This window comes from Vagococcus carniphilus (assembly GCF_014397115.1).
In the GTDB taxonomy this organism is placed as follows: Bacteria; Bacillota; Bacilli; order Lactobacillales; family Vagococcaceae; genus Vagococcus; species Vagococcus carniphilus.
The window spans coordinates 286,975-344,645 of the sequence record NZ_CP060720.1 but is presented as its reverse complement, the minus strand read 5'-3'; the positions used below and the strand labels follow the sequence as shown (position 1 = coordinate 344,645).

49 protein-coding genes and 1 pseudogene (2 of these 50 only partly in view) are annotated in these 57,671 nt (G+C 32.5%); 13 read left to right on the top strand and 37 right to left on the bottom strand.

Features of this window, described 5'->3' with window-relative positions:
* Positions 1-1,497, bottom strand: partial view of a patatin-like phospholipase family protein gene (locus H9L18_RS01780; protein WP_126793458.1) — the 5' portion only. Its footprint begins 204 nt before the window's first position; only the first 1,497 of its 1,701 coding nucleotides appear in the window; the start codon lies at positions 1,495-1,497; its stop codon lies off the left edge, out of view.
* A gap of 116 nt (positions 1,498-1,613) precedes the next feature.
* Here H9L18_RS01780 and H9L18_RS01775 point away from each other — a divergent pair, with 116 nt between their 5' ends.
* A complete protein-coding gene (locus H9L18_RS01775) occupies positions 1,614-1,994 on the top strand; it encodes a hypothetical protein (protein WP_126793456.1) in 381 nt (126 codons plus the stop codon).
* A 62-nt stretch (positions 1,995-2,056) separates the two neighbouring features.
* Here H9L18_RS01775 and acpS read toward each other — a convergent pair whose 3' ends face one another.
* From acpS to H9L18_RS01750, 5 genes are all read right to left on the bottom strand, one after another.
* Positions 2,057-2,410, bottom strand: coding sequence for a holo-ACP synthase (acpS, locus tag H9L18_RS01770; RefSeq protein WP_126793454.1), 354 nt, complete (start codon positions 2,408-2,410; stop codon positions 2,057-2,059).
* Between the two features lie 89 nt (positions 2,411-2,499).
* Positions 2,500-4,056 carry a degradosome RNA helicase CshA gene (cshA, locus tag H9L18_RS01765; protein ID WP_185847465.1) on the bottom strand — a complete coding sequence of 519 codons (1,557 nt, stop codon included), beginning with the start codon at positions 4,054-4,056 and terminating at the stop codon, positions 2,500-2,502.
* Positions 4,057-4,183: 127 nt separating this feature from the next.
* Positions 4,184-5,554 carry a UDP-N-acetylmuramoyl-tripeptide--D-alanyl-D-alanine ligase gene (locus tag H9L18_RS01760; protein WP_126793450.1) on the bottom strand — a complete coding sequence of 457 codons (1,371 nt, stop codon included), beginning with the start codon at positions 5,552-5,554 and terminating at the stop codon, positions 4,184-4,186.
* A gap of 52 nt (positions 5,555-5,606) precedes the next feature.
* The gene (locus H9L18_RS01755) at positions 5,607-6,659 is read right to left on the bottom strand and encodes a D-alanine--D-alanine ligase (protein WP_126793448.1); all 1,053 of its coding nucleotides are present in this window, start codon (positions 6,657-6,659) and stop codon (positions 5,607-5,609) included.
* Between the two features lie 131 nt (positions 6,660-6,790).
* On the bottom strand, positions 6,791-7,567 hold the full coding sequence (locus tag H9L18_RS01750) for a hypothetical protein (protein ID WP_126793446.1): 777 nt from the start codon (positions 7,565-7,567) through the stop codon (positions 6,791-6,793).
* Between the two features lie 322 nt (positions 7,568-7,889).
* Here H9L18_RS01750 and H9L18_RS01745 point away from each other — a divergent pair, with 322 nt between their 5' ends.
* A complete protein-coding gene (locus H9L18_RS01745; RefSeq protein WP_126793444.1) occupies positions 7,890-8,561 on the top strand; it encodes a class A sortase in 672 nt (223 codons plus the stop codon).
* Positions 8,562-8,708: 147 nt separating this feature from the next.
* Positions 8,709-10,379 carry an IS1182 family transposase gene (locus tag H9L18_RS01740; protein WP_187559354.1) on the top strand — a complete coding sequence of 557 codons (1,671 nt, stop codon included), beginning with the start codon at positions 8,709-8,711 and terminating at the stop codon, positions 10,377-10,379.
* A gap of 10 nt (positions 10,380-10,389) precedes the next feature.
* On the opposite strand, the gene H9L18_RS01735 is transcribed toward H9L18_RS01740, so the two are convergent.
* The 5 genes from H9L18_RS01735 to H9L18_RS01715 all read right to left on the bottom strand — a co-directional run bounded on the left by H9L18_RS01735 (position 10,390) and on the right by H9L18_RS01715 (position 17,941).
* Positions 10,390-11,331 (bottom strand): 3'-5' exoribonuclease YhaM family protein, encoded by a 942-nt coding sequence (locus H9L18_RS01735; RefSeq protein WP_126795770.1) that lies wholly within the window; start codon positions 11,329-11,331, stop codon positions 10,390-10,392.
* Between the two features lies 1 nt (position 11,332).
* A complete protein-coding gene (locus tag H9L18_RS01730) occupies positions 11,333-14,086 on the bottom strand; it encodes an ATP-binding protein (protein ID WP_126795768.1) in 2,754 nt (917 codons plus the stop codon).
* Complete coding sequence (locus tag H9L18_RS01725) at positions 14,083-15,291, bottom strand: metallophosphoesterase family protein (RefSeq protein ID WP_126795766.1); 1,209 nt, start codon at positions 15,289-15,291, stop codon at positions 14,083-14,085. Before H9L18_RS01725 ends, H9L18_RS01730 begins: the two co-directional genes overlap by 4 nt.
* Positions 15,292-15,387: 96 nt before the next feature.
* Positions 15,388-15,738: a YlbF/YmcA family competence regulator gene (locus tag H9L18_RS01720; protein WP_126795764.1), complete on the bottom strand. Its 351-nt coding sequence runs from the start codon at positions 15,736-15,738 to the stop codon at positions 15,388-15,390.
* Positions 15,739-15,805: 67 nt separating this feature from the next.
* Positions 15,806-17,941 (bottom strand): PBP1A family penicillin-binding protein, encoded by a 2,136-nt coding sequence (locus tag H9L18_RS01715; protein WP_126795762.1) that lies wholly within the window; start codon positions 17,939-17,941, stop codon positions 15,806-15,808.
* A 184-nt stretch (positions 17,942-18,125) separates the two neighbouring features.
* On the opposite strand from H9L18_RS01715, the gene H9L18_RS01710 reads away from it, so the two are divergent.
* On the top strand, positions 18,126-18,995 hold the full coding sequence (locus tag H9L18_RS01710) for an RluA family pseudouridine synthase (protein ID WP_126795760.1): 870 nt from the start codon (positions 18,126-18,128) through the stop codon (positions 18,993-18,995).
* Positions 18,996-19,042: 47 nt separating this feature from the next.
* On the opposite strand, the gene H9L18_RS01705 is transcribed toward H9L18_RS01710, so the two are convergent.
* The 5 genes from H9L18_RS01705 to H9L18_RS01685 all read right to left on the bottom strand — a co-directional run bounded on the left by H9L18_RS01705 (position 19,043) and on the right by H9L18_RS01685 (position 29,554).
* Complete coding sequence (locus H9L18_RS01705) at positions 19,043-25,768, bottom strand: MSCRAMM family protein (protein ID WP_126795758.1); 6,726 nt, start codon at positions 25,766-25,768, stop codon at positions 19,043-19,045.
* Between the two features lie 372 nt (positions 25,769-26,140).
* Entirely contained in the window at positions 26,141-26,479 is a 339-nt protein-coding gene (locus tag H9L18_RS01700) for a nitrous oxide-stimulated promoter family protein (protein ID WP_126795756.1), read from the bottom strand.
* 7 nt (positions 26,480-26,486) lie between these two features.
* Positions 26,487-27,998, bottom strand: a complete 1,512-nt coding sequence (locus H9L18_RS01695; RefSeq protein WP_126795754.1) for a phosphohexomutase domain-containing protein — start codon at positions 27,996-27,998, stop codon at positions 26,487-26,489.
* Positions 27,999-28,017: 19 nt separating this feature from the next.
* A complete protein-coding gene (gene argR, locus H9L18_RS01690) occupies positions 28,018-28,470 on the bottom strand; it encodes an arginine repressor (protein WP_126795752.1) in 453 nt (150 codons plus the stop codon).
* Positions 28,471-28,546: 76 nt separating this feature from the next.
* The gene (locus tag H9L18_RS01685) at positions 28,547-29,554 is read right to left on the bottom strand and encodes a D-alanine--D-alanine ligase family protein (RefSeq protein ID WP_126795750.1); all 1,008 of its coding nucleotides are present in this window, start codon (positions 29,552-29,554) and stop codon (positions 28,547-28,549) included.
* Positions 29,555-29,963: 409 nt separating this feature from the next.
* Between H9L18_RS01685 and H9L18_RS01680 the strand changes: the two genes are divergently transcribed.
* A complete protein-coding gene (locus tag H9L18_RS01680) occupies positions 29,964-30,326 on the top strand; it encodes a hypothetical protein (protein ID WP_126795748.1) in 363 nt (120 codons plus the stop codon).
* A gap of 110 nt (positions 30,327-30,436) precedes the next feature.
* On the opposite strand, the gene H9L18_RS01675 is transcribed toward H9L18_RS01680, so the two are convergent.
* The 8 genes from H9L18_RS01675 to H9L18_RS01640 all read right to left on the bottom strand — a co-directional run bounded on the left by H9L18_RS01675 (position 30,437) and on the right by H9L18_RS01640 (position 37,231).
* Positions 30,437-30,703: a hypothetical protein gene (locus H9L18_RS01675; protein ID WP_126795746.1), complete on the bottom strand. Its 267-nt coding sequence runs from the start codon at positions 30,701-30,703 to the stop codon at positions 30,437-30,439.
* A 352-nt stretch (positions 30,704-31,055) separates the two neighbouring features.
* Complete coding sequence (locus H9L18_RS01670) at positions 31,056-31,400, bottom strand: helix-turn-helix domain-containing protein (RefSeq protein ID WP_126795744.1); 345 nt, start codon at positions 31,398-31,400, stop codon at positions 31,056-31,058.
* A 486-nt stretch (positions 31,401-31,886) separates the two neighbouring features.
* Entirely contained in the window at positions 31,887-32,483 is a 597-nt protein-coding gene (locus H9L18_RS01665; protein WP_126795742.1) for a nitroreductase family protein, read from the bottom strand.
* Positions 32,484-32,638: 155 nt separating this feature from the next.
* Positions 32,639-33,856, bottom strand: a complete 1,218-nt coding sequence (locus H9L18_RS01660; RefSeq protein ID WP_126795741.1) for a DUF4352 domain-containing protein — start codon at positions 33,854-33,856, stop codon at positions 32,639-32,641.
* 208 nt (positions 33,857-34,064) lie between these two features.
* Positions 34,065-34,814, bottom strand: a complete 750-nt coding sequence (locus tag H9L18_RS01655; RefSeq protein WP_126795740.1) for an ABC transporter permease — start codon at positions 34,812-34,814, stop codon at positions 34,065-34,067.
* Positions 34,807-35,550, bottom strand: coding sequence for an ABC transporter ATP-binding protein (locus H9L18_RS01650; RefSeq protein ID WP_126795739.1), 744 nt, complete (start codon positions 35,548-35,550; stop codon positions 34,807-34,809). Before H9L18_RS01650 ends, H9L18_RS01655 begins: the two co-directional genes overlap by 8 nt.
* Before the next feature lie 15 nt (positions 35,551-35,565).
* Positions 35,566-36,531, bottom strand: coding sequence for an ABC transporter substrate-binding protein (locus tag H9L18_RS01645; RefSeq protein ID WP_126795738.1), 966 nt, complete (start codon positions 36,529-36,531; stop codon positions 35,566-35,568).
* Positions 36,532-36,718: 187 nt separating this feature from the next.
* Positions 36,719-37,231, bottom strand: a complete 513-nt coding sequence (locus tag H9L18_RS01640; RefSeq protein WP_126795736.1) for a GNAT family N-acetyltransferase — start codon at positions 37,229-37,231, stop codon at positions 36,719-36,721.
* 343 nt (positions 37,232-37,574) lie between these two features.
* On the opposite strand from H9L18_RS01640, the gene H9L18_RS01635 reads away from it, so the two are divergent.
* The 5 genes from H9L18_RS01635 (at position 37,575) to H9L18_RS15480 (ending at position 40,660) form a co-directional block, all read left to right on the top strand.
* Entirely contained in the window at positions 37,575-38,312 is a 738-nt protein-coding gene (locus H9L18_RS01635) for a DUF975 family protein (protein ID WP_185847527.1), read from the top strand.
* 84 nt (positions 38,313-38,396) lie between these two features.
* Positions 38,397-38,624 carry a hypothetical protein gene (locus tag H9L18_RS01630; protein WP_126795732.1) on the top strand — a complete coding sequence of 76 codons (228 nt, stop codon included), beginning with the start codon at positions 38,397-38,399 and terminating at the stop codon, positions 38,622-38,624.
* 119 nt (positions 38,625-38,743) lie between these two features.
* Positions 38,744-39,493, top strand: coding sequence for a DeoR/GlpR family DNA-binding transcription regulator (locus H9L18_RS01625; RefSeq protein WP_126795730.1), 750 nt, complete (start codon positions 38,744-38,746; stop codon positions 39,491-39,493).
* A gap of 11 nt (positions 39,494-39,504) precedes the next feature.
* Positions 39,505-40,146 (top strand): amidohydrolase family protein, encoded by a 642-nt coding sequence (locus tag H9L18_RS15485; RefSeq protein WP_260590295.1) that lies wholly within the window; start codon positions 39,505-39,507, stop codon positions 40,144-40,146.
* A complete protein-coding gene (locus H9L18_RS15480; protein ID WP_260590294.1) occupies positions 40,124-40,660 on the top strand; it encodes an amidohydrolase family protein in 537 nt (178 codons plus the stop codon). Before H9L18_RS15485 ends, H9L18_RS15480 begins: the two co-directional genes overlap by 23 nt.
* Positions 40,661-40,675: 15 nt before the next feature.
* Here H9L18_RS15480 and H9L18_RS01615 read toward each other — a convergent pair whose 3' ends face one another.
* The 4 genes from H9L18_RS01615 to H9L18_RS01600 form a co-directional block, all read right to left on the bottom strand.
* Positions 40,676-41,299, bottom strand: coding sequence for a sugar O-acetyltransferase (locus H9L18_RS01615; RefSeq protein WP_126795728.1), 624 nt, complete (start codon positions 41,297-41,299; stop codon positions 40,676-40,678).
* A 155-nt stretch (positions 41,300-41,454) separates the two neighbouring features.
* Entirely contained in the window at positions 41,455-41,838 is a 384-nt protein-coding gene (locus H9L18_RS01610; protein ID WP_126795726.1) for a YccF domain-containing protein, read from the bottom strand.
* 109 nt (positions 41,839-41,947) lie between these two features.
* Positions 41,948-42,967: an adenosine deaminase gene (gene add / locus H9L18_RS01605; protein WP_185847526.1), complete on the bottom strand. Its 1,020-nt coding sequence runs from the start codon at positions 42,965-42,967 to the stop codon at positions 41,948-41,950.
* Positions 42,968-43,108: 141 nt separating this feature from the next.
* Entirely contained in the window at positions 43,109-43,513 is a 405-nt protein-coding gene (locus tag H9L18_RS01600) for a DUF4809 family protein (RefSeq protein ID WP_126795722.1), read from the bottom strand.
* A 143-nt stretch (positions 43,514-43,656) separates the two neighbouring features.
* Between H9L18_RS01600 and H9L18_RS01595 the strand changes: the two genes are divergently transcribed.
* Positions 43,657-44,103, top strand: a complete 447-nt coding sequence (locus tag H9L18_RS01595) for an ASCH domain-containing protein (RefSeq protein WP_126795720.1) — start codon at positions 43,657-43,659, stop codon at positions 44,101-44,103.
* A gap of 38 nt (positions 44,104-44,141) precedes the next feature.
* On the opposite strand, the gene H9L18_RS01590 is transcribed toward H9L18_RS01595, so the two are convergent.
* The 7 genes and pseudogenes from H9L18_RS01590 to H9L18_RS01560 all read right to left on the bottom strand — a co-directional run bounded on the left by H9L18_RS01590 (position 44,142) and on the right by H9L18_RS01560 (position 53,113).
* Entirely contained in the window at positions 44,142-46,460 is a 2,319-nt protein-coding gene (locus H9L18_RS01590) for a helix-turn-helix domain-containing protein (RefSeq protein WP_126795718.1), read from the bottom strand.
* A gap of 335 nt (positions 46,461-46,795) precedes the next feature.
* The gene (locus H9L18_RS01585) at positions 46,796-48,568 is read right to left on the bottom strand and encodes an InlB B-repeat-containing protein (RefSeq protein WP_126795716.1); all 1,773 of its coding nucleotides are present in this window, start codon (positions 48,566-48,568) and stop codon (positions 46,796-46,798) included.
* A gap of 183 nt (positions 48,569-48,751) precedes the next feature.
* A pseudogene (locus tag H9L18_RS01580) lies at positions 48,752-49,434 on the bottom strand (YoaK family protein).
* 54 nt (positions 49,435-49,488) lie between these two features.
* Positions 49,489-50,250, bottom strand: coding sequence for an ankyrin repeat domain-containing protein (locus H9L18_RS01575; RefSeq protein ID WP_126795712.1), 762 nt, complete (start codon positions 50,248-50,250; stop codon positions 49,489-49,491).
* A 71-nt stretch (positions 50,251-50,321) separates the two neighbouring features.
* Positions 50,322-50,843 carry an NADPH-dependent FMN reductase gene (locus tag H9L18_RS01570; RefSeq protein WP_126795710.1) on the bottom strand — a complete coding sequence of 174 codons (522 nt, stop codon included), beginning with the start codon at positions 50,841-50,843 and terminating at the stop codon, positions 50,322-50,324.
* 103 nt (positions 50,844-50,946) lie between these two features.
* Complete coding sequence (locus tag H9L18_RS01565; protein ID WP_126795708.1) at positions 50,947-51,945, bottom strand: DUF7309 domain-containing protein; 999 nt, start codon at positions 51,943-51,945, stop codon at positions 50,947-50,949.
* A gap of 241 nt (positions 51,946-52,186) precedes the next feature.
* Entirely contained in the window at positions 52,187-53,113 is a 927-nt protein-coding gene (locus H9L18_RS01560; protein WP_126795706.1) for a DUF561 domain-containing protein, read from the bottom strand.
* Positions 53,114-53,297: 184 nt separating this feature from the next.
* Between H9L18_RS01560 and H9L18_RS01555 the strand changes: the two genes are divergently transcribed.
* On the top strand, positions 53,298-54,395 hold the full coding sequence (locus tag H9L18_RS01555; protein ID WP_221884904.1) for an LLM class flavin-dependent oxidoreductase: 1,098 nt from the start codon (positions 53,298-53,300) through the stop codon (positions 54,393-54,395).
* A gap of 56 nt (positions 54,396-54,451) precedes the next feature.
* Here H9L18_RS01555 and H9L18_RS01550 read toward each other — a convergent pair whose 3' ends face one another.
* Both H9L18_RS01550 and H9L18_RS01545 read right to left on the bottom strand, forming a co-directional pair.
* Positions 54,452-56,245, bottom strand: coding sequence for a hypothetical protein (locus H9L18_RS01550; RefSeq protein ID WP_126795704.1), 1,794 nt, complete (start codon positions 56,243-56,245; stop codon positions 54,452-54,454).
* An 80-nt stretch (positions 56,246-56,325) separates the two neighbouring features.
* The gene (locus tag H9L18_RS01545) at positions 56,326-57,297 is read right to left on the bottom strand and encodes a tRNA dihydrouridine synthase (RefSeq protein ID WP_126795702.1); all 972 of its coding nucleotides are present in this window, start codon (positions 57,295-57,297) and stop codon (positions 56,326-56,328) included.
* Positions 57,298-57,599: 302 nt separating this feature from the next.
* Here H9L18_RS01545 and H9L18_RS01540 point away from each other — a divergent pair, with 302 nt between their 5' ends.
* A protein-coding gene (locus H9L18_RS01540) for a ClC family H(+)/Cl(-) exchange transporter (protein ID WP_126795700.1) crosses the window boundary here: on the top strand, positions 57,600-57,671 show its beginning. It continues 1,470 nt past the right edge of the window; the window shows 72 of its 1,542 coding nt (coding positions 1-72); its start codon is at positions 57,600-57,602; its stop codon lies beyond the right edge, outside the window.

Here is a 57,671-nt window from a genome sequence, read left to right as displayed (position 1 = left end):
CATTGCCTGGTTTAACTCATCACCAACGAGTTCTTCTTTTTCATGAAATTTTTTTACAACTAACTGAGATAGCTCATCCAGTGTATAAAGAAGAGTTGGATCAATCATTAATTTTTTAGCTAATGATTCTAATAATATTAAACTGATAAACTCTGGTATAATTTGATTTTTTTGGAGCCATTCCCATTCTTTTAAAGTTGTTTTTTTCTTATACCAATTATTAAATTTGGGTATTAACTTTAAAAAGTAGAAAAACTCACGACTTAATACTAAGCATTCTTTTTTGAAATTTTTATTTGGAAACGTATAACTTTGGCCACTGTAATCACCTAATAGTTTTTTTGCTTCTAAATAACCTAATCTCATATTCCAAGTAGAACGCTTCCCATCAAATAATAACACATTTCCTAATCCCCAAGAACTACTAAAAATAAGTTCTGTTACACCATTTTCTAAATGGTAAGGTTTCGTTATGCCTGGGCCATTGACATCAATCACTAAAAGTTCTGTCGCACCGCGATTTAGTAATACGTCTCGTGGAACATTATTTCTGTAACCACCATCAACATAATAAGTACCATCAATTTGGCAAGCTGCCATAGCTGGGAAAAAAGAAGACGATGCAAGTAGCCACTGAGGTAGTGTCTCTTCTGTCATATCTTTTAAAGAAACAACCTTTTCTTCCATTCTCGGTGTTTCTGTTGTCGCAATAAAAAATTCTTTTTCCTTATTAAATATTTTTTCTGGATCCATCAACTCTTTGATCAAATTTAATAAAGGTTCTGTGCTAACGCCTTTAGATTGAACAGCTGTTTTAGTCAAAAGTTGAAGTTTATTGATTAATTCCTTTATTGTATACTCATCTGATGTTTCAAAAGGTAAAGAAAGGATTTTTTCTGTTGCAATAGACTGCCACATCTCTTCTGCTACTTCCAACTCACCTTGTAATATAAGCCCTCCATTTAACGCTCCAACAGAGGTTCCACTCATCATAGTATAATCAATGGAAAGTTCTTCTAAACAGTGCCATACGCCTATTTGGTAAGCTCCTTTAGCCCCTCCACCACCAAGAACTAATCCGGTATTATAGGACATCTCTAATTCATATCCACTTCCGTCTTGATAACTAAAACCTAGTTTGTGAAGTTCTTGAGCTTTTAGAAGAGGTTGTTTAGCTAACTTCAATACCATTTTTTTTAAAAATCTTCTTTTAGCAATGGCCACTAAACCATTATAATACTCTTTATTTCTAACCGTTTTACTCATTTTTAGTAAGTTATTTACATGAACTTCATCTTTATAAAAAGTAACACCTACAATAAACAATAGTTGGTTCTTTTCATACCAACCAAAAAAAGCATCTGTATCTTTTAATTGAACCATATTGGCACTGAGTTCCTTTAGCGCTTGAGAATTTGACCCGAAAAACGGTATCCATTCTTTTGCTCCTTCAAAAGATATCATTTTTAAATGTGAAGGGTAAATTTCTTTTAACAAATAATCAACTCCTTTTGGTTAATATTAGAACTTTAAACAAATATTATTATTATTTATTTGACTAAGCTTATCCCCATTCGTATAATGAGTAATAGGAAACATAGGGAGGCGAAACAATGGTTAGTAGTAATAGGTCTGTAGATTCCGAATCTGAAAATAGTGTTAAGAAATTCACACGTTTTATTTCTCGCTCTTCTCAACGTTTTTTTGCTTCTTTTATTGATGAAGAATCAGAAAAAGAAAAGCAATCAAACCGAATCCTACAACAAATCAATCAAGCAATTACACAAAAAAGTATTGTTGTAATTCAATATAGAGATGATTTACAAGAAAAAGCTGCTAATCGTTTTGAAACATTGGTGGGACGCATTTATCAACATGCGACAAACCCAGATTCTTTAGTGATTAAACTTCAAAAAGATAACCAAGTTCGAATGATTTCAGCAAAAAATATTAAAAAAATTTCAATTATTAGGAATAATCCTAACTTAAAATAAAAACTTTTTAAGAGACTGGCTAATTGGCTAGTCTCTTTTTTTTGATGATTCAAACTTTCACTTTAGTCATTTTCTAAGATAATTTGTGCTATTGCCATAATCTCCGTATGAGAAATTGAAACATGAACTTTTCCTTCAAATGGAGATTTGGTTACTATAGGACGACCATTTTCTTCTCTTAGAACCTCAACATCTGTTAATTTCACTTTACCAATACCCGTTCCGTATGCTTTAGAAAAAGCCTCTTTGCATGCAAAACGACCTCCTAAAAACTCAACTTGGCGTTTTTCTCCTAACTGGTCAAAAAGGTTTCTCTCCTCTGTCGTTAAAACACGATCAATAAATTTTTCGTTTTTTTCAATTACTTCTTTCATTCTTTTAAGTTCAACAATATCGACACCAATACCAGCTATCATAATTTTCTCCTTTACCGAATCTTCCTAAATTTATTATAAAGATTTTCAATAAAAAAAGCTAATACCAAAAGTATTAGCTTTAAAACAGTCTATTTAGCGTTGTTACGGATAACAAATCCACGAGATTTATCTTTATTAGCGTTGTTATTGTTACTACGCTTACGATTTTCACCTGGTTTGCTGTTATCTGTACGTTTTTTCTTGTTGTATTGTTCTTTTTTACGGTTGTTATCACGGTTACCACCACGGTTGTTGTTACCACGGTAATTTCCACGGCCACCACGGTTGTTTCCTCCGCGACCACCGCCACCACGACCTTTACGAGATGGTAATGGGCGTTCTGGTGTGATATTAACTGGTACTTCTGATGCATCATCTTTAGCAATTTGTTTAATTAATAAAGCAGCTAAATCTTCTGCTGAATAACTTTCTAACAAATCACTTGCTGCATCTTGATAAGACTCTAAGCCGTTTTCAACCATTAAATCTTTAATTTGAGCAACAGCTGAACCAATTTGTCCTTCAATCGCTTCTTTTTTAGAAGGTGGACGAAGTGGTGTCATTTTTTTCTTAGTTAAATCTTCAATAACATGTAAGTAGCTCATTTCGTTTGGTGTAACGAATGTTACTGACATACCTTCTTTACCAGCACGACCAGTACGACCAATACGGTGAACGTAGCTTTCTGGATCTTGAGGGATATCGTAGTTGTAAACATGTGATACACCTGAAATATCTAATCCACGTGCAGCCACATCTGTCGCTACTAAAATATCAATTTCATCATTTTTAAATGCTTTTAAGATGCTCATACGTTTATGTTGTGGTAAATCACCATGGATTCCTTCTGCTTTATAACCACGCATTTCTAATCCACGAGCTAATTCATCTACACGACGTTTTGTACGGCCAAATACGATTGTTAAATCTGGGTTTTGAACGTCAAATAAACGTGTCATAATATCAAATTTTTCAAATTCTTTACAACGAACAAAATATTGATCAATTAAGTTTGCTGTCATTTCTTTTGCTTTGATTTTAACGTGTTCAGGTTCTTTCATAAACTTAACACCAATGCGTTTAATACTATCTGGCATTGTTGCTGAGAATAATAAAGTTTGTCTTTCTTCAGGCACTTTAGAGATAATTGCTTCAATATCTTCTAAGAATCCCATGTTTAACATTTCGTCTGCTTCATCTAAAACTAAAGTTTCAACTGTTTCTAATTTTAATGTGCGACGGTTAATGTGATCAAGCATTCTACCTGGTGTTCCCACAACAATATGTGGTTTATTTTTCAATGAGCGGATTTGACGACCAATGTCAGCTCCACCGTAAACGGCTTGAACTTTAATTTTTTTATCTTTACCTAAACGATAAATTTCTTCTTGTGTTTGGATAGCTAATTCTCTTGTGGGAGCAATAACTAAACCTTGTAACACAGCTTTTTCTGTATCTATCTTTTCAAGCATTGGTAATCCAAACGCCGCTGTTTTACCAGTTCCTGTTTGAGCTTGTCCAATAACATCTTTGCCTTCTAATGCCAATGGTATCGTTGCACTTTGAATAGGTGTCGCTTCCTCAAAACCAATAGTTTCAATGGCCTTTAATAACTGTTTGTCTAATTTTAATTCACTAAATTTCAAATGATATCCTCCTAATAACTCTGCCTCAGTCGTCAATCATCTCTCATTCTTTATGAAAAAAAATTGAAAACGAGCATTCGTGTAATACTATCACATTCTACTAAAATTCTCAATAGAACTACATCTATTAATGATTATTTAATAAATTGTCCACCACCTCTTTTAATCCCATTCCGTTACTTGCTTTCAGAAAAACAGTATCAGACGACTTAATTTCTTGGCCAATTGCTTTTGTCATCTCTTCTTTTTCTGAAGTATCATAAATAGCTAATTTTTCTTCAGGATATTTCCCTTTTAAATCAGCATACAAATGCTTCATTTCTGAGCCATACAAATAAACAACATCAATTTGTGATGGATCAATATGAGCTCCCACACTTTGGTGCATCTTACCTGAATCAGGTCCAAGCTCTAACATATCTCCTAAAACAGCTATCTTTCGGCCCTGACTCTTAATTTTTGAAAAAGAATCTAAGACTAATTTCATCGCTGTTGGATTCGCATTATAAACATCACTTAAGATTTGAACACCATTTTTCGTCTCTAGCCATTCTGTTCGATTTTTAGTCAAATCAAATGTCGCTAAACCTTGTTTGATATTTTCAACTGGAACACCTAATGCTTCACCTACAGCCATCGCAATTAGTGCGTTACCTACATTGTATTTTCCTAAAACTGGAATACTAAAGACTTCTCCTTTAAATCGATTAACAGTAAATGTTGTATGATTTTTAGTTTCTTCAACAATAGCTCCTAGATAGTCACCCTCGTCAGTTAAACCAAATGTTTTAACCTGTTGAGTTACCTCTTTTAATAATGGTTTAAGTAGCGGTTCATCCTCTGGAACAATTAAAGTTCCATCCTTTTTAAGACCAGAAACAATTTCCATTTTAGCTGAAGCAATGCCACTTCTTGAGCCAAGGTGCTCAATATGAGACTCACCAATCATAGTGATTGCTGCCACATCTGGTTGCCCAATAGAAGTTAACAATTCGATATCACCTTTACGATCCATTCCCATCTCTAAAACAAGCACTTCCACCTGCTCATCAATGCTCATGATCGTGTAAGGTAAACCAATTTCATTGTTGTAATTTCCTTGAGTTTTATATGTTTTAAACGTTGTACTTAAAACTGAAGCAGTCATATCTTTAGTCGTTGTTTTTCCATTACTTCCTGTTATAGCACAGACTTTAGGATTTATTTTTTTCAAATAAAATTTGGCTAACTCTTGAAATGCTTTTAGCGTATCTTCAACTAAGATATAAGGAACATTCACTTCCAAAGGTCGATCTGATAACGTCAAACAAGCTCCCATTGAAAAAGCTTGTTCGATAAACTCATGACCGTCTCTATTTCCTTTTAAAGGAATAAACAATGTATTATTAACTACTTTTCTTGTATCAAACTCTACTTGTTCAATTGAAAATTCCGTTTGTAATATCTCCTCATTTTTCCCGCCTACCGCTTGAAAAATGTCCTTTATCGTTAAGTTCATTTTTTCCTCTCCTTTAAAAAATCAACAAAAAAGCTGAACATGGTTGTTCAGCTTAGCTCATTTGACCTAATTCAATGGCTTGTTTCTTTTCATGACGTAATTTAGCAAGTTGAATCAGCTCTTCTAATAAATCACTGTAGCTAATTCCCATATGCTCCCAAAGTAAAGGATACATGCTAAATTGCGTAAAGCCTGGTAATGTATTTACTTCATTTAAGAAGATTTCATTATTAGCTGTTAAAAAGAAATCACAACGACTTAGTCCACTTCCATCTAAAGCAATATACGCTTTTTTAGCATATTCTTGCATTTTTAGATGAACATCATCTGATACGTCTGCTGGAACTTGTAAATCTACTTTGTTATCAATATATTTTGACTCATAATCATAAAAAGCGACATCTTTTACAATTTCTCCTGCAGCAGTTGTTCTGACTTCATCGTTTCCTAAAACAGCCACTTCTAATTCTCTTGCCTCAATCCCTTGTTCTACCACTACACGGCGGTCATATTTAAAGGCATTTTCAATCGCTTCAATTAATTCCTCTTTCGTTTCAGCTTTACTAATACCAACACTTGAACCTAAGTTAGCAGGTTTGACAAACATTGGATAAATTAAAGTCCCTTCACACTCAGAAAGAACAGCTTCTTTTTCGTTCATGTAATGACGTTTAATCACTGATACATAAGGTAGTTGAGGAATTCCTACTTGTTGAAATAACTGTTTTGCTACAATTTTATCCATTGCACAAGCACTGGCTAGCACTCCTGCACCTACATAAGGCATGCCTAATACTTCAAACAAACCTTGAACAGTTCCATCTTCCCCATTAGGTCCATGTAAAACTGGAAAAATAACGCTATTAGCTTCTTTAATGTCACTTGGTAAAATTGGTTGTGCATTTTTTAGAGTTAAATTAAGTACCTCTTTTGATTCGGGAGCTTTATTAAAGATTGGTCCTTTTAACCATTGACCATCTTTAGATATATATACAATTTGTACTTCATAATAATTGTAATAGATAGCGTTTAAAATTGAAAAGGCTGATAAAATTGAGATATCGTGCTCAGCGCTTTTTCCCCCGTAAATCAGAGTAATTTTCATGCTAGTCCTCCTAAGCTTTGTCAGAGCTTCATTATACTTTATTTCTATTGAAAAAACCAATTGGCCTTTTTAATATAAAAATAATAAGACCACTAGGCAATTTTGTCAACACAAAGGCTAGTAGTCCTAAATTATTGCTTTAATAAAATTGACTCAAACTCTTCTTTTACTATTTCCCATTCATTTGATTTTTGAGAATAAATCAATGTACCAATTTTTATTTCTTGCTTAAAATGATAGTTATCTACTTTTCTTAAATTATCTTCTACCACATGAATCGGCACAACATATTTATCATCAACAAATCCGACTTGTGAAAAATTAAAAACGATTCCCTCTTGCATAGCACCTTTTAAATGACTAACCATATCTTTTGGTAATTCACTAACCGTCACTGTTTTCCGATTAAAAAACGTACGAGGTCCACTTGCCTGTCTTGAAACAATATTAGTTATCTTTTGAGATAATGTCTGATAAAAATCTTCTATATTTCGGTAGTAAATTTTAATTGTTTCTGGATTTAATTCAAAGAATGCAAAATTATTTTGAAGTTGATAAAAGAAAGGGGAACGTAACTGAGTTTTCATGTGCCCAAAGTACAATAATTCAGATATTTCATTGGGCGTTAAACGTTTAAGAACATCATACTCATTAAAGTCAACCCATTTAATTTCTCTATGACTACGACTCTCAACTAGAGAAAAATACTGATTAACCTCTTCCATTCCTCGAATGACACGAAACCCTGTATGCGTTTCATATTCGCCTTCTCGTTCATTTTGATTCAGCAAAAGAAGGTTTTCCGGTCGATTAATTGTATAACGGTTAAAATCTTCGTGACTCATTCCTTTTGATAAGATGGAATTACTAATCGCATCTAAATGAATATACAAATAATCTTGCAACACCTTTCACCTCGCTCTTACTATATCTTCGTTAATATAACTATACCATTTATTTTAAAAATTTGAATCCTAAATGGGTTATCTTAAATTAAATTTATATTACATAAGAGAACAAGAAATCGATTTTCACGAAATACTTATGTAATATTCTAGCTTCAGTTCGGTTTTTTCCAATTTTTGTTTAATTTGTGTTATCATAGACTAGACTCTATAAAAGGGGGTTATTCCGATTAGTAAAAAAACAAATAATAGAGCAGCAAGACATCAAAAAAAGAAAAAAAAATCGGTTGGTACAATCATCAAAAATACTCTTATTAATATCGTAATGATTTTACTGTTATTAGTAGGTTTATCCCTTGTTTTTAACAACCAAATAAAAAATTATCTTGTTAAAGATACAACCAAAAAACATACAATCAGTAATGTTACACGAGCTGATGTTAAAAAGAATGAGAAAAAAGATGCCACATTTGATTTTGACCAAGTTGAATCTCTTGATTTTAATTTAGTCGCACAAGCTACTAAAGGACGAGATACTGGTTTAGATACAATTGGCGGAATTGCTATTCCTAGTGTTAAAATGAATCTTCCTATTTTTAAAGGAGTTTCTAATTACGTTTTAGCCGTGGGTGCTGGTACGATGAAGGAAGATCAGCGAATGGGTGAAGGTAACTACGCTTTAGCCAGTCACTATATGTATGAACCCTCTCTCTTATTTGCACCACTTGTCAATGTTGAATTAGGAGATACCATTCTTTTAACTGACTTAGAATATATTTATGAGTATAAAACAGTATACAAAGAATACGTTGAACCAACTCGAGTAGAAGTTATTGATGACGTTAAAGGAAAAGAACTTGTAACGCTTGTTACTTGTGACGTTTCAGGAGCAAACCGTTTAATTGTTCAAGGTGAACTTGTCCGAAAAGTTAACGGAAAAGATTCACCAAAATCAATGCAAGAAGCTTTCGAAATGGATCAAACCAATTACTACTAATATAAAAAAGAGGCTGACCCAAAAGTCTCTTAAATAAAATAAAAGGAACAGAATCTTTTTACGATTTTGTTCCTTTTTTTGACGAAAAAAATAGCACTATCCTTTATAATTAAAGCGTCTAAACCAAATCAAAAGGGAGTGCTATTTATGTATAAAAATTATAACATGAAACAAGTTACATTATCACTAGATTTAGAAATTTATTTAGAAAAAAATGACATCGCTTTCGCGATTAATGAATTAGTAGAGAGTATTCCAAGTCACGTTTTTTCTGTTTTTGATCATCAAATGGGAACCTCATCTTACGACCCAAGAATGATGTTGAAACTTATTTTATGTGGCTACACACAGTCAAATTTTTCTGGTAGAAAAATTGAAGCGATGACTAAAGATAGTATTCGTACTAGATGGTTGACTCAATCACAATTTCCTAACTTCAGAACCATTAATCGTTTTCGAGTGAATCCTTTGGTTCAGCCGATTCTTCAAGAGTGTTTTATTCAATTTAGAAATCAATTAGTTTCGCAGAAATTGATTGAAGAAGATGCTATTTTTATTGATGGGACCAAATTAGAAGCTAATGCCAATAAATATAGTTTTGTTTGGAGAAAGAGTACGACCAGATTTGACGATTCTCTAACAGAAAAATCAAAAATATATTATAAACAATTAGTCAAAGAAAAAATCATTCCGTCGATTCATAATGAAGATGAGGAATGGGATGATAAACAGTTGAATCTCATTGCCGATTCTATTGAAACTAAAGTATCTGAGTTGACTGAACAAATAGATGATACAGAAGACGTTACACTTAGAAAAGAACTCCGTCGTCAAAGAAAGGAACCTAAAAAAGCCTTAAAGGCTTTTCGAGAATTCAGTGATAGGAAGAAAAAATATAAGCAACAATATCAGATTTTTAAAGAGAGAAATAGTTTTTCAAAAATAGATATGGACGCTACTTTTATGAGAATGAAGGAAGATCATATGATGAATGGTCAACTGAAACCGGCATACAATATCCAAATCGCAACCAACAATCAATATGTTCTAGCTTATGATACTTTTTCAAATCCAACAGATTTTAAAACGATGATTCCCTTTTTGACCACTATCAAAGAATCTTATTTTGAGTTACCTAATTATATTGTAGCTGACGCCGGTTATGGAAGTGAAGAAAACTATCAAGCCATCTTGGATGATTTTGAGAGAACACCATTAATCACCTACACTATGTATCAAAAAGAACAGACCAAAAAATATAAACAAAACCCATTCATTACTAATAATTGGAAATACAATGAATTAACAGATAGCTATACTTGTCCTAACAATAGAGAACTGCATTTTAGAAATTACTCTACTCGCAATGATAAACAGGGATTTACAAAACAGTTAAAAATGTATGAATGTGAAACATGTATAGATTGCCCTGTCAGATCTTTGTGTACCCGAGCAAAAAGTAATAAAAGTAGAGTCATTCAAAAAAATGGTAACTGGGAATATTTTAAAGCTCACGCAAGAGAGCTTTTGAGCGATGATGTAACAGGAGCGATTTACCGTCGAAGAAAAATTGACGTAGAACCAGCCTTTGGAAACCTAAAGGCTAATTTGTCGTTCAATCGATTCTCGGTTAGAGGTCAAGATAAAGTAACACAGGAGTTAGGATTTGCCTTTATGGCTCTAAATTTGAGAAAATTAAGTAAATTTAGGAAGGATATAGACAGAAAAATAAGAAAAAACAAGAATTCCAAAATGATAAACCTCATTTTAGAATTCTTGTTTTGTTTTAAGAGACTTTTGGGTCAGCCTCTTTTTTGATGTATTTCAACTAAATTTTTGGCAAATAAAAGTTACGATTATCTAAACCGAAAATACGATCTGTGTATTCGCCTGGTTCAACTTGTTTAAGCGCACCTAACATCATTTGCATTGAAGCATCTAGATTATCTAAATGATGTAAGATTTCTGCTTCCATAATTTTAGGTCTAACAGGAGAACCATATTCTAGTAAACCATGATGAGCTAATACCACATGTTTTAGAACAAGGATTTCTTCATCGGTTTCAGAAATATTAAGTTCCACACAAGCCTTGGTAATTTCTTCATCTACCATAACAATGTGTCCTAATAAGTTTCCGGCTAATGTATACTCTGTACCAACTGGACCTGATAATTCTTTTACTTTTCCGATGTCATGAAGAATAACACCGGCATAAAGTAAGGATGGATTCAGCTCAGGATATTGGCTGCAAACCCCTTTTGCTAACTCTAACATGGTAATCGTATGGTACGCTAAACCACCTACAAAGGCGTGATGGTTTCTTTTAGCTGCTGGAAAATCAAAAAATTCTTTTTGATATTTCCCTAAAATGTGACGTACAATTCGATGCCACTTAGCATTCGTAATTTCAAATAAGTATTTATTAAATGTTTCTTTCAATTCATCAATTTGAACGGGTGGTTTTTCCATATAAAGAGCTGGATCTTCTGGTTCTCCCACTTGTGCTAGACGAAGATTAAGAATCTTAATTTGAGGCATGTTTTGATAAGTTTCTCTTTTACCACCTAAAAGCACTACTTTACCAGCAACAAATTTTTCGATTTCTTCCTCAGAAGCTCCCCAATACTTACCATCAATTGTGCCAGATGTATCTTGAAAAGTAAAAGCAATAAATTTTTTACCATTTCTAGCAACTCTGACATCTGCCATTTTTAATAAGGCAAATAGTTCAAATGTTTCATCTACAGCTAATTCTCTTAGTTTTTTCACACTATACATCCCTTCCGATTGTCACAATTCCTAAATCATGTGTTTCAAAATAAGACCTAACCGCCTGATCAGATGATAAGCAAATCACCTGAGTTTGTTGACTAAAACCATCTAATAATTTAAACAGAGTTAGTTTTCGTTTAGCATCAAAATGTAGCCAACCATCGTCTATAATAACTGGTGCTTCATAATCTTCAGTATGAAGATGAACGAAGGCTAATCTAAAAGCTGTATAAAGTTGATCTTTAGCTCCCGTTGATAATTGAATAATTGGCCAAACCTTTTGCTCTTTATCTCTAACAAACAACTGACCATTTTTAACAAATACTTTGAAATAATTTCCTTCTGTTAAAATCTTAAAGTAAGTCGTTACTGTTGCTAAAAGCGCTGGTAATTGTTGATCAGATAGATATTGGAACACGTCTTGGGTCAACTCTTCAGCTACCTTGTATGAAATCCATTGATCAGATAACTCTTTAATAATGGTTAATTTATTTTCTCTTTCTTGATACAACATATCTAAAGAGCCATTTTTTTCCATTTGAGATAACTCATATTTTAATTCTTGGAATTCATTCTGATAACCATTGATTTTTTCTGTACATTCATCTTCTTTATTTTTAACACTAATCAAATGGTGGTTAATTTCAACTAATTTATAGTGTTTCGTCAAATCAAAGTAGTCACCTAATGAAAGTTCTAATTCATCAATTCTATTCTGACTTTGCTTAGATAGATCTTGTTTTTTCAACCAGATAGCTGCTTCTTCAATAGTCGTAACAGTTGCACTGTCAATTAATGATAAAACTTCTTCAACACATTTGGTTACTTGTTTTCTTATACTATGAAGCTGCCCTTGGAAGTTCTGTTCATTACTACTTGATAAGGCTTTGTCTTTTAAATATTTTTGTTGTTCATCAACAAATTTTTTCATCTCTTGGTAAATTTCTTTAGTTGATTTATTTTCAATTGAAATCCATTGCTTGGAAAAAGCTAGTAACTCCGCATATGACGTCAATACTTTATCAGCTTCTGCTAAATTCTGCTTCATCTCAACTTCTTTTTCCTGAATATCTTGAAGTTGCGTATAAATTGGAATTCTAGATAACCATAGCGTCATCGTTTCTTTCATTGAAAAACCATATTGGTCTGCCCATTCTTGTTTGCGAATTTGAAGGGTTTCTAATTTAGATTCAATTTCAGTAAGTTGTGCTTCTAGTTCATGAAGCAAATGTTCTACTTCATCTGAAGCAGTTAATTGAAGTAAATAATCTTCTTTAGAAACAGCAACTTCCTCTTCTTTTACTGGTTGATTTTTCTTAACAGAAACAAAACCATAAAGACCTAATAAAATTAAAATAATAACAGGAACATATATCCAAGTCTGATCTAAAACAATTGCTAAGGAAGAAATTAATAACGCTACAGCAATCGATAAACCTGAAAATAATTTTTTAGATAAAGGATCTAAACCTTTTTTCTTCACTGGCTCTGCTTCATCACTAGGAACAACCATCAATTGATTTTCAGCTGTTGTTAATGCTGTATCCATGTCTTTTCGGCGAATAAGTAGACGACTTTTTTCGTTTGAAAGTACCACTTTTTCTCGAACTAATTCTTCTTCTTCTTTAGCTAAAGACACCATTTCTTCTTCTACATCAGGTGTTAATTCAATATTAATTTTATCTTCAGACAAGCGATATTTTTTATAAAGAGTTTCTTTACTTTGACGATACTCTTTTAATTGCTCTTCCAATAATTGACGTCGTTCAGTCATTGACTCTACTGCTAATTGGTCCTCTAGTAAATCATCAAAAATACTTTGATTTTCTAAATAAAACTGATAGGCAGGAGACTCAACACCTAATTGTCCACTTTGATTTTCTAACAACTCTTTTTCTTTATCTAATAAAAATCGGTGATTGTTTAGAGCTTTTTGGACTGCTTCTATTTTTTGAGTAGAGGCTTCACTTTCACCTTTTGTTTCTTTCGTTAGTGATTCCCACTCAACATACATTGGAAATCTTTTTTGTTGCTCTAAAATCGTCTTTTCCAATTCAAATTGATAGTTTTTCTCTTTTTCTACTTCTGCAATAGATTCTGTTAATTCTAACATTCTCTTTTGCTTCACTTGATAAGTAGCCTCTTGAGATTCAACTAATTCAATTTGTTGTTCTAATTTTTTCAATTGACGAAGGCGCTGATTAATTTCAGGAATTCGACCGCTTGGTTTAAATAATTTTTGACGTTCTTTTAAGAAATTGTCGTTCATCTTCGTTAGTCTTTCGCTACCAGTTAGACCAACCGTTAAAAGTAAATGTTGTAATTTCACTTCATTTAACTGATTTAATTCAGTTAATTGCTCTTGCTGAAAACTAAAGATTTGATCAAAAGTTTCTTTTGTTAGAGGAGATAATATTTTTTCAAGTAACAAATCATTTCCTATCTGACCATTTTCTAGTAAAACAGATGCTTGACCTTTATTTCTTTCCTTGTAGCGCTCAACAGTTACTTTTCCATGTAATGAATCTTCAAAAATAACTTTTCCACCATACACAGCACCATTGACTGGTGTAAAATCCCGAATCATTTCTCTTTTTTTAGGAAAACCAAATAAAATGGTTCTTATAAATTGATAAATCGTTGACTTACCTGCTTCATTTTCACCAAAAATCAGTTGATTCTGCGATTCGATATTAAATACTTGATTGTTAAATTTACCGAATCCATCTATTTTTAATTGTAGTAGTTTCATTGGCCTACCTCATTTTTAAAAATCATTTTATCTTTAATTAATTGACTACTTTCATCCACACGCTCAGTTATATCTTCTTCCTCCCAAGATAAATACTTAGCAATTGCTGGTTGTTGTAACAAGTCATTAACTGTCTTTTTAAAATTATCTTTGTTCTTATATTTTCTACCTAAATCATCAATCAATGTTGTTTCAAATCCCATAATTAATTTATCAGATGTACTTTGACGCAATGCAATATCTTTTAATAAGATTTTATGGTTTGATTTTTTAAGAATGGTTTCTTGTAAGAATAGTAAAATCTCTTCTTTTTCATTTAATAAGTCTCTTGCATTTTCAGCTGTTGTTGTGACATTAACATCCACAATATTTAACGGATGAGTGTATTTAGAATCATTAATTTTTTCTTCTAAAACAAGTAAGAGTTCTTTTTTCTCTAGAGCTTCATCTATTTCAATTTCACTTTTATGCCATTTGATATTAGCAACATCTAGCCAACCATAATCACTGCCACCACTATTAATATCAACTAATAAAACACCTTTAGCTTGGTCTTCTTTTTTCGTATGTCCCTGAGGCGTACCAGAATAAGCTGTTAAGGGATTATCTGTTAACACTTCTGCTTTATGAATGTGACCTAATGCCCAATAATCATAGCTTGATGGTAATTCAGACCAAGTAAATGGTGCATAATTTGATGTTTGATCACCATGATAAAACCCAATATGGTACGTCGTTTCTTGATTTCTACTAGGAAACTCACTAACCATTGATTTTTCAATCCATCTATTTTCATAAGAGAATCCACTAATGGCAACTGATTCGCCATTTCTTAATTGAATTGTTTTAGTTTGGACCTCTTCTTTTTTAAACAAGATGACATTATCAGGCCATTCAAACCAATAACGATGCGCTTGATAATAATCATGGTTACCAAAAGATAGGACAACTTTGATATCCTCATCTTCTAATCGTTTAAATTGTTCCATCATTAATTTTTGTGTATGAATAGATGATTGAACTTGATGAAAAGTATCCCCTACTATTAATAAGAAATCGACCTTTTTCTCAATACATCGATCCACAATATTAGCTAAAACTTGTTGATTCGATGACTTCAATAAATCTTGAATATACGTCTGTTCTGAGTTAACACCAGAAAAAGGTTGGTCTATATGTAAATCAGCTGTATGAATAAATCTCATCTTAATCACTCCTTCCTTACATCATACCTATTTATAGTCGTTTTTTCTATAAAAAAATAATAGGGAAGTCAAGTTTTTACTTAACCTCCCCTGTTATTATTCACCCATTTGATATAATTCTTGAACAGGTTTCATGATGATACGATTTAAATCGTTAACAATCATACTAAACGCTTGTTCTTTTTGCATTAAATCTTGAATAACAGCAGTTTCTTGTACTTTTGCTGCCATCTCTTGAGCTTTTGTTGCGTCTTCTTCAGAAAACTCTAGCCCTTGCATTTGTTTTTGTTGTAGTTCCATTTGAAGTTCTTGGAAATCTCTGAATAAGTTAAATGATTCTTCTTCTGCTTTCATTGCCTCAAAGGCTGCTTGTAAAGCTTTGAATTCATCCATTTGGCGAATTTCGCGTTCGATTTGATTAGCACTATCATAAATATTAGCTGTCATAAAAATAGCTCCTTTACTTTTTATATCCTTTATCATTGTAACATCTTTAAAGATAAAAACCTATCAATTACTGAGCAACTTTATTCCAAATACTATCCCAAATTTGTCCAGCTTTATCGACACCTTTTTTAATGCCATCGCCAAGCGTGTTAGCGCCATCTTTCATCTTATCTCCAATGTCATTAATCGAATCTTTTATGTCTGTTTTAGAATTTTCTTCTTCTGATTCACCTTGGGTCACATCTCCCACAGAAAACGGTGTATTAGGTGATGCTGCTAAAATACGTTGCGTTTCATCTCTAAAGATATTGGATAAGTTACTACCACTACTTCCTGTTAAATAGTGATCTTTCCCACTTTTATCAAAACCAATCCATGTTGAGACAACTACATCAGGTGTATAACCAATAATCCACTGGTCTTTTGACATACCATCAGCATTAATATTTTCGGTTGTTCCTGTTTTACCAGCTATCGTGTAGCCAGCAGGTTTTGCTTCCATACCAGTTCCTGAGCTGAATACGCCTTGTAGCATGCTTGTCATTTCATCAGCTACTTCTGGAGTTGTCACACGTTTAGATTTTGGTTTTTCATTCTCATAAATAATAACACCATTAGCATCCTCAATCTTAGAAATAAAATGAGGTTCGACTTTGTTTCCTTGATTAGCAAACACACTATAAGCACTAGCCATATTAAGTGGTGTCGTTCCTTTTGTTAAACCACCTAAAGCTAACCCATGATAACGGTCCTTTTCATCTAATTTAATACCAAATTGTTCAGTCTTTTTAAATCCTTGATCGATACCAATTTCATTCAATAACCAAACAGCTGGGGCGTTTAAGCTTTGAATCAATGATTGAGTCATAGTCGCCTCTCCAGCGTAAGTTCTGGAATAGTTTTGAACATCATAATAACTAAGTGCTTCATCTTTTAAAACATCATCTGGTTTATAGCCTGCTTCAAGAGCTGGTGTGTAAACAGAAATTGGTTTTAAAGTAGAGCCTGGTGATAACATTGAATCAGTTGCTCTGTTAAAGCCACGATAGGTATACTCACCACGTCCTCCAATAACTCCCATAATTCCTCCTGTTTTAGGGTTAAGGGCAATTGTAGCTCCTTCAACAATAGCGCCATCTGAAGCAGCTGATGGGAATAAACTATCATTCGCAAATGTTTCATCCATCCCAATTTGATATTGTTGATCTAATGTTGTAAAAATTTTATATCCACCATTTGAAATTTCTTCATCTTTTAACTTTGTTTTATCAATCGCTTCTGCAATAACAGAGTCAAAGTAGTAAGGATATTTATACGTATCATGTTGTGGAACATAAGAATCTGAAATATGCAGAGGTTGTTTCATTAAATTATCTGCTTCAGCCTTATCTAATTTGCCATTATCCACCATAACGGAAAGAACCGTATCCCTTCTAGCAATTGCATTTTCCATACTATCTATTGGATTATAAATACTTGGTCCCTTAAGCATACCAGCAAGCACGGCTGCTTCATCAATTGTGACATCTTTTGCGTCTTTACCAAAATATTTTTTAGACGCATCTTGTATTCCCCAAACCCCATTACCAAAATAAGATTTATTCAAATACATTTCTAAAATTTCATCTTTTGTGTATTCTTTTTCGATTTCAATAGCTAAAAAGAGCTCTTTAGCTTTTCTGGTCATTGTTTGTTCTTGACTTAAAAAAGCATTTTTTGCTAACTGTTGGGTGATTGTACTACCACCACCACCACTGTTATTTCTTCTAACAACTTTTCTCACAGCTGCTCTAGCAATCCCTTTAATACTATAACCTTTATGTTCATAAAAGCCTCTGTCCTCTGTTGAAATAACAGCATCTTTAACAAATGGAGAAATTTCATCAATTTTTACAAAGCTTCCTTTAGAACCGTACTGAGCTAATGTTCCTGCTTCATCACCATCTTTATCGTAGATCGTTGTTACTTGTTGCAAACCTGACTGTAAGCTCGAAACATTGGTGTTTTTAGCTAAATAAAATAAATAGATACTAGTAACTAAAACAACACTCATCATCACAAGGATAATTATTTTATTAATATGGTATTTTTTCCATACTCGTTTTCGCCACGCTCTAAAGCGGCTCCAGTATGGACCAAACCACGTCCAAAACTTCGACGCGTAAGTTTTAATAATCTCCCAAATTTTTTTTATCTGTTCCATGTATAACTCCTCTTAATCTTGTCTTTTTATTATATTCATTTTAACATAGCCTTATTTCAAAAGGATGCGACTAAGGGCTTATCTTATATAAGCCCAATTAGCTTAACATGAAGTTGTTAATAAAGTATGTTACAATTTTAAAAAAATTATAAATTTTTACCAATAAGTCACACAGGAGTGTATCATGGAATTTAAATTTGTGCTACCAGAAGAGCTAAATGCTCAGAATCTTAAAGAATTGTTAGAAAATGAATGGCTTATTCCTAGAAAAGTTAGACATTTTTTACGAGTGAGAAAAAATGTTCAAATAAATGGAGAACCAGGTATGTTTCATCAACCGGTTCAACCTGGAGATTTGATTACACTTACTTTTGAAGCTGATGATTATGACGTTCCAACTATTAATCTTGGTAACGCCAAAGCTATCGTTCCTTTATGGGAAGACGAGCATTTAATCATTGTTAATAAACCTTACGGGAAAAAAACTCACCCCAATCAACCAGATGAAAAAGATACCTTACTTAATGATTTAGCTGCTTATCTTCAACCTAAGGGGCAAATTCCTTATGTGGTTCATCGACTAGATAAAGAAACAAGTGGGGCCATTCTTTTTGCCAAAAATCCTATTATCCTTCCGATTCTAGGACGAATGCTAGAAAAAAAAGAAATTCATCGTGTCTACGAAGCTTTAATTGAAGGAAGCTTGCCTCAAAAAGAACTTATTATCAATAAAAAAATTGGCCGTGACCGCCATGATAGAAGGAAACGACTAGTTGATGAAAAAAGAGGTAAAACAGCCATCACTCATGTTTCGACATTTAAAAAAGTAAAAAATAACACTTGGGTAACTTGTTGGTTAGAAACTGGCCGAACACATCAAATTAGAGTTCATTTGGCTTCAATCGGAAAACCAATTATTGGCGATCCACTGTACCATCCAAAGGCATCATCAGACCAACGTTTATATCTACATGCACGAGAATTAACACTGACTCATCCTTTTACTAAAGAAACAATCAAAGCTCAAGCAACACCTTTTTTATCTGAATCATAAAAAACAGAGATTGACATCACGTCAGTCTCTGTTTTTGATTAATGATCCTAATTTAGCTTTTGATTCTTTTTCCAAAATAACATGAAAGAACTTATTAAAAGAATCGTCCAACCATAAACAAAGAGATCATTTATTACTTCTCCTGTTTTAGGTAACATTTTTTTAGTTGTTGTAGTTCCACCAGAAGTTGGCTTATTTGGTTTATCTGGTTCTTTTGGAGTAACTGGTTTCGCTTCATTAGTTACGGTTATTTTCTCTATAGAAGCTTTTTCTCCAACTTTTATCGTAAAGAAATGTTTTTCTTGAGACAAGATATAACCTGTTGGGGCTTTGGTTTCAATAAAGTAATACTTGCCTTCTTCTAAGTCAGGAACTGTTAAAAGTCCGTTTTTATCGGTTGGTAAGTTTTCTTTTATCAGTTTACCATTTGAATGATAAAGTGAAAATTCGGCGCCTTGTAACACTTTGCTTGAATTGGAAGAATCCACCTTTTTAAGTTCGACTGAACCTAATTTTTGTTTCACTTCTTCTTTTTCATTTGTTACTTCTAAACGTTTCACTTCACTAATCTTATCTGCTTTGATTTCAAAATGATGTTTTTTATCTGACAACTTATAACCCGCTGGAGCTTCTGTTTCAACGAAATAGTACTTGCCTTCTGGTAAATCTGATTTGGCTAAAATCCCTAACTTATTAGTTGTCAGCTCTTTTTCTACCAACTTCCCATTTAATTGATAGAGTGAAAATTCGGCGCCTTGTAATACTTTACCTGAATTCGAAGCATCTACTTTTTTAAGTTCTACTGAACCTAATTTTTGTTTCACTTCTTCTTTTTCATTTGTTACTTCTAAACGTTTCACTTCACTAATCTTATCTGCTTCAATTTTAAAATCGTATTGTTTATTTGATAACTTATATCCTTTTGGTGCTTTCGTTTCTTTAAAATAATAGTCTCCTACTGCTAGATTCTTCTTCGTTAAGATTCCAGCTTCATCAGTTGTTAAACCTTCATCTATTAATTCACCAGTTGAGTGATAGAGTGAAAATTCAGCGCCTTGTAATACTTTACCTGAATTCGAAGCATCTACCTTTTTGAGTTCTACTGAACCTAATTTCACTTCCTCTTTTTCATTTGTTACTTCTACTTGTTTCACTTCACTAATCTTATTTGCTTCAATTTTAAAATTGTATTGTTTATTTGATAACTTATATCCTTTTGGTGCTTTAGTTTCTTTAAAATAATAATCTCCTACTGTTAGATTCTTCTTCGTTAAGATTCCGGCTTCATCAGTTGTTAAACCTTCATCTATTAATTCACCAGTTGAGTGATAGAGTGAAAATTCAGCGCCTTGTAATACTTTGCTTGAATTGGAAGAATCCACCTTTTTAAGTTCTACTGAACCTAGTTTCACTTCCTCTTTTTCATTTGTTACTTCTACTTGTTTCACTTCACTAATCTTATCTGCTTCAATTTTAAAATCGTATTGTTTATTTGATAACTTATATCCTTTTGGTGCTTTCGTTTCTTTAAAATAATAGTCTCCTACTGCTAGATTCTTCTTCGTTAAGATTCCAGCTTCATCAGTTGTTAAACCTTCATCTATTAATTCACCAGTTGAGTGATAGAGTGAAAATTCAGCGCCTTGCAACACTTTATTTGAATCAGAGGCATCAATTTTTCGAAGTATTACTGAACCTTTAACAGGCTCCCTCTTATCTTTTTCATTTAAAACTTCTAAACGTTGGACTTTATTAATCGTATCTGCTTTGATTTCAAAATCATATTGGTTATCACCTGGTAAACTATAACCAGCTGGCGCTTTCGTTTCTACAAAATAGTAACTTCCTTCTGCTAAACCATCGATTCTAAGTAGTCCTGATTCGTCTGTTATTAAGCCCGTTTGAAGAACCGTTCCATCTGATTGATAGAGTGAAAATTCAGCTCCTGCCAATACTTTACTTTTATTCAAAGCATCAAATTTTTGGAGTTCGACTGACCCTAGTTTTACTTCTTCTTTTTGATTGGTTGCAGCAACTTTAGCTATTTCGCTTGTTTCATTTGCTTTAATTTCAAAACCATATTGTTTGGTTGAAAGAATATAACCCAAAGGTGCTTTCGTCTCTACAAAATAGTAACTTCCTTCTGCTAGATTTTCTACTTTTAGCTGACCTGAGCTATCAGTTATTAAATTAGCATGAACCAACTCCCCAGTTGATTTATAAAGTGAAAACTCAGCTCCTGAGAGAGTTTGGTTGTTTGCTTGATCTGTTTTTACTAAAACAACAGATCCCTTGTAATCTATTTTTTGATTGGTTACTTGAATAAATGCTACTTGAGTTGTTTCATTCACTTTAATTTCAAAAGTCTGTTTTTTTGAAGTATTTGAATAGCCATTTGGTGCTTTGGTTTCAATAAAGTAATAGCTTCCTTCAGCTAGTCCATCCACTCTTAGCACACCTGATTCGTTTGTCACTAAATCAGATTTTACAAATGAGCCATCTGATTGATAAAGCGAGAACTCTGCTCCTGGTAAAACTTGATTAGGATCAGACGCATCTACTTTTTTAAGTTCTACTGAGCCTAGTTTAGTTTCTTCTTTTTTGTTTGTTACCTTAATTTGAACTACATCATTTTTATTATCTGCTATCACTTCAAAATGATGCTGTTCAGTCGATATTTCATAACCTATCGGAGCTTTTGTTTCTACAAAATAGTACTTTCCTTCTGCTAAATCGTCCACTCTTAACTTACCAGTTTCATCTGTTGAAAGATTTCCCATCACTAATTCACCTGTTGAGTTATATAAAGCAAACTCAGCATCGGATAATACTTTGTTCGTATTGTCTTCATCTGCTTTTTCAAGTTCAACAGAACCTAGTTTTGGTTCCTCTTTTTCATTCGTTACTTCTACATACGTTACTTGACTAGTATCATTTGCTTTAATTTCAAAGTGATATAGTTCAGTTGATTGTTTATAACCTGCTGGGGCTTTCGTTTCCTTAAAATAATAACTACCTACTGCTAAATTATCTACTTTTAATTTTCCTGCTTCATCTGTTGTTAAATTTTCCTGTAACAAATCTCCTGTTGAATTAAACAGTGAAAATTCCGCACCTGCTAGTACAATACTCTTATCTGTTTGGTCCATCTTCTTAAGTTCAACAGATCCAAATTCTTCTTCCTTTTCATTCGTTACAGTTACGCGATTAAGTTGACTAAGACTACCAGCTTTAATTTCAAAGGTGTATTTTTTAGTTGAAATCTCATAGCCTGTTGGAGCTTTGGTTTCTACAAAATAGTAGTTTCCAGGAATTAATTTATCAACTGTTAACTCACCATTTTGAGCTGTTTCAATGTTCGCTTTTATCAATTTTCCTGTTTTAGAATCAAACAGTGAGAATTGTGCGCCTTTTAACCTCTCTGTTTGATCATTACTATCCACTTTTCTCAAAGTGACAGCACCATATTCTGGTTTCTTTTCTGGTACGTTTTCTACAGTTACTTTTTCTAATTCATTTACTTTTTCCGCTTCAATTGTAAAATGAATCTTCTCTTCATTTAATTCATAACCCACTGGGGCTTTCGTTTCTATGAAGTAGTAACTACCAGGAATTAAATTATTAACAACAACTTTTCCATCTTTACCTGTTACAATTTTTTCTTTTATTAGTTTATTTGTTTTACCATCATATAAAGAAAACTCAGCACCTGATAAAAATGAAGTTTTATCATTGGCATCTATTTTGCGAAGTTCAACTCCACCTAGTTTAGGGTTCTCTTTTTTATTTGTTGCTTTCACTTCAGCTATTTTACTTGTTTCGCCTGCTTTTATTTCAAAATCATAATGTTTTTTCGACAATTCATAACCAGCTGGCGCTTTCGTTTCTACAAAATAGTATTTGCCTAGTGGCAGGTTTTCTACTTTTAATTGACCTTTAGCATTTGTCACTAATTTGTCTTTTACCAACTCACCTGTTGAAGTGAATATCGAAAATTCGGCGCCTTCTAAAAACTTGCCATCTTCTACGTCTGTTTTTTGAAGTTCAACTTTGCCTAACTCTTTTTTGTTTGTCGCTTTCACTTCAGCTATCTTGCTTGTTTCACCTGCTTTTATTTCAAAATCATAGTGTTTTTTAAAGAGTTCATAACCAGCTGGCGCTTTCGTTTCTACAAAATAATATTTTCCTACTGGCAGGTTTTCTACTTTTAGTTGACCCTGAGCGTCTGTCACTAACTTGTCTCTCACTAATTTGCCTTCTGAGGTAAATATCGAAAATTCGGCACCTTCTAAAAACTTGCCATCTTCTACGTCTGTTTTTTGAAGTTCAACTTGACCTAACTCTTTTTTATTTGTCGCTTTCACTTCAGCTATCTTGCTTGTTTCACCTGCTTTTATTTCAAAATCATAGTGTTTTTTAAAGAGTTCATAACCAGCTGGCGCTTTCGTTTCTACAAAATAATATTTTCCTACTGGCAGGTTTTCTACTTTTAGTTGACCCTGAGCGTCTGTCACTAACTTGTCTCTCACTAATTTGCCTTCTGAGGTAAATATCGAAAATTCGGCACCTTCTAAAAACTTGCCATCTTCTACGTCTGTTTTTTGAAGTTCAACTTGACCTAACTCTTTTTTATTTGTCGCTTTCACTTCAGCTATTTTGCTTGTTTCACCTGCTTTTATTTCAAACTCATAATGTTTTTTGGATAGTTCATAACCAGCTGGCGCTTTCATCTCTACAAAATAGTATTTACCTAATGGCAGGTTTTCTACTTTTAATTGACCTTTAGCGTCTGTCACTAATTTTTCTTTCACTAAGTCACCTGATAAAGTAAATAATGAAAATTCGGCGCCTTCTAAAAACTTACCATCCGCTATATCTGTTTTTTGAAGTTCAACTTTGCCTAACTCTTTTTTATTTGTCGCTTTCACTTCAGCTATTTTGCTTGTTTCACCTGCTTTTATTTCAAACTCATAATGTTTTTTGGATAGTTCATAACCAGCTGGCGCTTTCATCTCTACAAAATAGTATTTACCTAATGGCAGGTTTTCTACTTTTAATTGACCCTTAGCGTCTGTTACTAATTTTTCTTTCACTAAGTCACCTGATAAAGTAAATAATGAAAATTCGGCGCCTTCTAAAAACTTACCATCAGCTATATCTGTTTTTTGAAGTTCAACTTTGCCTAACTCTTCTTTGTTTGTCGCTTTCACTTCAGCTATCTTGCTTGTTTCGCCTGCTTTTATCTCAAAATCATAGTGTTTTTTAGAGAGTTCATAACCAGCTGGGGCTTTCGTTTCTACAAAATAATATTTTCCTACTGGCAGGTTTTCTACTTTTAGTTGACCCTGAGCGTCTGTTACTAATTTTTCTTTCACTAAGTCACCTGATAAAGTGAATAATGAAAATTCGGCGCCTTCTAAAAACTTGCCATCTTCTACGTCTGTTTTTTGAAGTTCAACTTGACCTAGCTCTTTTTTGTTGGTTACTTTAACAGTAGTCACTTTACTTGTTGAATTAGCTGTCACTTCAAAATCATAGTGTTTAGTTGAAAGTTCATAGCCAACTGGTGCTTTCGTTTCTATAAAATAATATTTTCCCAACGGTAAGTTATCAACTTTAATTTGCCCTTGATCGTTTGTTACTAACTTATCTTTCACCAATATGTTTTCTGAAGTGTATAATGAGAATTCTGCGCCTTTTAAGAAATTAGCTTCATTACCTTCTTCACTTTTTTCTAAAATAACGCCACCTTTATTTTGTTGCCAATGCCAACTATGCGTTTCTCCAGCACCTTTAAATTCATCTACAATAATATTTCCATCAATATTTTGCTCCCCGTTTAAAACAGCACTTGGAGCTAGGATACTACCAACCCAAGTACTTCTTAGGTTAATATTTCCTGTATACGGCTTACCACTTCTTTCAAATGTCCATAGAACCGTACTATCACTAAAATCAGTTGTCTCTTTGTTACCTCTTTCTGTCCCATCAGTGTATCTAAAAATAATTTGACTACTCACTGTGTACGACTGAGTATTTCCAGTATCTACAGTAATATAAACGTTTTTGAATTGACCTGAGCCACTATTTTTCTCAAGTCCTGCAATTCGTAAGGGTGTATTAGCTTCTAAAACTTCAGGTGCAACTTTTATATATACATTATTTCCTTTATATTGACTAACATCGATAACTCGCTCATTAATATTTTTAAAGTCAGAATTATAATAAGTTTTTTCACTATCATGAGTTATAATACCTTCACTTGCCTGGTTTAATTTTTTAAACTCTGTTTCAAAATCAATATAGACATTTCCTGGTTTATCCTGAAACACATTATCTCCAGAAACTCGGTCCATTGGCTTCCCATTTACTTTTGGCCGATGATACTCTGATAAATCTATCGAAACCCCAGTTCCAAAAACCATCTTAGTATGATCTCTAATACCAGAAGCTCCGTTGATACTATGCACTTGTTGAATATAATGATATTCCGTTCCTGAAATACCTTGAGTACCAAAATTAGAATCTCCTGAAAGTTCTTTTGTCGCAACATTACCATTTGTATGATTTCTTAAATTAGCCTTATTAGCAAAAACATGAAAATAATTTGCAGCTCCTAATAAGCTATCCTTTGCTTCGGGAACATCCTTATAAAAGGTTCCTGCATCTTTTACCTGATTGGAGTTCTCATAGAAAGAATAACCTGTTGTCGTAATAAGTAACATCACCATAATACCAACTAAACTAAAAACATTCTTTCTAAACAATTTCATTTAATGTACCCTCTTTCTTTCGTTTATCGATTGTATAATGAACAACTATTGTCGTAACCTATTTAATCTTTATAGTATACTATAGATAAAAAACTTGAGCTTTACACCACTAGTCTACACCAAGTTCGCTTATAACGCCAGTTATTTTACATATAATAATGATATCGTTCTTTTTAATGGTCTAATCCGTAATAATTTTTAAATAGCATCTATTATCATTCGTGAAACGAAATGATGTATATTAGCTATCTACAATAAGACCTCTTCCAAACATTTCACTTTTTTAATCATTAATTTACTAATAATCTTTTAAAAAAATAAAAAAGAGGTTCCTTTTTCTTAAGGAAACCTCTTAAAAACAATCATTTTTTTCTATTTCGTTCTTTTGTTATTATAACGAAATTCTTTAAAAAAATGTTCCAAAGACATCACTGGATGATAAATCATCATTCTTGGTCCAGCATAACGCATAATTTGTTGCATTTTTTCTTTGTAGCTTTTTTTATAGCAATGAACCGGACATACTTTACAAGTTGGCTTGTCTTCGCCGAAACGACAATAACTTAATCTAGTCATAGCGTATGTTTCAACATCCACTTTTTCTATATCATGTGCTTCATCATCAAATTGTTTGTAATAAATATCAATCATAGCTTGAACCGTTTTTCGCTCGAAGGAAATCTTAGGTCCATTATTTATCTCTTTTACCATAATCCTTCTACTTTTTCAAAACTTCAATTAATTTTTCAGTATTTAGTCGTTCTTTCGTTTGGAAGAATTCATTTAATTTTTCAAAAACTAATCTATTTTTCCCAGCTATATCATTTTCGACTTGTAACACAAGTAAAGGTTCATGAAGACTCATTCTTAATAAGAACCATCCAGAACCATACGTTTCTCTAACGTTAACACGAATTCCCTCTTCATTTTCAGGGTCTACTGTAAAGCCATCTACTTCATTAACAAACTCTGCCAAATCTGTAATAACACTATTACCATAATTTCGATAACCAGGACCTGATAATTTGAAACGAACTTCTTGTGCTTCTGCTGGTTGTTTTAATTCTTCAATTAAATCGCCAAGACTCTTATTTTCTTTTTTTAATTTTGGTAGCAACATTAATATTTTAGCAATAACATAAGCTCCATCATCCAAGAAATAGTTTTCTTTAAAGGCCGCATGTCCACTAGTTTCAATAGCTAATGGTGTCTCAATTCCTTTAACATTTAACTCAATTGCTTTATTAATAACATTACGATAACCACATAAATAACGAACTTGTTTACCACCCAAAGCTTCAATAAAATCTTTCAAATGGCTTGATGTTGGTGAGTTCGTCACAATTGTTTGACCTTTAGAATCCTCTAAAACAATATGAGCTAAGACAGCTATTAAGTTATTTCGATTAATAACTTGTCCACTCTTATCAACAACTGCAGCACGGTCTACATCGGTATCAAAAATAACCCCTAAATCAGCATTGTTTCTTAAAACAGCTTCTTTAATACTTTCCATAGCTTCCTTGTTATCCGGATTAGGCATATGATTTGGGAAATTACCATTTGGATCTAAAAATTGACTACCAGATGTATTAGCTCCTAATTGTTGTAACACCTTATCAGCAAAGAAGCCTCCAGCTCCATTTCCTGCATCTAATACAATATGAAATCCTGTTAACGGTTTGGTTTCACCTGTGGCTTTTTGAATTTTCTTAACCATATCCTCAGAATAAAGAGAGATAATTTCTTTTTTCTCAAGTTTTCCTTGATTAGGTTTTGATTCATTAAACACATGAGTATTTTCTAGGATAAATTCAATATCTTCATGTTCTGCTCCACCTAGTTCAGAGAAAATTTTGATACCGTTATAATAATAAGGTAAATGGCTAGCTGTAATCATAATGCCGCAATCAGCCTTAAATGAATCAAATTGAGTTGCCATGAACATGGCTGGTGTTGTTGCTAATTCTGAATCAAGAACAACAACATCCTCTTTTAAAAAGGCTTCAATTAACCCTTCTTTAATATCATTAGCAGATAAACGACTGTCATGACCAATCGCTATTCTCAAAGGAGTATGAGTCACTCGTTTTTCTTCCTTCAACCATTTAACAATCCCTGATGCAATTTCTTGTGCTTCTTTTATTGTTAAATTAGCTGTAAATTCTTCATGAGAAATAGCTATTCCTCTAATATCCGATCCGTTTTGTAACGCTTGCAATGATGACATATTTTCTCCTCCAGTTTAATTAATCAAGATACGATAGTAGTTGTTCGTTGAGAGATTTGGCTTCTTCATTTGACGTTGAGATTAAAACAATCGTATCTGTTCCAGCTAGTGTGCCAACTATTTCTGGCCATTTCAATTCATCGATTTCTGCTGCTACAATGTCAGCAGTCCCGAGTAATGTTTTAACCACATTCATAAATTGAACATGAGTCACATCACTCACAGAGTCTTTGAACACTTCCCTTAAATGATCTTCAGGTTGTGTTTCTTTTTTTGGTAAAATACCATATTTAACAAGTCCTGTTGTGTCATGAACCTTCACAATACTTAATTCTCGAATATCTCTAGAAATGGTCGCTTGAGTTGCTTCAATCCCCTCTTTGGCTAACTCTCGTAACAATTGGTGTTGACTTTCAATGTCATTTTGAGAAATAATCTGTTTGATTAAAAGCTGTCGTCTCTTCTTCCCCATCTCACACGCTCCTTTTGCCAATTCTTTCTGTTACTTTTTATTATAACAAAAAAATAGCTCAAGAAAGATGTAATTCTCACTTTTTATCTAAGGAAACAGATATTAACGTTTCGCATAAAGTACCATAGTCAATTCCCATTGCCTGCGCCTCTTGAGGTAATAAACTAGTTGGAGTCATGCCTGGTAATGTATTCGCTTCAATAAAGAATATTTCGTTTACCTCATTCATCATAAAATCAACTCTCGAATAACCAGATAAACCTAAAATTTGATGAGCTTTTAAAGCCATCTCTTGCATTTTTTGAGTCAAGTTTTTAGAAATATTAGCCGGTGTTACTTCTTCAGCACTTCCAGCTTGGTATTTATTTTTATAGTCATAAAAACCAACTTTTGGAATAATTTCAATAATTGGTAAAACTTTTTCACCTAAAATGCCAACTGCAAATTCTCTGCCACTGACCTTTTCTTCTAATAAAATATCTGATTTAAATTTTTTAGCTTCTTCAATGGCTTTTTCTAGTTCCTTATCATCTTCAACAATTGCTACGCCAATACTAGAGCCATTGTTATTTGGTTTCACCACACAAGGAAGAGAAACCTCTATCCCCTCTTTATAAACTTGCCACTTAGGCGTATTAATACCATGGAAGGCAACTAATTCTTTCGTTAGTAATTTATCCATAGCAATCGCACTTGCTTTGTGGGATGAACCCGTGTAATTAATTTGATAAATATCAAATAAAGCTTGAATTTTACCACTCTCACCAATGCCACCATGAAGTGCTAGAAAAACAATATCTGCTGATTGACAAACAGAAACAATATTTTCACCTAACTCACAAGGATATTTTTTCTCAAGTTCAGATAAATCTGGAGCTTGTTCTGGAACCTCAAATTTGTATTCATCTTTTTTATAAACATCATAAGCTGAATCAAAGTCTGTTGCATCAGGAAATCCTTCTAATAAATCAACCAAAAGAACTTGATGCTCCTTTTGAATCAATGCATTTGCTATTTGTGAACCTGAAGATAATGAAACATCTCTTTCATCACTTAAGCCACCTGCTAAAACAATAATTTTCATCTTTTTCCTCCAGAACGAATTCATTTTTAGCCCTAAGTATACCAAATTAAAATAATCATATTTATATTTAAAACCGTTCTTATCATTTTTTTAAAGAAAAACGTATAGTAAGTAAGTGAATTTCAATAAACTTTTAGGACTATTTTAATTAGTTGAAATTTTTGAAGATAATGACTAATAACAACAACCTCTGAAAGATATCAATTTATTTCACTAAGTCAAAAAAAGTAAAACCTGATTAAATCAAGGTTTTACTTTTTATTTTGAGGTAGACCAGTTGAGATTCACAATCCAGGGCTTAGAAACGTTGGTGTGGCAACAACTCGGTATAATCACCAGTTATGTAAACTAACACTTTATTAAAAATAGTACTTCGATTACAATTAGAAAAAAGCATTGGAGAAAAAATATGAAATCAGAATATAATCAAATCATTTTAATGTCTTTAGCCTACAGTATTATTTATCTCTTTTCTTTAATTTTTGCTACAGGATCTAAAATCGGTATAAATTTCGATTACAATCAGCTTATTGCTTATATTTTGATAATAATAACAATAACTTTTAGTCTCTTTTCTTTTAAAATAAAAATACTAAAATATAAAAGAAAAGCGATTAAAATCATTGGAGTACTGATTATTTTGTTTTTAATTTTATTTTTTTCGGGTATTATCGGTTTCAATGAAATTGCATTTGCTTTCATAATTCCTATACTAGGTTTACCATTTTTTATTTTCAGTTTTATTTTTCATTATTTAACTTTTAATAAATGAACTCCATATAATGAGTTTTATGTTAATAATTATTAAAAGGAGCATATCAAACCAAATTTGAAGGTGTTTTAGCAAATCTATAAATTTTTTATACAATATATGCTTGATAATTAAAAACCATAATAAATTGCCCCAAAAAGAATTATTGGAAAAATAACAAAAATTAGAATATGAATAAAAATAAAACTATATTTATATTTTTTATTAACTATTCTAGTACTAGTTAATACTCCAATAATTGAAAGAAGAAAAGCGTATATAAGAGGTTTTGCACCTAAAAAAGGATCATAGTTAAAAAAATAACTATATAAAAATGAACATTCTAACAGCAAAAATATTGAAGGTAATATCATTTTATACTCCGATTTATATTTCATTTTTCTTTCCTCCTTTATCTATATCAACTAATTTCAATATAAAGACTCTAACTAAAAACTGCGCACAACTCCTACTCCAACAATCTATTTCTAGTATTATTTATGTTTATTTTAACACAAAACAAACATAACATATATATTAAGGTATATGTTTTAAAACCTTTTATTTTATTGCTATAATCATCATTTCAAAAAAATGGTATATCTTAAACATCAGATAAAATGGTGTGAATATAACTTAATTATTTACACTTATCATAATACCGAAATATGTTAACTAAGTTATCAAAATATTTCTTCACGCCATTAATAAAAGCCCTCAGATTTTGAATCTGAGGACTTTAAATTCGTTTTAATTCGTAAAGTAATACCACGCTTTACCAATTTCATGCCCTGCCAAGTAAAAGAAAGTTATAATCAACATGGCATAGCAGATAATTTTCATAAAATTTTTATATCTGTCTAATTGTTTAGTATCCTTCTTTACTTTTTCCATAAACTGTTCATCTCCTTTTAACATGTAATCTAGTGATAAGTTATAAAAGTTACTAATTTCAACCAATGTTGGAATATCAGGATAACTTTTTCCTACTTCCCAATTTGAAATAGTTTGTCTAGTAACATTAAGATGATCTGCAACTTCTTGTTGAGTTAAACCTAACTCTTTTCTTTTTTCTTTTAAAATCTTACTAAACATAGTAACTTCCTTTCTTAAACTTAGATTATTCTGTAAGAGGATATTTTACTAGCAATCGTTCATTGCATTCATAAAATTATTAGCAAATTTGATTGGCATAGCTTATTTATCAACGTTTCTGTCATTATATCATATCATTTTTTACTGATTATAATTTAGTTTTATCCAAACTCAACGAAATAGATTATAGAAACTTTAATAGTGAATTAATATCGTGCTATGATTCCCACTAAATATTTTCTTAATTATTTAGTCACAAAAAAGAAATAAATTTCCTAGTAATTAATTCATAATTAATCGTTAATATATAAGCATACCAACAAAACAAACAACCCTAACAAACTTTTTCATTTTATTTACTCCTCCAAAGTAAATAAACAACTCCTTTTTTGCCTTTAGCAATTGCTGAAGGCTTTTTTTAATATACACATTACAAACAAAAAAAACTCGACTATCATTCGTTAGTCGAGTTTTTTTGATTCATATTTAGCTAAATGATTTGAAACGATCTTCATCTGCCATGTATTCTCTTTCTCCGGCAGGTGTTTCAATTGAACCAAAGACCATTTGTCCTCTTAATTTCCATGATGCAGGAATTGCCCATTCTTTAGCAACTTCTTCATCAATAACTGGATTATAATGTTGTAAGTTAGCTCCGATATTTTCTTCTGAAAGTGCCACCCACACGTTTGATTGAGTCATACCACTTGCTTGTTCTGACCAAATTGGGAAGTTTTCAGCATATAATGAAAATTGTTCTTGAAGTGATTTAACCACATCAGTGTCTTCAAAGAATAGAATTGTTCCTTTACCTGCTGCAAATCCATTTAATTTAGCTTGTGTATTTGGAAATGCTTCTGCTGGTGTTAATGGTTTTAAAGCTTCTTCTGTGATAGACCACAATTTTTTATGAGCATCTCCAAACAGAATAACCACACGTTGTGTTTGAGAGTTAAAAGCTGTTGGTGTTTCTCTAACAACTTCTTTAATTAATTCTTCTACTTCATTATTTGATAGAGAAATATTTTCTCCTAGATGATAGATAGAGCGACGATTTTTTAATGATTCTACGAATTTTGACATTTATTTCACGTTCCCTTACATTTGTTTTTTTAACTACTCTAGCATCATAACAACTAATTTTTTGTAAGTAAAATTATATGCTCACTTTTTGTAAGTTTTTTCAAATAAAAAAAACAACAACCAAAAATTTAATTTGGTTGTTGTTTGCATCCTTATTATTTATTACTAAATGTAAAGGCAAGGTCATCAACATCAGTTAAACGAGCAAATTTTTGATCATATAAACTAACATCTAGTTTAAATTCTTTATCATGATACAATTTTTCATAGGATTCTTTATCCATTGCAAAAACAAGATATTTAGTTCCTTCTTTTCCAGTTGGTAATTCTTCATCTGATTTAATTTCTAACATATTTTCATGCATTAATTTATCTTTATTACCAATAGATAAAGTAGCTGAGGTTTGTCCCAAATTCAATGTTTCTTTGCCTTCATTTTTGATTGTTATGTCAGCTGTTAAAAGAATAACACCTGTATCAAAGTTTTTATATCTTGGTGCTTCATCTTCATTTGGCTTAAACTCTGTAATCTGATAGCCATTAAGCGTTACTTTAGCGCCTTCAAACTCAGCTTGTTTGCCATCTTTTTGGTCAACTAACATTGTTTTTTCACCTAGATTTTCAACAGTTGCTTTGTCTTCATAAAAAGCTTTTGAAGCTTCTGCTTTTTCTGAACCTTCACCTGATAATGAAATTTTAGCTTCTTTAGGTTCAACTATAGCATCCTCTTTTTTGAAACTTTCTGCTTTAGAATAAATGCCTGGCAACTCAAACATCGCCTCTCCATTTTCAGCAATTTTATCCATTGCTTCTGGTTTAACTGGTAAAGCAACGTAGCCAGAAAATTCTTCTTTTGGCTTAATTTCGTATTTGACCTTCACTAATTCATCAACGACATCAGAACTAATTAGTCCTTTCATTCTAGAAATAGCTGAAGAAAAACCTGTTACACTCATTGAATAAGTCGCACTTGTATAAACTGATTTATCTGAATCATTTTTTAAAGTAGTTGAGACAAGGAGAACGCCGCCCTTTTCAACTTGGTCACCAAACGTGATTCTTAAATCTCTTGAAATATCATTCAGTTCAACATATTCATACCCATTAATAGCTACTTTTACATCATCTTTTTCATTAACGATTGCTTCTTTGCTTTCATGTTTAACGCTTAATTTCTTAGCTTCAGTTGTTTTTTTCAAATCATCGTTAACGTCTTTCCAATCTCCAGCATCAGCACTTTTTTCTTTCGATTCTTTTGTCTCTTTTGTTTTCTCACTTGAGACTACTGTTGATTCTGATGTTTTTGTTGTAGGTGTTTCCTTTTCTTTTTCTTTCCCACAACCACTTAACATCAAAAGAGAAATACCTACCATTGATACCCAAACACTTTTCTTTATAAAAAGACTCCTTTTCGTTTTGTTATACTTAATTATATCAGTTTTATAGACACAAAAAGAATTAAAATATAAAAAAACAATCTAACCGTTTATAAATGTGATTTTATTCACTTTTATCATTTAAATAAAAAAAAGAATTTAAAACAAGAAAACTCATGTCCTCGTTCTAAATTCCTTATTTATCTTAATTAAATTCTCGCCATTTTAGTAAACGACTCTCTAGTAAGTCAATCATTAAAAATAACAAAAAGGCAACTGCACTTAATACTAGTATTCCACTATACATATCAAGATAATCTAATCTACCCCAAGCATCCATGACAAAATAGCCTAATCCATACTCAGTTCCATAAACTTCTGTAAAAAAGAGAATAGCGATTGCTGTTCCTAATGCAATCCTAAGCGCACTTAAAACAGAGGCTAACCCTGCTGGTAAAGTGATCATGTAAAATTGTTGAAATGAACTTGCTCCTAATACTTTTAAACTTTTATAGTAGCTAGTTGGTATATTTTTTATGCCATCTCTTACCGATAATATGACTTGAAAAACAACAATCAATGTAATAAGAATAATTTTGGATGTATTACCTAATCCAAAAAGTAGCATAATAATAGGTAATAACGCAATTTTAGGAATTGGATAAGTCAGATAAACAACTGGGTCTAGTAGTTTATTCCACTTCTCAACACTCCCCATAAGCAGTCCCACAAAAAAACCTATCACAACAGCAATTAACATTCCCCAGAAAAGGCGAATTAAACTATTGTAAACATGTAAACTAAGTTTTGCCATATCCATTTGAAATAGATGTTGATAGACAAGAACAGGACTAGGTAGCATATCTTGATTTAACATTAGGCTTGCGACATACCATAATGCGTTTAATGTTATAAAAGCGATTAACGTTTGAAGAAGAGGATTTTTTTTAACCATTTGTATCAAGCACCTCTCGGATTTGTTTTGTCACCTGATAGAAAGAATCTGATAAACGTTTTTCTAAAACAGGGACATCAAAACTAGGATTATCAAAAATTTGGGCAATCTCACCTGGTTTACCTGATAATAAAACGATCCGATGCCCTAAAAAAACAGCTTCTTCTACATCATGTGTTATCAAAATAGCTGGTGCTGCTTTTTTCTCCCATTCAGTTAAAAATAAGCACTGCATCTTCTCACGAGTCATAGCATCAAGAGCAGAAAAAGGTTCATCCAACAAGTACAATTCAGGATTCATCACAAGTGCTCGAGCAATAGAAACACGTTGTTGTTGCCCACCACTTAATTGGCTAGGAAATTGGTCCAACAAGTCTTCAATATTCAACTCTTGAATGATTTTTTTGATTTCTTCTTGTTTTTCTGGTGTGATTATTTTTTTCTTTACTTTTAATCCAACTAAAATATTTTCTTTAACACTCTTCCAAGGAAGTAAACCATAATTTTGTGGTATCCAGCCAATGGTATGTTTCTTAGGCGCGACCCTTTGATTGTCTAACGTAATACTGCCTGAATCAATTTCATGGAGAGCTGTAATACTATTTAACAACGTCGATTTTCCTGTACCACTGGGGCCAATCAAAGCGATAATTTCTTGCGACGAAATCTCTAAATTGATATCTTTTAAAATTAGAGTCTCATCATACGATGCATGAACATTTTCTAACCTTAGCATACAGCTCTTCCTTTCTTATTTCTGTGTTAATAATGGATTTAAAATATCTTTTTCTTTCCATTCTTTTGTTAAAATTTCTTGTTCTTTCGACCAATCAAAGGCACTTGTTAATTGCTCTGATTTGATTTGTTCAGCATGTGTATATTTTGGTAACTCAACACTATCTTTGATTTTATCCGTGAAACCAATTTTTTCCTTCATCACATCAAAGTACTCATCCATTGGTTTTTCATTGATGTAGTCTACCCCTTTATTATAACCACGGTAGAATGCTTCAACAGCCTTTTTATTTTCTTTCAACGTTTCACCAGTGAAGCCAAAAACAGTTGCATCGATTTTTAGTTCATTGCTGTTACCTAGTTCTCTTAACCCGCTAGCTAAACCAATTGTTCTAAATGGTTCTGGTACAACAGTTGCATCGATTTTTTTATTTTTAACTAACTCAACTCTAACTGGAATTTGAGGGACTTCTTCATAACCAATATCTGCTACAGATAAGTTGTCTTTTTGTAAAGCTTCATCTAAAAAGTAATAAGGTGCTTGATTTTTAGCAATTCCAACTTTTTTATCTTTTAGATCTGCTAAACTTTTAATGTCATCATTATTAGTTAAAATTGAAAATGTTCCATTTGATTGACTAACAACTTGAACATCTAATCCACCTTGATAATAAGTGCTCACTGCGATTAAGTCTGTATTGGCACCATCTAAATGCCCACTTGTTAAAGCAGCATCTCTGTCTTTTGGTGATTTAAAACTTTGTAAATCTAAACTCAAGCCTTCATCTTTGAAGAATCCTTCTTTTTCAGCTATATAAACAGGCAAACTATCCACTGCTGGCATAACACCAAAACTTAGTGATAATTCTTTCTGACTTGTTTCTTTTGTTTCCGCTTTGTCTTTTGTCTCTGTTCCACAAGCTGCTAGAGCACCTATTGAAAAGACTGCCATGAAGCTAAAAGCTAATAATTTTTTCTTCATTGATACAAAAACTCCTTTTCCTTTTTAAAATTAGTGATAAAATGCTTAAATCACTTTTTTTAAAGTAACACAGATCTGTTCTTTTTACTATTTTTTTGATGCAAGCTTTCATAGAAATTTTCACTTTTATTTTTTGACAAAAAATAAAAACCCAAAGCCCCACTTTTCAAGTGAACACTTTGAATTTTTAAGTTGGCCATTCTTCTTTCAAAATAGCGTAATAATACTCATTCCACCAAGAATCTCCTACTGGAATACACTGTTTGAAATCTCCTTCTTTTCTCATTCCTAAAGATTCCATTAATCGCCAAGAACCTGGATTTTCTGGCTGACAAGTCGCTATAACTCGGTGAATATTTAGCTTAGAGAAACCATAATCCAGTAAACTATTCGAGGCTTCCTTAGCATAACCTTTTTGATGATAACCTTCATGGAAAACCCAACCAATTTCATACGAATGATCTCCAAAGAAAGGTTCAAAAGAAAGATGACCGATTACTTTTCCCTCTTCTTTTAAAACAACTGGAAAGAATTTAGCTTCTTGAGATTGGACTTCGATAAACTCCATCACTTCTTGTTTTGTTTTAAATTTTTCAGGAATGAAGTGCATCGTTTCTTCATTTAATAAAAATTCAGATGCATCTTCTAAATCTTCCAAGTTGTAGTCTCGAATGATTAAGCGTGATGTTTCTAATTCCATGAAATCCTCCTAACTTTTAAAAACGAAATCGTCTTTTTCTTGTACTTAACCACATCCAACTTAAAAACGTCAATAATAAAAGTAGTGTTAGCCAAAAATACCGTGGCATCGACAACAGATACACAAAGAGACCTGACACGAGCAATGAACGAAAAATGCCTGCTTTCATTTTAAGCCACTCCTTTTAAATGATATTAAGTTAATTGGTATACTTAATTGTACCATGTCTCCTTATTTTTATAAATAAAATAACTAATCATCTTTGATACTTTACATTTATTTTCTAAAAGTTTACAATTAAATCAAGCTTTCATTTATCAAATTTTAGACTGGAGGAATGAATATGTATAAGGTAAGCTATGATATTAAAAAAGAAGCAAAAGAAGCCTTGCGAGGTAGATGGAAAGAAGCTATCATTCTAAATATTGTACCAATCATACTTGCTATCGGAATCAATGCAGTAGCAGCTTTTATGTTTTGGACAACTACTTTCGGACAATATGAACCAGAATGGTATATCCGAATTTCTTCAAATTTTGGGAATTCACTTGTTGAATTTATTTTTTCCATTATCACAATCGGTATTTCCTTTTCACTACTAGATGTTATCAGAAATAGAGATGAAGCTTCTATGGCACCAAACCAAGCTTTCAGATTGTTTAACTCATACGATTTTGTTCCTATTATTTTAATTAACCTGTTAATTCTTATCTTTACCACTCTTTGGACTTTCCTTTTAGTTATTCCTGGAATTGTTAAAGGATATGCTTATTCTCAATCTAATTTTATCTATAAAGACTTGTCTACTCATACAGATGTAAAAGAAATGAATGCAACAGCCTTTATTGATGAAAGTAGACAATTAATGGATGGACACAAAGGAAGACTTTTTTGGTTAGATTTTAGCTTTATTGGTTGGCATATTCTGGGTGGTTTAACATTAGGTCTTGCTTACATCTTTATCACACCTTATATAGCAACTTGTCATGCCGTTTTCTATGATGATTTAGCTAAAGATAAATACTTAAAAGACGCTTCTGAGGAAGTTGATGAAAATGAAGATGTTTGGGAATCATTTTAGGCAACAATCTAAATTTCCATAGGTATCTTTTCTGAACTATGCTACAATAATTAATAATAAGTATCTATTAATCGAGGTGTTTAAATGGAAGGTCTTAAAAATTATGCCATCGAATTAGTTTGCGTCATTGCGGGCGTTATCCTACTAATTATTGGTTTAATTAAAGAAACAGAGATTGTTTTATTTAATTTAGATGGTTTTTATTTCTTTATCGCCGGACTTTTAATCGGGATATACGGCATAGGAACAGCCATTACAAAAGTAAAAGAACAAAAAAATAAGAAAAATAAAGAAGTTGACCACGTTAATTAGTGGTCAACTTTTTTTAATAAATTAAAAAAGTTGCCAAAATAAAAAATATCTGATAAATTAAACTTACAAAAACTTACAATTTTCGCATATAAACTTAACTGAACTTAAGAGGTGATCCTATGAATCAACAAGAAAGATTAATTGAAATTTTAAAACTACTTGAAACAGAACCCTTTCTAAAACAAGAAACTTTAGCCAATCATTTCGATATTTCAAAAGATACCGCTAGAAGAGATATTTTAAAATTGGTAGAACAAGATTTAGTCGAAAGAGTAAATGGTGGCATTCAACTACCCATAATTAAGCAGCAAATTGAAAATTATAAAAATCGAGTTGTCACAAAAAGTGCTGAAAAAAAAGCAATTGCCGAACTAGCACGTCCTTTCATCTTAGAGAAGCAAACCATTTGGCTAGATGTCTCAACAACTGTTGAAACAATCAGCGCCAAACCATTTTCGAGTCATCCATTAATAGTTACTAACTCCATTGATAATGCTGTTAGTTTTTCAAAAAACGGAAATGATATTTATCTTCTAGGTGGCTATTTTCAAGCCAAATCTCATTTATTAAAAGGGCCAATGGTGATTAAAGAACTCATGAACTTTAATTTTGACATTGCTTTTATTGGGGCTTCTGGTATATCAGATGACGGTATCTTTTTTGATGAACTTGATGACATCTCTTTACATCAACAACTAAGAGAACAAGCAAAACAAGTCGTTCTCCTAATTGATAGTAGTAAATTGAATCGCACAACTGCCTTTAAAATCAATTTTGACTCTATTGATACGTTAATAACGAATGAACCATTGCCAGAAAACTTAAAACAAGTTATACAGGAACAACCAATTAACCTCATTCATCCTTAGGAGAGAAAAACATGAAAACTTTAATTAAAAACGCTAAAATTTATCAACATAATCAAGAAAAATTTGTTCACATCGCAATCAATCAACACCAAATCAATCAAGTAATTAATAGTTCGGAAACCCCACTAAGTTCAGATTTTGACCAAGTAATTGATGCTAAAAACCAACTCATCATTCCAGGAATGATCGATGTTCATATCCACGGTGCCAATCATTTCGATATGATGGATGGGACAGAAAAAAGTATTCAAGAAGTCTCAAAAAAATGTTTAGCCACTGGTTGTACTGGGTTTCTAGTAACTTCTGTCACTTCTTCCAAAGAAAAATTAATCGGGATGATTGAAGCGACTAAAAAGGTTATTGGAAAAGAAGAAGGAGCTAAAATTTTAGGAATTCATTTAGAAGGTCCTTATCTAAATCCTATAAAAAAAGGGATGCAAGATCCTAATCATTTACGTCTTCCTGATTTAAATGAAATAAAAGAATTAATTGATTTATCAGATGGTCTAATTAAGATGGTGACTATTGCACCAGAGCTACCTGGAGCTGATGAAGTGATTGATTTTTTAATAGCACAAAACATAATTGTCGCAGCCGGGCATACTAACGCGACTTACGAAGAAGCACAGCATGCTTTTAATAGGGGGGGTTAACCACATTACCCACTGTTGTAATGCAATGCCTGCAATTCACCACCGCTCACCAGGTATTACAACAGCCGCTTTAGAAAATGACCATGTTAGCATTCAAGCCATTGTTGATGGGATTCATTTACATCCTGGGATGGTTCGACTTATGCATAAAACTAAAACAGCCAATCGAATGGTGTTAATCACAGATGCTCTTCAAGCAATGGGAGTTGGAGATGGTTCTTACTTTTTTGGTGGTCATCAAGTAACCGTTACTGATGGCGTTGCTAGATTAAAAGATGGCACTCTAGCTTCTAGTACGGTCACAATGAATCAAGCTCTTAAAATTAGTACTGACATGGGAATTTCTCTGGGAGATAGCATTCAAATGGCTACACAAACACCCGCTGAATTACTTAATTGTTCTCATATCGGCCAAATTGCCCCGACCTTTGACGCTAATCTCATTATTCTAGATGACGATTTTAATGTAACTAGTTGTTTCATAGAAGGTAAAAAAGAAGAAGCTGCCCTGTAGCCAGCTTCCTCTTTTTTAGTTTTCTTGATTTACTTCGTTCCAATAAGCTTCTTGTTTTTCTTTCCAATGTTTCTTATCTTCATCTGTGATTGGACGAATGATGCGACATGGGTTCCCTGCTGCTATTACGTTATCGGGAATATTTTTTGTCACAACAGAACCAGAACCAATAATGGTGTTACTTCCAATCGTCACTCCTGGATTGACTGTTACATTGCCTCCAAACCAAACATTATCTCCAATTGTAATTTTTCGGCCAAATTCTAAACCAGAATTTCTTACTTCTGCATCAATTGGGTGCCCTGGTGTTAGTAAGTTAACTTTAGGACCAAACATAACATTTTCACCAATTTTAATCTCTGCTACATCTAGAAAAATACAGTCAAAATTAGCATAGAAATTATTACCAATTGATATATTTGAACCATAATCACATCTAAAGGGTGGTTCCATGTAGATATTCTCCCCTGTTTCTTTAAATAAATCTTTTAAAAGGGTCATTCTATAATCAATTTGCTCTTCTGTTGTTTGATTAAAAATTCTTGTAATTTGACGGCTGCGCTTTGCATCCTCTCTAAGTTCAGAGTCTCCTGCAACATATAAATCTTCTTGTAGCATTTTTTCTTTTTCAGTTCGCATTTAATCATCTCTTTTCTTAAAATTAACGTTTTAAATCCTCTATTAAAGATAGCACACTTATTTTCTCTCTAAAAGATAGGTTTTGCTTATTCATTAAAAAGAGCAAGACAATGAAAGAGTCACATTACCTAATCTTTCATTGTCTTGCTAACTGATTAACTCATATAATAATTATTTGAAGAAACAACATCTGCACCAAAAGGCATTAAAGCCAGTTGAGCTAATTTAAAGCTTTGTTTACCAAATGGAATACCTACAATCGTGATACAAAGTAATACGCCACTTATCACATGACCTAGCGCTAGCGCCCACCCACTAACTAAAATCCAAATGATATTAACAATAAATGACATACCGCCACCATTATAAACAACTCTCTTACCAAATGGCCACAAGCTTAGTCCAGCTATTTTAAAACACTGCATCCCAACTGGAATACCGATAATTGTAATACTCCATAAACAGCCAGCTAAAAACCAAGATATTGCTCCAGTAAGGCCACCAAAAATAAGCCAAATAATATTTCCTAAGAATTTCATGTTCCTCACATCTCTTCTCTTCATGTTTTTTCTAGTATAACAAACATGACAAAAAAGAACAGTGACCTAAGACCGATATCCCTCTCCTCACTAAGAAAGATATTTCTTTTTAACTAAAAGTATAAGTGTCCATTTCATTCAAAATCTTCTCTTTTAATGCTTTTTCAGCAAATGAATAAGTCATTGCATTCTTATTAAGCTGACACAACTCTACTGGTGTTAACTCAAAGTTTTCTCTTAAAATATCGTATTCTTTTGAGAGCGTTGTGTTAGAAACTGTTTTATTATCTGTATTAATACAAAACGTCACATCGTTTTCTAGCCATTCTCTCAATGGATAATCTTTAAAAGAATTAATTGCTCTTGTTTGGACATTACTTGTTGGACATCCTTCAATACAAACATCATGATTGGCTAATTCTTGTTGTTCTACTATTTTACCTTTCAAAGCAATGCCATGACCAATTCGTTTAGCACCTGATTTAATCGCACTAAATACGTTGTGGACGCAACCACATTCCCCTGCATGAAGTGTTAGTGGAACCTCTCCAGAATCTGTGACTACTTTTAAAACATCTGAGTAGTCATCTATAAAATGATCTTCTTCAGCACCTGCTAAATCAAATCCAACTACTTTTTCATTTTTTAAGGCTAATGTTTTTGAGAAGATTGATTCAATTAAAGCTAGTTCACCTGTTTTCATTCCAATGACTAATAAATTACCATGAACGTTATACTGAGCTTCAGCATCTGCTACTCCTTTAGCAACCGATTCGATAATTTCTTCAACGCTCAACCCTTTTTCCATAGACAAACTAGGAGCAAAACGAATTTCAATATAACGAATACCATCTTCAGCTGCCTGTTCCATTACATCAAAAGCTGCCATTTCAAGTGCCTCTTTTGTTTGAAGATAGGGTAAAACAAAATCAAAACAAGTTAAATACTCAACTAAATTTTGACAAGTTGGTGGCGCTTGCATATGTAAAGAAACTTCTGCTACATTATCACTAATTGATAACCCTTGTGCTTTGGCTATTTTTTGTAACGTTTCTGGTCGAATAGAACCATCTAAATGACAATGTAACTCAGCTTTTGGGAACGAGTGAATATCTGATTTTTTTAACACTTTATAACCTCCATGTAAATTAATTTTGTTGTTCATTATTATATAACGTTTTAAAGGTATTGTATACCTTTATTAATCATATTATCTTTTTTCTTAACAAAAAAGATTGCGAGAATTTTTTCTCACAATCTTTTATCCTTATTAATCTTGATTTTCAATTTTAAAATCTAAACCTTCCAAATCGAAATACTGTGTTAATAAATTATTAACTACTTTAAACAATTCTGCTGGTTCTTGGTAATTATTAGCAACTTTTTGCTGTGAAAATCCTTTTTTAAAAACCAATTGGTCATACTCTGGAATCACTGATACTTCATTTGTTCCATTTTTATACACGTCATAATCTTCAGCCATATCATATTCTTGATGTTGCTTATAACCATTAGCTAATGCCACTGTCATAATTAAAGAGGCTACATCTAAGTTTTCAAGAGGACGATTCAAATCATTTAACTCTAAAATAAAAACTTCACTTTTCACCGTTGGACAAGCATTACACCCTCCGTTAATTAAATCCACTGCACGAATAATTTTTGCTTCTTTCATTATTAGTCACCTCTATTATAATCTCTTACGTTCATTCTATCACAAAAGATAGCCCTAAATAATTCTTTTCATCAATATTTTCAGCTTGACCATAACTTATTATATTGGTATAAACGAACTATCAAAGAAAAGAGGAAAGTAATATGATAGAGACTTATTGGAAAGATTTTTGTCAAAAAAATAACCTTGATTTACCCATCCCTGAAGCTTGGATGTTTGGAGACGGGACAAAAGAAATGGGAGATGAATTGAGCGCCTTAGTGTTAGAAGGGAAAAAAACGGCGACTTGCTCTGCTCACAGATTATATGAAGTAAGAAATGAAGCTATTCCTAAAAAAGGGCAATATGACATTATTTTAAATGGTGATAACGAACCTGTTGCAATTATTCAAATTGAATCTCTGGAACTAATTAAGATGGATGAAGTAACCCCAGAATTTGCTGCTAAAGAAGGAGAAGGAGATTTAAGTTATGACTATTGGTATAGAGTTCATGAAGAATTTTTTACCAATGAATTTGCTAGTCTTAACTTAAGTTTCTCAACTGATGAGATGCTTGTTTGTGAAATATTTCAGGTTATTTATCAATAAAAAAGATTCCTCAACGAATAACTGTTGAGGAATCTTTTTTAGTCATCTATTTTTAGAAATTCGTATAAACAAATATTGTTAGCTTCTAAATAACAAGACATATGTAACCCATCTGTAAACTGTTTATCAAATACATTCATTTTAGGGTGTGAAATACGCGACAAATACTGGTGAGATTCTTCATCTAATATTTGCTGACTTGAAAAGCGATTATATGAATAGGCAACTGCCCCATGCTCTTTACTTAGAGTGAATTTTTTTATTTGATACAACCCATTTGGAACTGTAGAACTATGGATTTCTAATTCAAGCACTTTACTCTTTAAATAACTCTCATTTGTCGCTAAATTAGGAGAAATATATTGAGCATTCCAAGTCAACAATTGATAATGTCCGTTAACTGTTGTCAAAATAAAATGATCTCCTGTTGCTACAATTTGCCCTTTTAGACGTTTATATAAACTAAGAGCAAAGAATACTGGTCTACGGCAATTATAATAATGAAATACTTCCAAACCATCATATTTTACAGAATCTATATTACAATGGTTTCCTTCAAATAAATAAGTATTTAACCAAAACCCATAACTATCAACTAACAAATCAAGTTTTTGAAGATCATGAACAATGAGAGCTGCTCGAAAGAAGTAACTATTTGTATACCTTGTACTACCAGTTAAGGTGTTCCATTCAGATAAAATAAATGGTAGGTCGACTCCCCAGCTTGATAAAATATTTTTCATTTTTTGGACATCTTTTGAAGTAAACAACTCATATTTAGATAAATCAGGATCCTTAATAGTGTAGTTAGGCTCTGATTTATAGGAAACAAATTCTGCTATATTTAAAATCTCTTCTCTAAATAGCAACTCTTCCGTTTCATTTCTAAATGCATAATTAGGATATCCCGTTGGTAATCCTACTCCTACTTGGATGCAATCATTTATTTTTTTTATTTTTCCTCTTAATTCTTTAAAAGACTTAACACTCTTAGCAACTTCCCATCGTTCAAATTGAATAGAGATACGCCAATTAGGTAAAAATTCATTTCTAGTCATATATTCAATGTACTTAAAAAATTCTTGATGATCTTTATTGTAAAATGATGTTATTTGATCGTAATCTTTTAGATTTAATTGATAATAAACACCAAAATGATTTGTTCGAATAAAATCAACCACAGTATCAAATCGACTAAATGGAGAAAAAAGTGACATTCGTGTTTGTTCAAAAACAGTATAAGAACTAGGTGCAACTTTAAAAAGATTCTGAATCCCGATATAGTGACAACCAATCTCCTCTTTAATCGTTATAATTTGTTTTTTTACCTCTTCTAAGAATAAATCTTCTAAACTATGTATATGAATAATAACATCTGAATGAACCAGTGGTTTATTTTGAACGGAATCAATTTGTAGAGTTGTTTTCTGAGATTTTGATTCTGTTATATTTACTTTTTCAGTCTTCACTTCCATAAATTTTTGTAAGAGTTCTAAATCATCATTTGAAACCAATTCTTCTAATTCAATAGCTGCCTTTTTCTCAACAATAGTTGTTTCTTTTTTATAAAAATTTCGTTTGTATTCAGTTGGAGACTCTTCAAAGAAACGACTAAATTGAGAACGATAAGTTTTGCTATTAGAGAAACCATAGTTACTAGCTATCTGATCTACAGAATCTTGCGTATAAAGCAAATCATTTAAACTCATTTGAATTCTAAGCCGATTAACATAGTGATTAAATTTAATACCAGTGTGTTCTTGGAACAGACGAGATAATGAAGAAGTTGACATAAAGCATTCTCTAGCGACTTCTCCTAATGTTATTGGTTCCCGGTAATGAGAATGAATATATTCAAAAACAGTATTTAATTTTTCATTATATTGAAAAGTTCTTGTATTAAAAATGTTAACTTTAAAACGTTCAACCAAAATTAATAAGAGCTCTTGGAGATGAATTGTTGATTTTAAATATTTTGATTTTTCCCCACTAAAGAAGTTTAAAATTAACTGAAATAAATGATGCTTCATCTGAGCTACAAAATTCAAATCATCTGGATCTGTTAATAAAGAATGGCAATTAAACTGGCTTGTTAAAAAATCCTCATAGTGCCTAAGTAAGTAAACGTTAGATATAGACAACTTAAATACTTTAGTCAACTCTTTATCTACCGGTTCAACTTCAACATGCTCATTCATATTGATAAAGAAAAAATCCCCTGATTTTAATGTTAATTGCTTTGTATTTGTTCTTAGAAAAAGTTGTCCCTTAACAACTAAAAGGCAAGTTAAATTAGTATATGTTTTTTCACAAGATTTTGATACTACTTCATATGAAATTTGATAATCTTTATTCATCCCAATCCTCCTTTAATATTCTTATTTTTTATTATACTACAAAAAAAGGGTGTCAATCGGATGTTTCTTTCATAGAATTATTTTTATAGAATAATTGTTCTAAAACAAAAATAAAAGTTCTTATTTTTTAGTTATAGTATGAATAAAATAAAACTATCAACTCTTATTTTAAATAGTTAGTGGTGACATTCCCAATCCCACTAAAAGTAAATCATTTGTATTTATTTAGAATCAAACGAATAAATCCCCATTTTCTCGTTCCCCACTCTAGATACTTATCAATGATTTTTTTGTGCTTAAAAAAAGACCGAGATTTTCATCTCGATCTTAATTAATTAATGTTTTTTTCTAAGAATGATTGAACCAAATGTTGCTAAGATACTACCAACGAAAATAGTAACAATCGTTGAACTATTGTCTTCACCTGTCTTAGGTAATTGCGTTGGAACAACAGATGCTTTTTTCACTTGCGCATTATTTACTTTATTAGATGTAGACGTAAGTGTCAATTTAGGTGTTGTTTTCACTTGTGTTACCTTAGTTGCAGGCTTCACAGTTGGTTTTACCTCTGGTGTTGGCTTCACTTCTGGATCTGGCTTAACCTCTGGATCTGGCTTCACTTCTGGATCTGGCTTAACCTCTGGATCTGGCTTAACCTCTGGATCTGGCTTAACCTCTGGATCTGGTTTCACTTCTGGATCTGGCTTAACCTCTGGATCTGGTGTCACTCCATTTGGTAACCATTTAGCAAATAAAGTAATATCTTCAGTTATTTTAGTTAAGAAATCCCATTTCACTGTTAACTCTTTATCTTTAAACCAATCTGCGAAGACAAAACCGTCTTTAACCGGAACTTTAGGAGATACAGCGACTCCACCATTTTCAATTGTTTGCCCTTCAACAATAGTACCTCCATTTGAATCAAACGATACAACAACATCATCTACTTGATTTAGTTGTGTATAAAATGTCCATTTAGATGTTTTACTATAGTTATCTTTTCCAGCAACAAATTCTGATTTTACATCCCCAGCTGGAATAATTAGAATGTTTGTCTTTTTATCAAAACCTGGTTGTTTACTCTGCCCAAAAACACTTAGTAAATTAGGTGAAATAACTTTAGTCATATCTACGACTTTATTCCCTTTAGCATCTAAAGTATAAAAACCTTTCAAATCAATAACTATATTTCCTGTATGATCTCTGACAGCTGGACAGCCAATATATTTTACCATTCCAGCAGAAATATATACAACTTCTTGATCGACTGGGTGCCAAGTAGATATTAGATTAGGAGCATTTCTTAAATCTAATGTTTTTAAATTTATATTTTTCCCTAAAGAAATAGTTTTTAACGTTGTCATTCCGTTAACATCAACTTTGGTTATATTGGTATTACGAATATTTAAATCTTCTAAGCTTGTAAGATGCTTAATTCCTGTTATGTCTTTTGCTCCTTTAGGAATAACTACATATTTTGCTCTAGCTATCTCATCAGCTGATAATATTCCATCCCCATCTTTATCATAAAGCTTAGCAACATGATCTTTAAATACTTGATCTTTAAATACATCTAAACTAACAGATCCATCTGCTTCTACTTTTGATGTTTCTACTACTTTTTCTGCTTTAGGTGCAACAACTTCTTGGGTTACTTCTTGCTTAGGTGTTGTAACTTCAGTTGCTACTTCCTTAGCTTCAGGTTTTATTGTCTCAACTACTTTTTCAGGTTTTGCTTCTTCTTTTTTAACTTCGTCCTTAACTACATCTTCTTTAACGACAACGTCTTTTGAAGCTTCCTCTTTAACAACAGGTGCTTCTTCTTTTACCTCTTGTTGAGTTGGTTGAGTTTCATCTTTTTTTGCTACCTCTTTTTTCTCACCAGCTTCTTTAGGAGCTTCAACTTTTTTATCAGCTTTTTCTGCTAATACCGCTACTTTCTTTTTAGCAGCCGTATCAACTACTTTTTCCTCTTTGGCTTGTACCGCTTCAATTCCTTTTTCATCAATTGGTTTTGCCGCAACTTCCTCAGCACTTGTACTAAGTGTTGGAGCCAACAAAACAACTGAAGAAAATAACAATGTTTTTAAAAATGTTTTATTTTTCATCTTTTCCTCCTATTTTATAAACATAACAACAAACAATAATGTATTTATTTTATCATTCAAAATAATCATTTTCAATACATTATATTGTTAAAAATAGTTTTATTGAGTTTTATAAGTGAATTAAAGACAAAAAAAAAGAATAAGTGAAGAAAGGAGGTGCTTTTTTCTTCACTAACTCTTTTATTAATTCATCAAATTATTTTCTTTATAAAATCTAATCATTAAAATTGTTTCATATATAGAAAGGACTAGAAATAGTAGGGAAACCATTAAAATTGCTTTTCCACCTAACCATTTGTAAAAAATAGTTGATACAATTGCGCCACTCAAAAAGGCGACAACAACCCAAAAGAAATGGAAAAAGTTCTGCTTATCTTTTTCGTCTTTTGTTTTCAAATACTCATATAAATTAACGCCCATTCCTTTTAAATTGCCTGTTGTAAAAAGGCTTGTATATTGACGGCCTTCTATTTTATCAAAAACAACCCATTGAACAGATGCTGTAAAAGCAATCAGCATAGTTACTGCTGCTTGATGCTTATTAATGAGGTTAATACTAATAACAAAAAATAATAGGGCTTCATAGTATAAGACAAACAATCGCCAATAATGAATCTTTTTGCGATAAAAGTAGTCAATTAAAAATTTGGCTAAAATAACACCCAATAGAAAAAACACAGTGGATAAAAATTTTTTTCCAACACTCCCCACTGACCTTCAAATAATTGAATAATTCCTTGAATGACATTTCCTGTTTGGGCAGACGCGAAGACTTCATAGTGAATATACGTATATGCATCAAGGGCACCACCAATGAAGGTGAGCACTAAGCCTACTATTTTGTCTTCGTGTAATTTATTTTGCATCCTATCACCAGCACTTCATGTTTTGTTTCCATTTTAACACAGTTTACCCCTTATTTATTCTGCTTTCTGTAACATTTTCAACATATTTCCATAACCTAATTCTCTTGCATAATCTTCTGCATCTCTTCCTGTACTATCTTTAAGAGTCTTATCGGCTCCATTTTCCAAAAGAACTGAAACAATATCTTGGTAAACTTTAGAACCATCTCTTAAAGCAATCGCCTCAATTAATGCTGTATAGCCAAAATCATTTTGATGATTAATATCAACAGACTTATCCGTTAATAAAAGTTTAACATTATCAAGATGACCTTTTTCAGCGGCTGGAATTAATGCATTCCCACCATATCGATTGACTATTTTCTGATTTGGAGTACTTTTTTCCATCATATAAGCTAATATTTCTGTTTTTCCTTGAGCTCCTGCATATAAATAAGGACTATCTTGAATAGCATCTTGTTGATTAATATCTGCACCACTATCAATTAGTGATTTTGCTATTTCAACTTGATTATTGTGAGTAGCGATAAGAAGTGGAGTTTCTTTTTTATCATTAACTTCATTAATATCATAATCTTCAGTTTGTAAAATTTGATTAACAAGATGTGTATCCCTATTCTCCACCGCTTTTATTAAACTACCCTTTTCAAAAGACATTTTTTCTATTCTTTTTTCCAAACTTTCTGTTGTTTCTGTCTGTTCTTTTTTTAGAATAGATTCACTAGACTCAACTATATTTGATGGTTTTTCTGTCTCCTTTGGACTACAAGCTACTAACAGTAATGACCCACCAAGTAGCAATAACCATTTTTTCATTTTTTCTATTCACCTCTCTTTTTATCAATAAAATAATAAGGCTGACCTAAAAAGGGCAGCCTCATTTATTTTTATCTAATTGTTTTAAATGCTTCAGACCAACTAATTAACTCATCTAACATGTCATTCACTCCAGCAGCCATATGATCTCCTGGTTTAAATGTCGTAAAGTTTTCAAAATCAGTAAATAAATTAAAAGCAGGATTAGTACGAACACTTGCTACTTTTTGCTCTGATAAGATAACTCGTAATTGCTCTGCAGCACGAATTCCTCCACCTGAACCATAACTAACAATACCAGCTGCTTTATTAAACCACTCTTCACGAGCGCTATCTAATGCATTTTTTAGTGATGCTGAAAGACCATGGTTGTATTCTTGTGTAATAAAAATATATCCATCTAAGTTTTTGATAGTTTCATTCCATTTAAGATTAGGTTCTCCCGTTCCCATAAATGGTAAGTCAAACTCTTTCACATCAACAATTTCAAACTCATGTTCATTTCTTTGTTTTGCTATTTCTTTAATGTATTCCCCAACTTGCGGACTGACGCGTCCCTCACGTGTACTTCCTAAAATAATGCCAAATTTCATTGATAAAATCCTCCCCAAAATTGTATTTTTTATTGATGAGGTAAGTATATAACACTTACTTTTTATTAGTCAAAGATAACGGCTTATATTTTTAGAGAATTAATTAATCATTCAATGTGTGCGGCATACCAATGACATCCATCATGCCATTTACAGCTAATTCAAATGATGGTAGTTTTGCTGACATAACTAGTTCAATATCAAGCTTTTGACATAAATCAGCTAGTGATAGATAAACATCTTCCAAACGAACCACAATCCGTTCTGGTCTACCAACTTGTTTTATCATATTCGTTACATATCTAACTATTTTTTCTTCCAATAATTTTGGATTTTCAATCATATCATGAAAAACAATACTTTGATTTTTGGTTTCAGAACAAAGAATCATAGGAACTACACATTTATTTTCAATTAAGTGGTTCGTATAAATATAAGATAGCTCTAAAGTAACGGGTTGCTTAGGTAACTTATTCAATCGCTTGATTAGAACTTTCTCTTTAAAGACTTCTGGATGTCCTTTATTTTCATCGTATAAATCAAATGGTAACATTTCATGTCCCTTATTATCATATAAATGACAATAATTATCATCTGACTTAGCCATCTCTTTAAGGGCATTTTCATTAGCTAGAATCATCTCTAAGCAATCAGCCAGTAACTTTATTTCAGATAAATTCAATGCTCTTGGTACAAATCCTGAAACATAAGCTGTAAAACTTAACCACTGTTTCTTACCTCTAAATGAGTACCCTAAATCCTTCACCAATTGATACTCTTCATCAGATAATTCATCTCGGTTATTGAAATCCATGCCAATTCCTTCTTGTAAGGTTGGTAAAAATGACAACGGATCAATCACATCAACTGTTCCGTATAACATGTTAGATAAATTTTTCTGTGCTTTTCTTGTTTGATAAATAAAGATAGCAATATTATTGGTGGCGTTTCCCATAAAGTGTAAAACAACGGGTCTATTTCTCTTTTTCAAATGTAAAACAAATAACTTATCTTCAGCAATTGATTCCCAAGGCTTAATTTTTTTTATTTGTATACCTAAATCAAATAGTCGGCACCACTCTTTTTTCAATGCCTCATTCATATAAAACCCTCCTAAGTTCTTGTGTATCCACTTTATAGAATAACATATAAGAAACCAATTTTTTCAAAAGTTATCTATTAAAATAAAAAAAGAGCCAATAATTGGCTCCTGTCAGGTCTTCGCTTATTACAGCTCCCCATAACGGACCGACTCAAGGTCGGCTCTGACAACTACATTATATCAACACAATAAACTAATTTCAACTATATAATCATACTTAACGACACCTTAAACGACATAATTAAATTATTGGTAAATTTACATGTCGATATTCCTCTATGGTTGTTTCGATAATGTCTTCCACACTTCTAATCTGTTTAATATTGCCTATAATTTGTCCTGCCATAACAGAACCCTCATCTGTATTTCCTTCTACTACTGCTTTTCTTAGAGAACCCATTGTTAGTTTTTCCAACTCTTCGCGATTCATCTCAGCTTTTTCCATCTCGATATATTTTAGAGTCATCTTATTCAGAATACTTCTAACTGGAGCACCTTGGCTCCTTCCTGTTACCACAGTATCTGTTTCAACTGATGACACTATTTTCTCTTTGTATGAATCAGGAATCGGGCATTCTTTAGAGGCAAGAAAAGCTGTTCCCATTTGGATACCTGATGCCCCTAAAGCAAACGCTGCTGCTAATCCACGACCATCTGAAAATCCACCTGCCGCTACAACTGGAATAGAGACTGATTGGACCACTGAAGTCACTAAAGGCAATGTAGCAACTTCACCAATATGCCCTCCCGCTTCAGTTCCTTCTACCACAAGAGCATCCACCCCAAGCTCTTCCATTTTCTTAGCTAGTTTCACACTAGGGACAACCGGAATAACAATAATTCCTGCTTCTTTTAATTTAGGCATGAAACGTTTCGGTGTTCCAGCACCTGTCGTAACAATTTTAACACCCAGCTCAATAACCAAATCAACTATTTCTTCACAGTTAGCCATCATTAACATTAAATTAACAGCAAAAGGTTTATCTGTTAATTGTTGTGTTTTAAGAATCTCTTCTCTTAGTTTATCGACACTCATACTTCCTGTTGCGATAATGCCTAAGCCGCCTGCATTTGAAACAGCACTCACTAAAGGTGACATAGAAATTTGTGCCATAGCACCTTGAAAAATCGGATACTTAATTCCTAATAATTCTGTTATTTGATTCATTTATAGGCCTTCTTCCTTATTTTTAGCTTGAAAAATCTCTCAAAAATATCATACCATCAATTCTGAAGGAACTCCATCTACCTACTAAAACGTTTTCTTTTTACATATTCAATTATATAAAGCTTATTCCTAGCAGATAGCTTATAATATATTTATTATCCTAAAGTGAAAGAAGGTATCCTCCATGACAATCCGAACGTATAAGGAAAATCCGAATACTATGCCTATTTTTGATGAAAATAAAAGTTTAGAGATTGGTATTTACTCTTTAGGTGAGCACATAAGCAACCCGCATACTGGAACTATTTTAACCGCTCAAGAGAGAATCAATCAGATTAAAGAAATGGCCATTATGTCAGAACAAGCTGGTGTTGACGTCTTTATGCTAGGTGAGAGTCATCAAGAGGGCTTCGTTTCTCAAGCTCATGCTATTATCCTTTCTGCTATTGCAGAAGCAACTAAAACAATAAAAATATCCAGTGGCGCCACCATTGTCAGTACATCCGACCCAGTTCGCATCTACGAAAATTTTGCCACTTTAGATTTACTTTCTAACGGCCGCGTTGAAATTGTTGGTGGGCGCGCTTCTCGAGTTGGTTTATTTAAATTACTGGGTTATGATTTACGTAACTACGAAGAATTATTTGAAGAAAAATTTGATTTACTTCTTCAAATAAATAGAGAAGAATTTATTACTTGGCAAGGGCAATTTAGAGCTCCACTAAAGAATGCTCATATCATTCCACGTCCTCTCAATAATCATTTACCCATTTGGCGAGCTGTTGGTGGAGGACAAGGAAGTGCTATTAAAGCAGGAAATGCTGGCGTACCAATGAATTTAGCTATGCTAGGTGGACCAGCTACTAACTTTAAAAATACAATTGACGCATACCGTGCTTCAGCTAGAGATGCCGGTTTTGATGAAACAGCCTTACCGATTGCAACAGGTGGTTTGTTCTATGTTGCAAAAGATATCGATACTGCAATCAAAGAATTTTATCCACATGTTAATAACGGCTCAGTGAAAGCTATTGGGCAAGGTTACTCAGAACAATCTTTTGCTCACGCCAAGAATCCAAACAGTGTTTTAAATATTGGTGAAGTAAATCAGATAATCGAGAAAATCCTTTATCAACACGAAATGTTTGGCAATCAACGCTATATAGCAGAAGTTGATTTTGGTGGATTACCTTTTGATAAAATCAAAGAAAATATTGATGTGATGGGAGATAAAATTATTCCTGCAATCAAAAAATATACAGCGCCAAAAGAAAATAAGTAATGAGAATTCAATCAAAGCCTATCAAAGTCTTACTACTCACTTTGACAGGCTTTTAATTATGGTTCGATAAAACTGGTACCAGTTGCAACAGCTGTTGAGACGTGATAGCTGTAACCATTATCCACTAAATAAACAGCAACCACGATATCAGAATGATCTGTCATAATAATATTTCGATAATGACCATTTTCATTACTGTACGGTTCATCACTATGAGCACTCTTGCGTTCACTCTCAATATACTGTGAAAACATTCCCTTCGCCACATCTCTTGCTAGATTATCTGACGACTGACTTTCAATAGATTTCACAATATAAGCTTCTGATATGTTCTCCGTACCAAATCCCATCTCAGTTTCACCAGGTGATCTTTCTAACCAATATTGCTCGTCAGGCTTCATATTAGAAGGAGCTGTATGACTAAATTGATACATCACTTCTACCGCTCTCATAGCTATTTCTTTTTTAGCTTTTTCATCTTTAGTTACTTGAATCATTGGTTTTTTGTATAAACGACGTTCTTGATTAACCATATCTGTAAATATTTCAGCCACTTTATTATTTAACTCAATCCTTGATAACACTTCAGCTTGACGAATGGAAACTCTCGTATTATTTACTCCGACTTGATTGGCTACTTCCATGACACGAGGATCGTTATTTTTTAAAATATTTTTGATAATTGGATCTTTACTTCTATAAATATTAGTTTTAGTATAAGTCGTTGTGGTGTCTCCATTGGACATTTTTTCGATTGTTTTCACCACTTCACCTTCAGAAACTAAATCATACTCTGATATTGGCTCTGTAATAAGTTGTCCATCTTGATCTACATTAACTGTTTTTTCAATATCTTTATTTGCTACTTTTCGATACGATTCAGTCACTGTATATGTGTGAATCGTCTTGGATTTTTCTCTTGTTACAGTTAAGACAGGTTGGGTTTTACTAATAAAGACGTAACCTGTTGTTTCGGTTATTTTCTTCCCTGTTTGATCTACCTTAACAGTAACATCTCGTCTTTCAATGACTTCTTTAGCTCCTCTAGTTGCCTTAGCGTTCAAATAACCAATCCATTTATCTTTGTCATCATATAATGAATAATACGTTGAACCATTAAAATGTTCGTACCGGCCTCTTGCATTTAAGATTTTTTTATCGTATTTTTTAGTCGTATCTCTTTTTTTCCAGTTGAAATTTTGCCATATATCATAGTTTTTACTAATGATTTCTACACGACGTCCATCTGATATATAACTTCCTTCTGGCTTACTTCCTTTAGTAGCTTGAGCATTTAAATAGCCATACCACTTGCCGTTATTATCGTATAATGAATAATACGTTGAGCCATTAAAATGCTCATATCGACCTCTTGCTTTAAAGGTTTTTCCGTAAACAGTTGTCGTCTTATTTTTCCTCTTCCAACTAAAATTTTGCCACATATCATAATTATTTTTAGTAATTTTGACATAACGACCATCTGAAATATAATTTCCTTGAGCCTTTATTTTTTTAGTTGCTTTACTATTTAAATAACCATACCAGTTATCTTTATAGTCATATAATGAATAATAAGTTTCCCCATTACGATGCTTATAGTGTCCTTTAGCTTTAAACGTTTTTCCGTAAAAACGAGTGCTATTATCTCTTTTTTTCCAATTAAAACTTTGCCACATTTGATAATTTTTTTTCGTAACCTGGACATAACTTCCATCCGAAATATAGCTTCCTTGAGGCTTTTCTTTTACTGTCACTGTTTTATTCGACCCTGCAGCAATTACTTCTTGATGCGAGAAACCAACAAATACTAACATCAAGATAGATAACCCAACAACAAATCTTTTTTTCACGCATTTCACCCTTTCACTTTTCTTTTATAACTATACCATTTTAATAAAAAAAACACTTCTATTTAAAGAAGTGCTCTTAATTATTTTTTAAATTCACCACGATGGAATGCTGCAAGCATCTCTCTTACTTCATCTGTTGATTTAGTATTCATCAACTTGACTCTTAAGTCACTAGCTCCTGGGAAGCCTTTAACGTAAATTTTAAAGAAGCGATGTAACCCGACAATAGAGCGTGGTACTAGTTCACTATACTTATCTTGTAAATCTAATTGAAGTTGTAGTAAGCCTAGTAGTTCCGCTGAACTATGTTCTTTTTTCTCCAGTTCAAAAGCATAAGGATTTTTAAAAACACCTCGTCCAATCATGATGCCATCAACACCGTATTTTTCAGCTAACTCCAGTCCCATTTCACGATCTAAAATATCACCATTAATCGTAATTAATGTTTGAGGAGCAACTTTATCACGGATAGCCATAATTTCTGGAATCATATCAAAATGAGCTTCTACTTTACTCATCTCTTCTCTGGTTCTTAAATGAATCGATAAATTAGCAATGTCTTGTTCCAAGAGATGAGTGATCCAGTTTGTCATTTCAGCTACTTCTTTAAAGCCTAACCGTGTTTTAACGCTAATTGGTAATCCACCTGCTTTGGCTGCTTCAATCAATTCTGCGGCTCTATCTGGTCGTAAAATTAAACCACTACCTTTACCTCTATCAGCCACATTAGGGACCGGACATCCCATATTAATATCGATTCCTTTGAATCCCATTTCAGCTACTTCCAGGCTCATTTGACGGAAGAATTCAGGGTTATCTCCCCAAATATGGGCTACAATTGGTTGTTCATCTTCAGTAAAAGCTAAACGTCCACGTACACTATCTTTTCCATCTGGATGACAAAAACTATCTGAATTCGTGAATTCCGTAAAAAAGACATCTGGCGCGCCAGCTTCTTTTACAACGTGACGAAAAACAACATCAGTCACGTCTTCCATAGGTGCTAAAATAAAAAAAGGCTTTGGCAAATCCGCCCAAAAATTACTTGTCATTAGTTATATTCTCCGTTTCCCTTAGACTTCTCTCTTTTCAAACGCATTGCTATTATACTAAGAAAAAGTCAGAGAATCAAAATCTTTCTCTTTTATTTCTTTTAGGATAGTTTTTATTTCCCTAAAAAATGTAGTAACATTAAAGATAAAAGAATCACAATAGAAAGTGGGTTATCATTTGAAATGGGAACTAGAATCAACACAAGATCAGCTTTTCTTAATTCGTTTAATCCATTCATTTTATGGTTTTAGCTAGCGACTCTTTTTATTAAAATCAGGTATTTTTTTAAAAGGAGTTTATCATGAAAAACAATTACGAATTAAAACGTTTAGACGGAACAAAAATTATTTTTATTGGAAAAGGACTCTTAATT

Excerpts from the sequence above, each read along its gene's own strand:
- H9L18_RS01565 (WP_126795708.1), bottom strand. The coding sequence starts at position 51,945 with ATGAATGAGGCATTGAAAAAAGAGTGGTGCCGACTATTTGATTTAGGT.
- H9L18_RS01685 (WP_126795750.1), bottom strand. The coding sequence starts at position 29,554 with ATGAAAATTATTGTTTTAGCAGGTGGCTTAAGTGATGAAAGAGATGTT.
- H9L18_RS01585 (WP_126795716.1), bottom strand. The coding sequence starts at position 48,568 with ATGAAAAATAAAACATTTTTAAAAACATTGTTATTTTCTTCAGTTGTT.
- H9L18_RS01645 (WP_126795738.1), bottom strand. The coding sequence starts at position 36,531 with ATGAAGAAAAAATTATTAGCTTTTAGCTTCATGGCAGTCTTTTCAATA.
- H9L18_RS01650 (WP_126795739.1), bottom strand. The coding sequence starts at position 35,550 with ATGCTAAGGTTAGAAAATGTTCATGCATCGTATGATGAGACTCTAATT.
- H9L18_RS01665 (WP_126795742.1), bottom strand. The coding sequence starts at position 32,483 with ATGTCAAAATTCGTAGAATCATTAAAAAATCGTCGCTCTATCTATCAT.
- H9L18_RS01725 (WP_126795766.1), bottom strand. The coding sequence starts at position 15,291 with ATGAGATTTATTCATACAGCTGATTTACATATAGACCAACCTTTTTCT.
- H9L18_RS01715 (WP_126795762.1), bottom strand. The coding sequence starts at position 17,941 with ATGGAACAGATAAAAAAAATTTGGGAGATTATTAAAACTTACGCGTCG.
- H9L18_RS01710 (WP_126795760.1), top strand. The coding sequence starts at position 18,126 with ATGGAATTTAAATTTGTGCTACCAGAAGAGCTAAATGCTCAGAATCTT.
- H9L18_RS01700 (WP_126795756.1), bottom strand. The coding sequence starts at position 26,479 with ATGGTAAAAGAGATAAATAATGGACCTAAGATTTCCTTCGAGCGAAAA.
- H9L18_RS01600 (WP_126795722.1), bottom strand. The coding sequence starts at position 43,513 with ATGAAAGAAGCAAAAATTATTCGTGCAGTGGATTTAATTAACGGAGGG.
- H9L18_RS01640 (WP_126795736.1), bottom strand. The coding sequence starts at position 37,231 with ATGGAATTAGAAACATCACGCTTAATCATTCGAGACTACAACTTGGAA.
- argR (WP_126795752.1), bottom strand. The coding sequence starts at position 28,470 with ATGGGGAAGAAGAGACGACAGCTTTTAATCAAACAGATTATTTCTCAA.
- H9L18_RS15480 (WP_260590294.1), top strand. The coding sequence starts at position 40,124 with ATGCTTTTAATAGGGGGGGTTAACCACATTACCCACTGTTGTAATGCA.
- H9L18_RS01545 (WP_126795702.1), bottom strand. The coding sequence starts at position 57,297 with ATGACAAGTAATTTTTGGGCGGATTTGCCAAAGCCTTTTTTTATTTTA.
- acpS (WP_126793454.1), bottom strand. The coding sequence starts at position 2,410 with ATGATAGCTGGTATTGGTGTCGATATTGTTGAACTTAAAAGAATGAAA.
- H9L18_RS01595 (WP_126795720.1), top strand. The coding sequence starts at position 43,657 with ATGATAGAGACTTATTGGAAAGATTTTTGTCAAAAAAATAACCTTGAT.
- H9L18_RS01555 (WP_221884904.1), top strand. The coding sequence starts at position 53,298 with ATGACAATCCGAACGTATAAGGAAAATCCGAATACTATGCCTATTTTT.
- H9L18_RS01660 (WP_126795741.1), bottom strand. The coding sequence starts at position 33,856 with ATGGTAGGTATTTCTCTTTTGATGTTAAGTGGTTGTGGGAAAGAAAAA.
- H9L18_RS01655 (WP_126795740.1), bottom strand. The coding sequence starts at position 34,814 with ATGGTTAAAAAAAATCCTCTTCTTCAAACGTTAATCGCTTTTATAACA.
- H9L18_RS15485 (WP_260590295.1), top strand. The coding sequence starts at position 39,505 with ATGAAAACTTTAATTAAAAACGCTAAAATTTATCAACATAATCAAGAA.
- H9L18_RS01560 (WP_126795706.1), bottom strand. The coding sequence starts at position 53,113 with ATGAATCAAATAACAGAATTATTAGGAATTAAGTATCCGATTTTTCAA.
- H9L18_RS01775 (WP_126793456.1), top strand. The coding sequence starts at position 1,614 with ATGGTTAGTAGTAATAGGTCTGTAGATTCCGAATCTGAAAATAGTGTT.
- H9L18_RS01705 (WP_126795758.1), bottom strand. The coding sequence starts at position 25,768 with ATGAAATTGTTTAGAAAGAATGTTTTTAGTTTAGTTGGTATTATGGTG.
- H9L18_RS01760 (WP_126793450.1), bottom strand. The coding sequence starts at position 5,554 with ATGAACTTAACGATAAAGGACATTTTTCAAGCGGTAGGCGGGAAAAAT.
- H9L18_RS01680 (WP_126795748.1), top strand. The coding sequence starts at position 29,964 with ATGAAATCAGAATATAATCAAATCATTTTAATGTCTTTAGCCTACAGT.
- H9L18_RS01615 (WP_126795728.1), bottom strand. The coding sequence starts at position 41,299 with ATGCGAACTGAAAAAGAAAAAATGCTACAAGAAGATTTATATGTTGCA.
- H9L18_RS01670 (WP_126795744.1), bottom strand. The coding sequence starts at position 31,400 with ATGTTTAGTAAGATTTTAAAAGAAAAAAGAAAAGAGTTAGGTTTAACT.
- H9L18_RS01625 (WP_126795730.1), top strand. The coding sequence starts at position 38,744 with ATGAATCAACAAGAAAGATTAATTGAAATTTTAAAACTACTTGAAACA.
- H9L18_RS01675 (WP_126795746.1), bottom strand. The coding sequence starts at position 30,703 with ATGAAATATAAATCGGAGTATAAAATGATATTACCTTCAATATTTTTG.
- H9L18_RS01755 (WP_126793448.1), bottom strand. The coding sequence starts at position 6,659 with ATGAAAATTACTCTGATTTACGGGGGAAAAAGCGCTGAGCACGATATC.
- H9L18_RS01720 (WP_126795764.1), bottom strand. The coding sequence starts at position 15,738 with ATGACAGCTAATATTTATGATAGTGCTAATCAAATCGAACGCGAAATT.
- H9L18_RS01635 (WP_185847527.1), top strand. The coding sequence starts at position 37,575 with ATGTATAAGGTAAGCTATGATATTAAAAAAGAAGCAAAAGAAGCCTTG.
- H9L18_RS01590 (WP_126795718.1), bottom strand. The coding sequence starts at position 46,460 with ATGAATAAAGATTATCAAATTTCATATGAAGTAGTATCAAAATCTTGT.
- H9L18_RS01610 (WP_126795726.1), bottom strand. The coding sequence starts at position 41,838 with ATGAAATTCTTAGGAAATATTATTTGGCTTATTTTTGGTGGCCTTACT.
- H9L18_RS01630 (WP_126795732.1), top strand. The coding sequence starts at position 38,397 with ATGGAAGGTCTTAAAAATTATGCCATCGAATTAGTTTGCGTCATTGCG.
- H9L18_RS01575 (WP_126795712.1), bottom strand. The coding sequence starts at position 50,250 with ATGAAAAAATGGTTATTGCTACTTGGTGGGTCATTACTGTTAGTAGCT.
- H9L18_RS01570 (WP_126795710.1), bottom strand. The coding sequence starts at position 50,843 with ATGAAATTTGGCATTATTTTAGGAAGTACACGTGAGGGACGCGTCAGT.
- H9L18_RS01745 (WP_126793444.1), top strand. The coding sequence starts at position 7,890 with ATGATTTTACTGTTATTAGTAGGTTTATCCCTTGTTTTTAACAACCAA.
- H9L18_RS01695 (WP_126795754.1), bottom strand. The coding sequence starts at position 27,998 with ATGTCATCATTGCAAGCGTTACAAAACGGATCGGATATTAGAGGAATA.
- H9L18_RS01740 (WP_187559354.1), top strand. The coding sequence starts at position 8,709 with ATGTATAAAAATTATAACATGAAACAAGTTACATTATCACTAGATTTA.
- H9L18_RS01730 (WP_126795768.1), bottom strand. The coding sequence starts at position 14,086 with ATGAAACTACTACAATTAAAAATAGATGGATTCGGTAAATTTAACAAT.